The following is a 56,831-nucleotide window of genomic DNA, read 5'->3' on the forward strand; positions in this document are numbered from 1 at the left end:
GCCTCGACGAAGGCATCGCCGATCAGCGCGCGGGTTTCGAAGGTCAGCTCGCCGGCGAGGCGCTGCCAGTCGGCATGGCTCAAGTTAGCGCTCATTGAATACTTCTCCAGTCAGGGAATTCGATTGGCAGGCGACGTCGCGCTCGGTCAGAGTGTCGCGACAGGCGGTTGCGAAGCCACGAAACAGTGCATCGTAGAGCGGGTGCGCCTGCGGCTGCCACTCGGGGTGCCACTGCACGGCGAGCGCGAAGCGCTCGGCACCGGTCACCGACACCGCCTCGATCAAGCCATCGGGCGCCCGACCCTCGACGCGCAGTCCCGCGCCGAGACTATCGATGCCCTGCTGGTGCAGCGAGTTGACGCGTGCCGTGGGCCGGTCATACAGGGCGGCGATGGCCCCGCCCGGTTCGATGGCCAGATCGTGACTCGGTGCGTATTGCGCGGCCTTGTCGCCGGCCGGCTCGCGATGATCGAGCATGCCCGGCACGTTCTGCACGGCCTGATAAAGGCTGCCGCCGAAGGCCACGTTGAATTCCTGGAAGCCCCGGCAGACGCCGAACAGCGGCAGCTTCCTGTCGAGTGCGGCGGGGATCAGCGCCATCGCCACTGCATCGCGATCACCATCGTCGCGGGTGTTTTCGGCCGCGCGAACCGCGCCATAACGCTGCGGCTCGACATTGGTATAGCTACCGGTCAGCAGCAACCCGTCCAGGCGTTCCAACAGCGCAACGTCGACACCCTCTTCCCAAACCGGGATCATCACCGGCGCCAGTCCGTAATCGAGCAATGCACGCAGATACTTGTCGGTGACCATATGGGCGGCGTGGCCCTCGACCTCGCGGCGGCAGGCTATCACCCCCACCAAGGGACGCTGGGGCATAGTGGACTCCTCGACTCGGGCAGCAACTTGTTGTGTTATTCTCAACATAACGTCCCGCTGAGCGCTTGCCAACCCGGTATCGACACTTCCCTGAAGACGAGATTAGACCTTGTAACAAGCCAGTCACGGGATGCAGGCAGTAAAACCATGCGTTAGCAACGCCAATCGCCGCGTAAAAAATTTGACAACATTCATCGACGGCGAAAAGATTGGCAGCGAGGCACGACAAACATCGGCACAAAGGTATCACCCCATGACGTCCGCACCCGCCCAGGCCGAAGCCCGGGGCTTTCTCGATCGCCATCCAGACATCGAGAGTTTCGACCTGCTGATCAGCGACTTGAACGGCGTACTCCGCGGCAAGCGGATCCCTCGCGACAACCTGATCAAGGCGTATCGCAACGGCATCAACCTGCCCGCCTCGCTGTTCGCTCTGGACATCAACGGCAATACCATCGAGGAGACCGGGCTGGGGCTTTCCAGCGGCGACAGCGACCGGGTCTGCCGGCCGATCGCCGGCTCGCTGCACCCGACGCCCTGGTTGCGCGAAGGCCGCCAGGCGCAGCTTCTGATGACCATGGAAGAGATCGATGGTAGCCCGTTCTTCGCCGATCCCCGTCAGGTTCTGCGCCACGTCCTCAACCGTTTCCAGGCACGCGGACTGATGCCGGTGGTGGCGCTGGAACTGGAATTCTACCTGGTCGATCGGCGTCGCGACGACCTGGGCCTGGCACAGCCGCCGCGTTCGCCCGGTACCGGCGAGCGTGCCACCCAGAGCCAGCTCTATTCGATCAACGAACTCGACGAATATGCCGATTTCCTGGAGGAGATCCAGCAGGCCGCCGCCGAGCAGGCGCTGCCGCTGGATACCGCGCTCAAGGAGTGTGCGCCGGGCCAGTTCGAGATCAACCTGATCCACTGCAACGATGCCCTGCGCGCCGGCGACAGCGCCGTGCTGCTCAAGCGTCTGATCAAGGGCGTGGCGCTCAACCACGGTTTCGAGGCCACGTTCATGGCCAAGCCCTACGGCGACGAGGCCGGTAGCGGCGCCCACGTGCACATCAGCCTGCTCGACGAGGCCGGCAACAACATATTCGCCAGCGCCGACGAGGATCCGCTGGGCACGCCGGCGCTACGCCAATCGATCGCCGGGATGCTCGAGCTGATGCCGGCGTCGATGGCCATCTTCGCGCCCAACCTGAATTCCTACCGCCGCTTCCAGGCCGGTCTCTACGTGCCCATGGCCCCCTCCTGGGGCTACGACAACCGCTCGGTGGCGGTGCGCATCCCCTCGGGGCCCAACGCCGCGCGACGCATCGAGCATCGGGTCTCTGGCGCCGACGCCAACCCCTACCTGTTGCTGGCGACGCTGCTCGCCTCGGTCCTGCATGGCCTGAATAACGAACTCTCGCCTCCGCCGCCGATCGAGGGCAACGCCTACGAGCAGCTCGAGCCGACGCTGACCAATAGCTGGCAATGCGCACTCGACCTGTTCGCCGAGAACGAGATTCTGGCCGAATACCTGGGCCGCGATTTCCACCATGTCTTTCATGCCAACCGGCTCGCCGAACGCGCCGAGACGATGCGTACCGTCAGCACCCTGGAATACGACTGGTACCTGCGCCACGTCTGAGACCCGGTTTAACGAACAAGGCCCCGCCACTGGCGGGGCCTTGTTCGTTAAGCGGATGATGCGTTACGACCCGGAATTGGCATCGGCATGCCATTGCGGCCGACCGTCGACCATCGCCACCCGGTCCCCTTCGGGCGCCTGGTCGAGACGTGCGGTATGGGCCTCTCCATCGACACGATATTCGACATCGTAGCCGATCAGCTTCTCTCGACTATCGGTAACCGTCCGGCAGCGTTGTTCGGTGGTGGTGTAGGCTTCGCCCTGCTGCATGCGCTGCTGGACCTCGCGGCCGGCCAGGCCACCGGCCACGGCCCCCGCCGCAGTGGCGATCTTCTTGCCGCTGCCGCCACCGACCTGGTTGCCCAGCACGCCGCCGACGATCGCCCCGACCGCGGTGCCGGCGATACGGTTGGGATCCTTGACCGGACGCTGGTGCGTCACGGCCACGGCTTCGCAAACCTCACGCGGCGTCTCGACGGTTTCGGTGACCCGGTCGACCTGGGTGATCCGGGCGAATTGCGGTTCGGCCTGCGCCTCGTTCATCTGATAGGCACCAAAAGCCAGCCCACCCAGTCCAAGCACGGCAAGTGTGCCGCCCACGACGATCGACTTGTTCATAGTCGCCTCCTTGATGCATCCGCATGACGTTATTGTGCGGGCCGCAAGCCCACATCCGGCGGGCCTGCCGGCCGCTACATGATGAGCGGCGATCTGCATGGCGATGTGTCCGGGGGATCGGCGGCTTCCGATCGCACCCGATAACTTCAGGCGATGAGATGGTTACAGTTTATGTCAGAACGTAAGCAAAGTCAGTTTATGAACGGTGTTTTCAATATTGCTTGCGCAATTCTCGCAAGCCACCGCGCGACTCAGCCGAGGCGGGTGACGATGACGCCCGAGACGATCAGCAGTCCGGCCAGCAGGCGGCCGCGGCTCAGCGGTTCACCGAGCAGCAGTGCGGAAATCGCCAGCGCGAACAGCACGCTGCTCTCGCGCAGAGCCGCCACCAGCGCAATCGGCGCCACACTCATCGCCCAGATCGTGATGCCGTAGGCGCCCAGCGACATCGCGCCACCGGCGAGTCCACCGCGCCAATGGGCGAGTAACCTCGACAGCGACGAAGCGCCTCGCCAACCGAGAAACACCACCAGCATGGCCATGCCGTTGATGGCGAACAACCATAAGGTGTAGCCCAACGGATCGTGGTTGGCGCGCGCACCGACGCCGTCGGCCAGCGTATAGCCGGCGATAAACAGCGAGGTCGTCAGGGCACTGCCCAGCGCGCGGCGGGCCAGACGGGCATGGCCGGCACGCCCGCCCCACAGCGCCATCAGCCAGATCCCCGCTATCAACAGCGCGATGCCGAGCAACTCGCGTTGGGCGAGGCCCTCGTTCAGCGCCGCCAGGCTGACCAGAGTGACCAATAACGGCGCCGTGCCGCGCGCGATCGGATAGACCTGGCCCAGATCGCCGCCGCGATAGGCCTGGATCAGGAACAGGTTGTAGCCGATGTGCAGCACGACCGACAGTGCCATCCATGGCCACGCCGGAGGCCCGGGCGGCGACACGAACGGCAAGGCCGCCAGCGAAAGTAGACCGGCACACAGCGCGATCAAGGTGATCGCGGAAAGCCGATCGAGACCGACCTTGACCAGGGCATTCCAGCCGGCGTGCATGGCCGCGGCGGCAAGCACCAGCGAGAAGACCCATGTTTCCACGGCACATCCTGTTGCAGTAGCGGTTGCGATTCAGCCGGCCGGCTCGAGGCGCTAGATACCCAGCGCGTCGCGCATGCGATAGTACCAGGCACCCAGCGTGGTCAGCGGCACGCTCAGTGCGCGGCCACCGGGGAACGGCAGTTGCGGCACGCCGGCAAAGGCATCGAAGCGTTCGCTCTGGCCGGCCATGACCTCGGCGATCAGGCGTCCGGCGAGATGCGAGCAGGTCACGCCGTGGCCGGAATAGCCCTGGGCGTAGTAGACATTGCTTTTGATCCGGCCGAACTGCGGCAGGCGGTTGAGCGTCAGCAGGAAGGTCCCGCTCCAGGCGTAATCGACTTTCACGCCCTTGAGCTGGGGGAAGGTGGTTTCCAGCTTGGGCCGAATCGCCCCCTCGATGCTCGCCGGGTCCTGGCCGCCGTAGCTGACCCCGCCGCCATAGATCAGCCGCCGGTCGGCGGATAGCCGGTAATAGTCGAGCAGGTAATTGCAATCCTCCACCGCGCGGTCGGTGGGCAGGATCTCCTCGGCCTGGGCGGCATCGAGCGGCGCGGTGGTGACGATCTGCGTGCTGGCGGGCATCGACTTGCCCTCCATCTGCGGCAGCAGGCCCTTCATGTAGGCATTGCCGGCCAACACCACCCGTTCGGCGACGACCACTCCCTGGGGGGTATGCAACCGCACCGGTTCGCCATGCACGATGCGGCTCACCGGGGTCTGCTCGTGGATCGTCCCACCCAGCGATTCCAGCGCCGCGGCCTGGCCCAGCACCAGATTGAGCGGATGCAGATGACCGCCGGAATGGTCGAGCAGCGCGCCGACATAGCGCTCGCTGCCGATATCCTGCCGATAGGTCTTGCCCTCGAGCAGCTCGAGCCGGTCATGGCCGTAACGCTTCCACAAGGCCTTGTGCTCGATCAGCGCCTTCATCTGCTTGGCATTGCACGCCGCGAACAGATTGCCCTCCTTGAGATCGCAGGCGATGCCGTAGTGCGCGATGCGCTCGCGGATGATCCGGTTGCCCTCGAAGGCCATGTCGCCCAGCGCCCGCGCCGTCTGCTCGCCGTAGCGCGCCTCGATGACGTCCATGTCGCGGCTGTAGCTGTTGACGATCTGACCGCCGTTGCGTCCCGAAGCGCCGAAGCCAATCTTCGCCGCTTCCAGCACGATCACTTTGTAGCCTTTCTCGGCCAGGTGCAGCGCGGCGGAAATCCCCGTGAAGCCGGCACCGACCACGCACACGTCACAGTCCACCTCACCCTGCAAGGCCGGGCGCTCGGGAGCGGGATTGGCCGAAGCGGCATAATAGGATGCCACGTGGGACGTGTCGGGCGTTTGCATGAAAATCTCCAACTAACGAAACGGGGGTCGATCCAAGGCGAAGGCAGGGAGTCGCTAGCGACTGCGAGCCTCGCTCCATAACTGCTGCAGCAGCTGCAACTGCTGGCCTTCGACCGAAGGGGTGGCCATCAACGCCTCGCGGGCCTTGGCGTCGGGCATGACCGGCGGCTTGCGCAGCACATCCTCGACCTGCTCCAGCGCCGCCTGATTGGGCGTGGTGTAGTAGTTGTAATTGGCCAGACGAGCGGCGACATCGGGACGCAGCATGTAGCGGATGAATGCTTGCGCCGCTTCGGGATGCGGCGCCCGTGCCGGTATCGCCATGACATCGACCCAGCGCTGGGCGCCCTCTTCGGGGATGAAGAAGCCGATCTTGCCATAGGTCTCGGGCGACTCCGCCTGCTTCGAGGCCAAGTCGCCATTGTAAGCGATACCCGCCTGGATAACGCCGCGCGCCAGCTGCTCGATGGTCGCCGTGGCGTCGATGAAGCCGACGAAGTTGTCACGCTGGCGGGTTTCGATCACCAACTGTGCGGCCTTGACCCAGGGCGCCTCGCCGACGCAGTCGAAGCCCTCGCCCAGATAGGCGCAGGCGGTGCCGAAGGTGAACTGGGCGTCGCCCTTGAGCAGCGCGAAGGGCTGATCGGGATTGACCTCGGGATCGTAGAGCAGGCTCCAGCTGTGCTCGGGATCCGGCCAGATCTCGCGGTTGTAGACGATTCCCGTGGTTCCCCACAGGTAGGGCACGGTGTAGCGACCGTCGGGATCGTAGGCGGGCTGGCGGAACTCATCGAGGATCGCTTCGCGGCCCTCAAGATGCTCTCCCTCCCCGACCAGCGGCTGGACCAGGCCCGCCTGGATCAGCCGCGGCATGAAATAGTCCGAGGGCACGATCACGTCGTACTGCGAGTCGCCACCGGCGGTCAGCTTGGAAAACAGCTCGGCATTCGAGTTGTAGTAGTTTTCGACCACCTCGATGCCGGTTTCCCGCTCGAAATCCTCGATGAGCGCCGGGTCCATGTAGTCCGACCAGTTGAACAGGTTCAGCTGCTGTTCCTGGGCGCCCGCCGACGCGGCCATCCCCATCAGCGCGATACCCGCAATGCCACTTAATCGATACGCCGTCATGCTGCCCCCTCGCCTTTCGCTCAATGATAAGCGGGTCTCAGACCCGCAATAGCAGATGCTCGCGCTCCCACGAGCTGATGACGCCGAAATAGGCCGCATGCTCGGCGCGCTTGACCGCCAGGTAGCTGTTGACGAAACGTTCGCCGAGCAGGTCGGCCAGTGGCTTGCATTCGCGCAGCGTGGCCAGCGCCGGGCCGATGTCGTCGGGTAGTTTGCTGCCCGACGACCACGCCGAGCCGACCATCGGCGGACGCGGATCGAGCTGACTGAGCATGCCCAGGTAGCCGCAGGCCAGCGAGGCGGCGATCGCCAGGTAGGGGTTGCAGTCGGCACCGCCCAGGCGGTTCTCGACACGGGTTGCCACGGCCTCGCCCACCGGCACGCGCAACCCCACGGTGCGGTTGTCGAAGCCCCATTCGGTATTGACCGGCGCCGAACCACTGGTTTCGCTGCGCACCAGTCGCCGGTAGGAATTGACGTTGGGGGCGAAGAACGGCATCGCCGCCGGCAGATAGGCCTGCAGTCCACCGATGAAGTGATGGAACAGCCGGCTGGGCTCGCCGTCGTCGCTGGCGAACAGGTTGTGACCGGTCTTGATGTCGAGCAGGCTCTGATGCACGTGCATCGAGCTACCCGGCTCGTGGGCCATCGGCTTGGCCATGAAGGTGGCATACATGCCGTGGCGCAGCGCCACTTCGCGCAGCGTGCGCTTGAAGATCACCACCTGATCGGCAAGCTTGAGCGGATCGCCATGCTGGAAATTGACCTCCATCTGGCCGGCGCCCTCTTCGTGGATCAGGGTATCCAGGTCCAGATCCATCGCTTCGCAATAGTCGTACATCTCCTCGAACAGCGGATCGAACTCGTTGACCGCATCGATCGAGAACGACTGCCGGCTGCTTTCCTGGCGACCGCTGCGACCGATCGGCGGCTCCAGCGGGTAGTCGGAATCGGTATTGGTCTTGACCAAGTAGAACTCCACCTCGGGCGCCACCACCGGACGCCAACCACGCGACTCGTAGAGCGCCAGCACGCGCTTGAGCACGCTGCGCGGCGACAGCTCCACCGGCTCGCCGGTCAGATAGAAGCAGTCGTGAATGATCTGCGCGGTGGGGTCGTCGGCCCACGGCACCAGATACACGGCGCCGGGATCGGGGACCAGCTGCATGTCGCGCTCGGCGGGGTTCCAGAAGCGGATATCCTCGTCGTCGGGGTAACCGCCGGTCACCGTCTGGATGAAGATCGAATCGGGCAACCGCGGACGCCCGCCATTGAGATACTTGCCGGCGGGCATGATCTTGCCCTTGAGAATCCCGGTCAGGTCGCTGACCAGACATTCCACTTCGGTGATGCCATGAGCATGAAACCATTCACTGAGTTCATGGCCGCTACGCTCGCTCATAAAGATTCCTTGGTCGGCCGGGACAGGCCCGGTGCTGGTCCGTCCGGCCGGAGCTGCACCGGCCGGACGCGTCATCGGGCGTTCACGTGTTCGTTCGACGACGGGTCGCCCCGTCGCGGTCGATCAGCGCGACTGCACCTCGGTCCACAGTTGGTTGAACATCTGTAGCTTGTCGCCCTGCAGGCTGGGCGTGAAGGAGAGCCGCTCGAGATCCGCATCGCTGGGCGTCACCGGCGGCTGGGTCAGCACCGCTTCGAGATACGGCTTGGCTGCCTCGTTGGGGCTCGAGTAGTAGTTGTAGTTCGACAGCTGAGCGCCGATCTCGGGATCGAGAATGAAGTTGATGAACTTGTGGGCCAGCTCGGGGTTGGGCGCACCGGAAGGGATCATCATCGAGTCGACCCAGATCTCGGTGCCTTCGTCGGGAATCATGAACTCGATGTTGGCGAAGGAGTCGGGATTCTCTTCCTTGTAGAAGAGGTAATCGCCGTTGTACGACAGCGAGACGTGGGTGACGCCGCGCGCCAGCTGCTGCAGCGCCGGCGTGCCGTCAACGAAGCCGCTGAAATTGGCGCGCTGCTTGGTGTCGAGCAGCAGCTTGGCGGCCTCCTTCCAGGCGTCGGGATCGGTGCAGGTATAGCCGTGCCCCAGATAGGCGCAGGCGGCACCCATGCTCACCTGACCGTCACCCATCAGGCCGAACGGCCGGCCGGGGTTGACCTCGGGGTCGAACAGCAACGACCAGCTCTTGGGCGCGTCGGGAAACGTCTCGGCGTTGTAGACGATGCCGGTGACGCCGTACTGGTAGGCGGCGGTGTAATCGCTGTTGGGGTCGTAGTCGGTGTCCTTGAACTGATCCATGATGTTGTCGAAGTTGGGAATCTTCGACTTGTCGAGCTTCTGGACCAGACCGGTCTCGATCAGCCGCGGCACATAGTAGTTGGACGGCACGATGATGTCGTACTGGGAGGCCCCGCCGGTGTTGAGCTTGGCGAACATCTCGGGCAGCGAATTGAAGTAGTTCTGGACCACTTCGACATCGTATTTTTCCTCGAAGGCCTGGATGATCGCGGGGTCCATGTACTCGGTCCAGTTGAACAGGTACAGCTTGCCCTCTTCGGCCTGTGCCGCGCCGGCCAGCAGCAGGCCGCCCAGTGCAGTGACGACGCGTGTGGTGATTGTTTTCATGGTGTCGTTCTCCTAGGTTCCCAGGTTTGGCAGTCGCACCTAGCGGCGCCCCTGACGATTGAACAGCAGACTCAGAATCGCCGCCAGTGCCACCGCGCCGATCATCAGCGTCGCTATGGCATTGATTTCCGGCGATACGCCCTTCTTGATGGCGCCCCATATATAGATCGGCAGCGTCGCGCTCTCGGGTCCGGCGGTGAAGAAGCTGATCACGAAGTCGTCGATCGACAGTGTGAACGACAGAAAGAATGCCGAGATCAGCGCCGGCTTGAGGGTAGGTAGCAAAAAGTGCAGCGCGCGCTTGAACGGCGAGGCGTAAAGATCCTTGGCGGCCTCGAACAGGCTCGGGTCGAGACCCACGAAACGTGAGTAGACGATCAGCGCGACGAACGGAATCTGGAAGGTCACGTGGGCGATGATCATCGTCCCCAGTCCCGGCTCGAGCAGCCCGGTCAGGCGATTGAACTGGACGAAGAAGGCCATCTCCGAAATGCCGAAGACGATGTCCGGCAACACGATCGGCAGGTAGATCAACACGATTAGCCAGCCCAGCTTGCGATGCCGGTGACGATACATGCCATAACCGATCAGGCAACCGATCACCAGCGCGACTATCGACGACACGCAGGCCAGGACCAGACTATTGTAGAACGCCGAGATGATCTGCTCGTTGCCCAGCAGGCGGTGGTACCAGCGCAGCGAGAAACTCGTGAAGTTGGCGGCGCTGTTGGTCGAGTTGAACGAGAACAGCACGACGATCGCCAGCGGCAGGTAGAGGAAGATCAGGGTCAGCCACCAGAAGCCTGCCAGGCCGCGATTGAGGGTGCGCTTTCTCATATCACCACCTCCTCGCCGCCGCCCAGCCGCTTGCCGATCCGGCGCATGGCGAACAGCCCGACGAAGGTCGCCAGCAGCATCAGCAGCGCACCCGCCGCGCCCAACGGCCAGTTGGAACCGCCGGCGAACTGGTTGGCGACCAGATTGCCGAGCATCATGCCCTTGCCGCCGCCGAGTAACTCGGGAATCACGTACATGCCGAAGGCCGGAATCGCCACCAGCACGGTGCCCGCCAGCAACCCCGGCAGCGTCTGCGGAAATACCGCGTGCCAGAAGGCCCGCATCGGCGAGGCGTAGAGATCCTGGGCGGCCTGCACCTGGGCGACGTCGAGCTTCTCGAAGGCCGCGTACAGCGGCAGCACCATGAACGGCAGGAAGTTGTAGACCAGCCCCAACGTCACCGCGAAGTTGGAGGGATATAGTCCCATGTAGTCGCCGATCAGCCCCAGCGCCTGAGCGGCATCGGAGAGCGGCGTGCCCGGGGCCAACAGGTTCATCCAGCCGAAGGCGCGAATCACCTGGTTGGTCCACGACGGCACCACCACCGCCAGCAGCATCAGCGGGCGCAGTTTCGCGCGGCAGGTGGTGATGTAGTAGGCGATCGGATAGGCAACGACGACCACCAGCGCCGTCGACACCAGGGTCTGCCACAGCGAACGCAGCAGTGTGTAGAGATTCCCCGGGCTCCAGCCGAGAAAGCCGAAGCCGGCCAGCTGCTTGAAGGCGTCCAGCGACAGCGGCAACTCGGGCAACCCGTAGCTGCCATTGGTCATGAAGGCCACCGCCATCAGATACAGGCTGGGCAGCACCAGGAAGATGAAGATCCATAACGCGCCGGGCATTACGCTGAACAGCAGGTGGCGGGTCTCGCTGACCACCGCATGGCGACGTGTGACTAACTGTGTATTGGCCATGCTGCTCTCCTCAGGATGCCACGCGCACCAGGTCCTCGGGACACACGCTGATGGTGACGCTGTCGCCGACGGCATGCATGCGCTGGCCCAGGTTGCTGGCCATCGCCATCAGCGGCTGGCCGTTGACCTCGAGCCGGTATTCGATGCGGCTGCCACGATACAGGCGCTCGCGGACGATGCCCTCGAGGCGGTTATAGCCTTCGGGTACCTCGGGGCCCAGTTCCAGCGTCTCGGGGCGGATCAACAGCCAGCCGTCCTGCTCCGCGCGCTGCTCGGCCGGCTCCAGGGTCAGCCGGCCGAGTTCGGTCTCGACCCAGTCGGCTTCGCTACGGCTGATCGCGAACAGGTTGTCGTGTCCCATGAAGCGCGCCACGAAGGCATTGGCGGGATGCTCGTAGACTTCGCTGGGGGTGCCCACCTGCTGGATGATGCCGCTGTCGAGCACGGCGATGCGATCCGACATCACCATCGCCTCGTCCTGATCGTGGGTGACGAACACGAAGGTCATCCCCAGGCGCTTCTGCAGGCGCTGCAGTTCCACCTGCAACTGCCCGCGCAGGCCGGCATCGAGTGCCGACAGCGGCTCGTCGAGCAGTAACACGTCGGGTTCGCAGATCAGCGCCCGGGCCAGCGCAATACGCTGGCGCTGACCGCCGGAGAGTTGATCGACATGGCGCTCGATCAGCGAGCCGAGCTGGATGAATTCAGCGACTTCGGCGACCTTGCGGTTGCGCTCGGCGGCCGGCTCGCCGCGCATGCGCAGGCCGAAAGCCAGGTTGTCGCGCACCGACAAGTGCGGAAATAGCGCATAGGACTGGAAGACGGTATTGACGCTGCGCCGATGCGGCGGCGTATCGGTCACGTCCTTGCCGCCGATCTTGAGGCGCCCGTCGTTGGGCTCCTCGAGGCCGGCGAGAATCCGCAGCAAAGTCGTCTTGCCGCAGCCAGAAGGCCCCAGCAGGGTAAAGAATTCGCCGGCCTCGATGGTCAGATCGACCCCATCGAGGGCGACGGTGTCGCGGCCGAATCGCTTGTGCAATCCTTCGAGCTCGATGGATGAGGCCTCGCGGGGCCGCGACTGCACAGTCGCGCCCCCGGTCGCCGCCTCTCGGGATCCGGCCTCGGCAGCCGGCATGGGGTCACTCATCGCCACTCTCCCTATCGTTGACGGGTATTACGACTATTGACGGCATGACGGCGCCGGCAGGCGATCTCGTCTGGAGTGCGCGTCTCACAGGCGATCACGCAACTTGTAGAAACTGGTCGCCAGCATCAATAGCGGCGTACGCAGCCAGCGCCCGCCCGGAAAGGGCCGGTGTGGCATGGCCGAAAACAGCTCGAAGCGCTCGGCCTGGCCGGCGATGGCGTCGCTCAGCAGCTGCCCGGCCAGCCCGGCCAGCGACATGCCGTGACCGGAATAGCCCTGGGCATAGAAAAGGTTGCCATCCAGGCGACCGAAGTCCGGAGCGCGGTTGAGCGTGATCGCCACGTCGCCGCCCCAGCGGTAATCGATACGTACCCCTTTCAGGGCCGGGAACAAGCGCGCGATCTTGGCGTCCATGCGGGCCTGGAGATGACGCGGCTCACGCCCGTCGTAGCTGACCTCGCCACCGTAGATCAGCCGACGATCGGCCGATAGGCGATAGTAATCGAGCACGAAATTGGCGTCGGAGAGTGCGTCGTTGTGGGGCAGCACCCGAGCGACCTGGGCCTCGCTCAGCGGCTCGCTGGCGACGATGTAGTTGGCGGCGCGCATGATGCGCCCGCCGAGCTCGGGCACCAGGCCACCCAGGTAGGCATTGGCGGCGATCACCACGTAATCGGCGGTCACCGTGCCCTGGGCAGTACGCACCCGGGCCGGCTCGCCCCGCTCGATGGCGACGGCGGCGCTGTGTTCGTGGATGCTGACCCCGGCGCGCTGCGCGGCGCGTGCCAGCCCCAGCGTGTAGTTGAGGGGATGCAGGTGACCGCCCTCGGCATCGAACAGCGCCGCCGGGTAGGCGTCGGTGACGACCCGCTCGCGCAGCGCATCGCCTTCAAGCAGATGCAACGATTCGTAGCCGTAGCGTTCGGCCATGGAAGTCTGGAAGTCACGCAGTTCGCGGACGTGGCGCGGCTTGACGGCGGCGTGCAGGTAGCCCCAGCTCAGATCGCAGGGAATCGCGTGGCGCTCGATGAGCGCGGCGGTCAGGCGCACCGATTCACGGCTCATCTCCCAGATCGCCTTGGCGCGCTCGTGACCCAGGGCCTTCTCGACCACGGCGATGTCGGTACCCAGCCCGGGCAGGATCTGGCCGCCGCTGCGTCCCGAGGCGCCATGGCCGATCTCGCCGGCTTCGAGCAGCGTCACGCTATAGCCTCGCTCGGCCAGATGCAGGGCCGCCGAACAGCCGGTGATGCCGCCGCCCACCACGCAGACGTCGAAACGCTGCTCGCCTTCCAACGGCGGCGTCGGGGCGAGGGTCACCTGGGTACTGGCGGCGTAGTAGGAGGCCGGACGGCGTAGAGCGGCAGCTACGTTCATACACACTTCCGAAAGCGTTGGTTCCCGTCGGGAGAACCTAAGTTGTTGTTGAATTCTTTCACCATTGCAACTCGGCAATCGTGATTATGCCTGCCTAGTCTGACACCAATACCGCATTTATTGTCAAGTATTCGATAACACCTAGCCTGTTTCGCCATCATCGCCCGACTCCCTGTCCTGCGCCGCCAAAGCCTCGAGAAACGCCTCCAGCACCCGGTGTGGGCGTCGTCCACGGCGAGTCACGGTGACGAAGTCGGTAACGAACCGCTCGCGCTCCGGCGCCAGAGCGCGCAACCGCCCCGCCTCGACCCAGGGACGCGCCAGATGATCGGGCAGATAGCCGATGAAACGCCCGGTGAGAATCAGGAATGCGGCGCCTTCGCGGTCCGAGGCCGTGGCCTGGCCGTCCAGGCGTTCGATGCGCTCGCGCGCCTCGCCGGGTAGCGGATAGCCCGGTACCACCGCCGCCTGCCGGGCCAGGCAGGCTTCGCTCAACTGCGCCTCGTCCACGCTGAACAGCGGGTGCGCATCGGCGCAATATAGCAACGATCGCTCGCCGTACAGCGGCCGCACCTCGAGGCTGGCGAGACGATTGACGTCGGGCACCACGCCCAGGTGCAGCCGACCGTCGAGCACCGCCCGGGCGATCTCGTCCGGTGGCGTCATGTGGATGTTGAGGCGGATGTCCGGCCCGCGCGCCTTGAGATCGGCCAGCGCGTGGGTGATGCGCATGCGCGGCAGGCTGACCAGATTGTCGGTGATGCCGATGCTGAACTCGCCGCGCAGCGTCTGGTGCAGGCCGTTGACCTCGGTGCGAAACGTCTCCAGCGAGGCCAGCAGGGTCAGCGCCGCCTGGTAGACCTCGCGCCCCTCCTCGGTAAGCGCGAAGCCACCGCGTCCGCGCTGGCACAAGCGCAGCCCCAGGCGCTTCTCGAGATCGGCCATGTGCACGCTGATCGCCGAGCGGCCGATACCCAGCGACACCTCGGCGGCGGTAAAGCCCCCGCTCTCGGCCACCGCCTTGAAGATCCGCAGCAGGCGAATGTCGAAATCGCTGACCTGACCGAGCGGCCCCGCCATCGGCCTACCTCGCCGTGCGCGCGGAAACGCCGCAGACCGGACAGCCCGGGTCGCGCGGCACGTTGAAGTGGCGCCACTCAGCGTCCATGCCGTCGAAGGTCGAAAGCCCCCGGTGGGGCCTGCCCGCCCCGCTCAACAGCTTGACCGCCTCGAGCGCCTGAAAGCAGCCGATCAGCCCGACCAGGGGGCCGATCACGCCACTCTCGGCGCAACGCAGCTCCTCATCGTCGCCGCCGTCGGCCGCGGGCGGGTAGAGACAGGCATAGCAGGGGCTTTGCGTATCGCGCGGGTCGAATACTGCCAACTGCCCGGAAAAGCGGATCGCCGCCCCCGAGACCAGCGGGCGACCGGCCTCGACGCAGGCACGGTTGATCGCGTAGCGGCTGGCGAAACGGTCGGTGCAGTCGAGCACCACGTCGGCCGCCGCCACCGCCGCTTCGAGCGCCTCACCGTCGAGGTACGCGCCCAGCGCGATAATCTCGCAGTCGCTGTTGAGGGCGCTGGCCGACTCGGCCGCGGACTCGGCCTTGTTGCGTCCCAGATCGTTCTGGCGATGGGCGATTTGACGCTGCAGGTTGCTGATCTCGATGACGTCGGCATCGGCAATGCTCAACCGGCCCACACCGGCGGCCGCCAGGTAGAGGGCGACCGGCGAACCCAGACCGCCGGCGCCGATCACCAGCGCGTGGCCGTCGAGCAAACGCTGCTGACCCTCGATGTCCACCGCGTCGAGCATGATATGACGGCTATAGCGCAACAGCGCCTCATCGTTCATTGCCGCTCCAGGATTCGCCATTACAGGTTGATGGGTGCCGCCGTGCCGTGAAACGCGACGCTCGGCCTACTTGGCGTCGAGCTCGTCGAGTTCGGGAACGTGTAGGGAAAATTCCTCCTTGACCTCCTCCATGACCACATAGCTCTTGGACTCCTTGACTCCGGGCAGTGTCAGCACCACGTCGCCGAGCAATTGGCGGTAGGCGGACATCTCGGGAATCCGGCACTTGAGGATGTAGTCGAACTGGCCCGACACCAGGTGGCACTCCTGAATCTGCGGCAACTTGGCGACGGCCCGGCGGAACTCGTCGAATACCGCCGGCGACTGGGTTTCCAGGCAGATTTCGACGAACACCAACAGATTCGCCTTGAGCGCCCGCGGATCGAGAATCGCCCGATAGCCGCGAATGATGCCCGCCCTTTCCAGCCGCTTGACGCGCTCCAGGCAGGGCGTCGTCGATAGACCCACCTGGGATGCCAGGTCGACATAGGAGATGCGCGCGTTTTCCTGCAGGCTGCGCAGGATCTTGAGATCGATACGGTCCAGCGACCGCGTCTTGGTTTTCATTGTAAGAGTGTTCCCTACTGCACGATAGCAGGATGATCATCTACATTGACCGCGTCTCACCGCAGCAAGTGATGGTCTTATCGCGAAATGCCACAAGGAAACAGCAAGATTTGCCAATGCGGCATGACTACTCAATAGTCTTACCACATCGGTCCAAAGGATAACCAGCGAGCGTATTCCACGCTGCGCTCAGCCGTCGCGTCGACCCAGCGAAACGCGCGACAATCCGGCCAGGTCGGCGCGGGTCGCGACATCCACATAGCCCGCCCGATGCAGGGCCTCGCGAACCGCTTCGCCTTGAGCCATGCCGTGCTCGAGCAGCAGCCAGCCATTGGCCGTCAGGTAGTCGTGTGCGGCCTCGACCAGATAGCGCAGGTCGGCCAGGCCGTCGTCTCCGGCCACCAGGGCCGAGCGCGGCTCGAAGCGTACGTCGCCACACTCCAGGTGCGGATCGTCGGCGGCCAGGTAAGGCGGGTTGGCGACGATCAGTTCGAAGCGCCGGCCGGCCAAGGCGGAAAACCAGTCGCTGATCCCAAACTCGGCATTGGCGATGCCCAAGCGGCGGGCATTGGCACTCGCGAGCGCCACGGCCTCGGCGATCCGGTCGACGCCGACCACCCGCCAGGCGGGGCGCTCACTGGCCAGCGCCAGGGCGATCGCCCCGCTGCCGGTGCCCAGATCGAGGATCCGCCGGGGCGTCGCCGGCATCAGCGCCAGCGCCGTCTCGACCAGGCACTCGGTATCCGGTCGCGGAATCAGCGTCGCAGCCTGGGTGCCGAGCGCCAGTCCCCAGAATTCGCGCTCGCCGGTCAGGTAAGCCACCGGTTCGCCGGCGGCCCGCGCGGCGATCAGCGCGGCGAAGCGGGCGCGCGCAAAGCCCTCGACGCAGTGATCGTTCCAGGTGTAGAGCCAGCTGCGCTCGCGACCCAGCACATGGCCCAGCAGCACTTCGGCATCGAGTCGCGGCGTCGGTGAGCCGGCGTCGGCGAGCCGCGCGGCGGCCTCCCTGAGCAATCGATCGACACGCATCAGGCGTCCTGCAGTGCCGCCAACCGCTCGGCCTGGTATTCGTTGATCAGCGGCGCGATGACTTCGTCGAGCTCACCGTTCATCACTTCGCCGAGCTTGTAGAGGGTGAGGTTGACGCGGTGATCGGTGATACGTCCCTGCGGGAAGTTGTAGGTGCGGATGCGCTCGCTGCGATCGCCCGAGCCGACCAGCGACTTGCGCGTGTCGGCCTGCTGCTGGCGCTGGCTGTCGACGGCGTTCCGCTTGAGCCGGGCGGCCAGCAGCGACATCGCCTTGGCGCGATTCTTGTGCTGGCTGCGCTCCTCCTGGCACTCGACGACGACGCCGCTCGGCAGGTGGGTGATGCGGATCGCCGAATCGGTGGTATTGACGTGCTGGCCGCCGGCGCCGCTGGAACGGAAGGTATCGACGCGCAGATCGTTGCTGTTGATGTCGATGTCGCCGACCGCGTCGGCCTCAGGCATCACCGCCACCGTGCACGCCGAGGTGTGAATGCGCCCCTGGGATTCGGTGGCGGGTACGCGCTGGACGCGATGCGCGCCGGACTCGAACTTGAGCCGCGCGTAAACCCCGTCGCCCTTGACCCGGGCGATGATCTCCTTGTAGCCGCCCTGCTCGCCATGACTGGCGTTGACCACTTCGATGTTCCAGCCGAGCTTCTCGGCATAGCGCGAGTACATGCGAAACAGATCGCCGGCGAACAGCGCCGCCTCGTCGCCGCCGGTTCCGGCGCGCACCTCGAGGAACACGTTGCGCGCGTCGTCGGGATCCTTGGGCACCAACAGCACCTTGAGGCGCTCCTCGAGCTCGGCGAGCCGCTCGCGGCCGGCGTAGAGTTCCTCGTTGGCGAGTTCGCGCATCTCGGCGTCGGCGTCGCCGGTGAGCTGCTCGGCGGCTTCGACGTCGCCCTCGGTGGCACGGAAGTCCCGCCACGCCTCGATCAGTTCCTCGAGTTCCGCGTATTCGCGCGAGTAATCGCGAAAGCGCGCCTGTTCGGCGATGACGTCCGGCTCGGCGAGCAACGCGGCGAGTTCGTCGAAGCGTTCGTGAAGGCTTTCAAGACGCTGGCGCAAAGACGCTTTCATGCAATGTCCTATTCCGGGTCCTGGGCAGGCGCGGCCGGGTCGAGCAGCAGGCTCTCGGCCGCCTGGATGACATCGTGTCGCTCGGCGCCCGACGCCTCGCGCAGGCGTAGCGTCGGGCCGTGCATCAGCTTGTTGGTGAGCTGCTGGCTGAATCGGCGTAGTACCTTCTCGGGATCCTCGCCGCGCGCCAGCTGCGCCAGCGCCTGGGCCTCGGCGCCCTGACGCAGCGCCTCGCCCTGCTCGCGGTAGCGCTTGATCAGCTCGCCGGCACCGCGCACCCGGCGCTCGTGCTGCCAATGACTGACGCCCTGGCTGATCAGGTCCTCGGCCTGATCGGCGGCGACCTGGCGATGGCGACGGTTCTCCTCGATCACCTCGTGGAGGTTGTCGACGGTGTACAGGAAGACGTCGTCGAGTTCGCCGACCTGCGGCTCGATGTCGCGCGGCACGGCGATGTCGACCATGAAGATCGGCCGGTGGCGACGCACCTTCAGGGCCCGCTCGACCATGCCCTTGCCGAGGATCGGCAAGGGTGCCGCGGTCGAGGTGATGACGATGTCGGCCCGCTCCAGCGCCTGGGGGATCTCGCCGAGGGTGATCGCCTCGCCGCCGAACTCGCCGGTCAGCTGCTCGGCGCGCTCGCGGGTGCGGTTGGCGACGATCAGCTCCTTGATGCCGGCTTCGCGCAGATGCCGGGCGACCAGCTCGATGGTTTCGCCGGCGCCCACCAGCAACGCCCGCGAACGCGACAGGTCGTCGAAGATGCGCGTCGCCAGGCTGACCGCCGCGTAAGCCACCGATACCGGGTTCTCGCCGATGCCGGTCTCGGTGCGCACCTGCTTGGCGACCGCGAAGGTATGCTGGAACAGCCGCTCCAGTTCACCGCCCAGCCCCCGATGTTGGCGCGCCTGCTGGTAGGCGTCCTTGAGCTGGCCGAGAATCTGCGGCTCGCCGAGCACCATCGAGTCCAGCCCCGATGCCACGCGCATCAGATGGCGGGCCGCCGAGGCATCCAGATAGTGATAGGCGCAACGGGTCAGTTCCTCGACCGGCAGGTTGTGAAAGCGCCCCAGCCAGTCGATGACCGCCTGCTCGCCCTGCGCCTCGGTGACGCAGTAAAGCTCGGTACGATTGCAGGTCGAAAGCACCGCGGCCTCGCTCACCGCCGGCAATCCCTTGAGCCCAACCAGCGCCGCTTCCAGCTGACTGGGGGTAAAGGCGACCTGCTCACGCACCGCGACATCGGCGGTCTTGTGGTTGATTCCCAGGGCGAGAAGCGTCATTGCAATGAGCCGTTGGATCCTGCGCAATAGTCGAAAACACTCGTCGCAACGCGGCTAGCGTGCGACGTCAGGCGCGCCCGTCGCCAGGCTGGTCCTGAGCGTATTCGGGCGGCTTAGTCTATCACACGGCTGCCCGGGTAGGCATGCGCGCCTTTGCTTTGCCCGGCGTCGGCGAATCGGTATGCTGACGGCACGCCCCCACCCCGCGCAGCAGGGATGATCACGGGATGACTACCGGCTCTGGAATGAGGGAAGCATGCGCGCACGCTTGCTTGTGACTGTTCTGGCAACGGCCCTGGTGGCCGGTTGCCAGGGGCTGGCCAACCGGCCACCGCCACTGACCGATCCGCTGGCCTCGGCCCCGCCGGTGCAAAAAGGCCTGGATGCCCAGAGCCTGGCCACGCTGCTGACCGCCGAACTGGCCGGCCAGCGCGGTGATTTCGAGCGAGCCGCCCGCGGCTACCTGGAAACCGCCGAACGCTACGATTCCCCGGCACTGGCGGAGCGCGCCACGCTGGCCGCACGCTACACCGACGACCCGCAGCTGCAGGCCCGGGCCGCCGAGCATTGGCGACGCTTGGCCCCGGAGGCCGAAGCCCCCGCCCGTTTGCTGGCCAACCTGGCGCTGGAGCGCGGCGACTGGCAAGCCAGTCTCGAGCAGCGCCTGGCGCTCGCCGAGCGGGGCGGCCAAGGCGATCTGGTCGGCTTCGCCGAAGCCGCCATCGAGAACGAGATAGACGCTGCGCCACTGATCGAGCGTCTGCGCCGCTACTTGCAGACCCACGAGGTGCAGCCCGATGTCGTGCTGGCCACCGCCCTGCTGGAGGCCGCCAGCGGCGAGACCGCACGCGCCGATGCACGCCTGGGTCGGCTCGCCGAAAGCCACCCGACGCTTCCCGGACTGTGGCTCACCCGGGCGCGCATCGCCCTGCAGGAAGGCCGCAACGCCGATGCCCGCGACGCCGCGCTTCGCGGGCTCGAAAACGCCGAGGACGATAGCCGCTTCATTCTGCTGCTGGCCCGCGCGCAACTGCGCCTCAATCAGGTGGAAAGCGCCGAGGCGCGCATCAATGCCCTGCTCGCGCGACATTCCGATTCCGTCGAGCTGCGCCTGGCGCTGGCCCAGTTGTATCTCGAGGAAGCCCACCCGGCACCGGCCCGGCGGCTGTTGCTGCCGCTGATCGACAGTCAGCCGACTCCGCCGCTGGCCTTCATCATGCTCGGCAACATCGCCGAGCAGGCCGGCGAGATCGACAATGCGCTGCTTTACTATCGCCAGGTGCCAATCGGCGATGGCTTCATCGAGGCTCGCCAGCGCGCCGCCTACATGCTCGCCGACAATGACCGCCTGGCCGACGCCCAGACCTTTCTGCGCATCGAGCGCCTGCGCCATCCCGAGGCCTACGCCGAGCTGATCGGCCTGGAGGTCGATCTGCTCCAGGCGCATGACCAGACCGACGAGGCTCGCCAGCTGCTCGACCGGGCCGTGGCCCGGCACCCCGACGACACCCAGTTGCGCTTCACGCGGGGCATGTTCCGCTATCGACAGGGCAACCTGGCGGGCATGGAGCGCGATCTTCGTCATGTCATCGAACTCGAGCCGCACAACGCCATGGCGCTCAACGCTCTGGGCTATACCCTGGCCGACGAGACACCTCGCCTCGAGGAGGCGCGCGAACTGATCGAACGCGCCCATCGCCTGGAGCCCGAATCCCCGGCGATCATCGATAGCCTGGGCTGGGTCTATCACAAGCTGGGCGACGACCAGCGAGCGCTGCCCTACCTGCGCGAAGCCTATCGTCAGCAGCCGGACCAGGAGATCGCCGCTCATCTGGCCGAAGTGCTGTGGCGGCTCGAACGCCGCGATGAAGCGCGGGCACTGATCGAGGAGGCGCTCGAGCGTTATTCCGAGCGACCGCGGATCGATGCCCTGCTCGAGCGCATTCCCGAACTCGCCCCCACCACTATCGACCCGGAGTAATGCCATGCGACGGCTTGCCGCGATCACTTTCGGCCTGGCACTGCTGGCCGGCTGCGCCAGCCAGGCGCCCTCTCCCGAATCGTCCCGTGCAAAGGGCGACTGGGCCGACCAGAAGCCGCGCCTAGAGGCGCTGGACAGCTGGCGCCTAGCCGGCAAGATGGGCCTGCGCACGCCGCACGACGCCCAGAGCGCCAACCTCGACTGGACACAGCGCGCCGGCCATTACCGCATGCTGATCAGCGGCCCTTTCGGTGCCGGACGCAGCGTTCTCGAAGGCGGCCCGGACGGCGTGGTGCTGACCACCGGCGAGGGCCGCTTCGAGGCCGACACTCCCGAGCAATTGATGGAGCAACAGCTCGGTTGGTCGCTGCCGATCTCGGCGCTCGACAACTGGGTGCGCGGACTGCCGTCGCCGATCGTCGAGTATCAGTTGACTCGCGACGCGCTGAATTTCCCGCAGCGCCTTCGTCAGGCCGGCTGGGTGATCGATTATCGCGACTGGACGCAGGCCGATGGCTTGTGGCTGCCACGCCGGATGGTGATGAGTTTCGCCGACTGGCGCGCCACCCTGGTCGTCAACGAGTGGCACCCGGGCGCTGCGGACGCCGGCGATGGCTGAACTGAGCCTGCCGGCGCCCGCCAAGCTCAACCGCTTGCTGCGTATCACCGGCCGCCGCGCCGATGGCTACCACGAACTGCAGACGCTGTTTCAGTTTCTCGACCACGGCGATACGCTAAAGCTGCGCCGCCGCGAGGATGACCGGATCACGCTGACGCCGGCGCTACCGGGCGTCGATCATGACGCCAACCTGATCGTGCGAGCGGCACGGCTACTGCAGGAGAGCACCGGCTGTCGCCTCGGCGCCGATATCGCCCTGACCAAGCGCCTGCCGATGGGCGGCGGCCTGGGCGGAGGAAGCTCGAACGCCGCCACCGCCCTGCTCGGCCTGGCCCGCCTCTGGCAACTGTCCGTGTCGCTCAATGCGCTCGCCGAGCTGGGCCTGCGCCTCGGCGCCGACGTACCGGTGTTCATCCACGGTCGCGCCGCCTGGGCCGAAGGCATCGGTGAGCGCCTGACGCCGGTCGAGCTCGATACGCCCTGGTTCGTGGTCGTCCATCCCGGGATCGAGGTCGCCACGCCCGCGGTATTCGGGGCGGGGCAATTGACACGCGACACCCCCCCAATTAGTATGGCGCGCGCACTGCAGGAGGGGCCGCACGCCTGGCGCAACGATTGCCAGCCGACCGTGCGCCGGCTCTATCCGGCCGTGGGCGAAGCGCTCGATTGGCTGTCCGGCTTCGCCCCGAGCCTGCTGACCGGAACCGGCGCCTGTGTCTTCTGCCAATTGACGCATAGTGACGAGGCAGATAGCATACTCGCCCGTGTTGGCGATGGCTGGCATGCCTTCAAGGCACGCGGCTGCAACACGTCTCCCCTCCATCAGGCGCTGGGCCTGCACTGATCGGATTTCTGATCACAGGTTCATGATCAAGGTCTAATGATCAAGGCGGTCGAAGCCGGCGACGCACGGCGTCACGGCTAGCGAAGGGCACGGTTACTGGGGTATCGCCAAGTGGTAAGGCAGCGGCTTCTGGTGCCGCCATTCCCAGGTTCGAATCCTGGTACCCCAGCCATTTCCCTGCGCGCGATTGCTCATTCCGCTCCAGAGACCCCCTGAACACTCCAAAGGTGGCTGCGCGTGTCTAAATTGATGGTTTTCGCCGGGAACGCCAATCCCGAACTCGCCCGCAAGGTTGCCGAGGCACTCGACAACCGGTTGGGACATGCCACGGTCGGTCAGTTCAGCGATGGCGAAATCGCGGTCGAGATCAACGAGAACGTTCGCGGCAAGGACGTCTTCATCCTGCAGTCCACCTGCGCCCCGACCAACGACAACCTGATGGAACTGATCTTCATGGTCGACGCCCTGCGCCGCGCGTCCGCCGCACGGATCACCGCCGTGGTGCCCTACTTCGGCTACGCCCGTCAGGACCGCCGGGTACGCTCGGCCCGCGTGCCGATCTCGGCCAAGGTGGTCGCCGACGTGATGGTCAAGGCCGGCGTCGACCGGGTGATGACCATGGACCTGCACGCCGACCAGATTCAGGGCTTCTTCGACGTGCCCGTCGACAACGTCTACGGCTCGCCGATCCTGCTCGACGACATCGAGCGCCAGAACTACGACGACCTGGTCGTCGTCTCGCCCGATGTTGGCGGCGTGGTCCGCGCGCGCGCCATCGCCAAGCAGCTCAACGCCGACCTGGCGATCATCGACAAGCGCCGGCCCCAGGCCAATCACGCCCAGGTTATGCACATCATCGGCGAGATCGAGGACCGCACCTGCGTGGTGGTCGACGACATGGTCGATACCGCCGGCACGCTGTGCAAGGCCGCCGAGGCGCTCAAGGATCACGGCGCCCGTCGCGTCGTCGCCTATGCCACGCACCCGATCCTGTCCGGCCCGGCCGTCGACAACATCAGCGGATCGGTGCTTGACGAACTCGTCGTGGCCGATACCATTCCGCTGTCCGAAACCGCGCGGCGCAGCGGCAAGATTCGCCAGCTGTCGGTCGCCGGCCTGATCGCCGAGGCGATCCGCCGGGTCAGCAACGAAGAATCCGTAAGCGCGATGTTCCACTGAACGTCGCGTTGAGGCGTCTGCCTCGGATACGTGCGCCGCGAGGCGCTACCGGAAACGCCATCGTCTGGTCGCGGGCGATGGCGATTTCCTTATTTTAAACCCGCGAGGTTACATCAATGTCCGATTATCAACTCACCGCCAACGTTCGTCACGACCTGGGGAAAGGTGCGAGCCGCCGCCTGCGTCGTGAGAACCAGCAGGTCGCTGCCATCATCTATGGTGGCGAAAAGGCACCGCAGCCGATCACCATCGACAAGCCGGCCTTCTACAAGGCGATCGAGGAAGAATCGTTCTTCTCCTCGATCATCAATATCGATGTCGATGGCACCAAGGAACAGGTCGTCGTCCGTGACCTGCAGCGCCACCCCTTCAAGGCGCTGGTCACCCACGCCGACTTCCTGCGTGTCGATGCGACGCATGAGATGACACTCAACGTGCCGTTGCACGTGATCGGCGAAGACAGCAACCAGAGCGTCAAGGAAAAGACCGGCGTGTTGCATGTGCTGGCCAACGAAGTCGAAGTCAGCTGCTTGCCGAAAGATCTTCCGGAATATCTGGAAGTCGACATCGCGGAACTCGGTATCGGCGATACGCTCCACCTATCCGACCTTAAGCTGCCGAAAGGCGTATCTCTCGTCGCCCTGACACATGGCGAAGAGCATGATGCCGGCGTGGTCAGCATCACTCGTCCGACAGTCGTTGCTGCCGATGACGAGGAAGAAGGCGGAGCGCAGGACGAGAGCGGCGAAGAAGAAAGCAAGGACAAGTCCGAGTAATCGGTACCTGCCCTGGACGGCAACCAGCAAGGCACCTGCATGAGCCACGTCAAAGCGATCATCGGCCTGGGCAATCCGGGCGCGAATTACGCCGAAACTCGGCACAATGCGGGCGCCTGGCTGGTTGAAGCCCTGGCGCGCGACAGCCACACGCCGCTGCGCATGGAAAGGAAGTTCCTTGGCGAATACGCCAAGGTCCACTTCGCCGGTCGCGACCTTCATCTGCTAAATCCGACCACTTTCATGAACCGCAGCGGCGCGGCTGTCGCCGCGCTTTGCCAGTTCTTCAAGCTCGCCCCCGACGAACTACTCGTCGTTCATGACGAGCTGGACATCGATCCCGGTACCGCTCGTTACAAGACCGGTGGCGGTCATGGCGGCCACAACGGGCTGCGCGACACCATCAGCGCGCTGGGCAACAGCAACGCCTTCCATCGCCTGCGCATCGGTATCGGCCATCCCGGCGACGCCAAGCAGGTCACCAATTATGTGCTGGGGCGGCCCGGCAAGGCCGAACGTCAGGCCATCGATGCCGCGCTCGACGAGTGCCTTCGCACCCTACCCGACGCCTTGGGCGGCGACTGGGCCAAGGCCATGAATCGCCTGCACAGCTTCAAACCGTAAGCGCCCGATCATCCCTTCCCGATGGGCTTCCCATCGCGCAAAAGTTACAGCCTCGCGCGCTTTTCCCGTAGAATACCCGCCATTGCGTTCACGCCTTTCTGCATCTTCAGGACCAAACCATGGGTTTCAATTGCGGCATCGTCGGCCTGCCCAACGTCGGCAAATCCACGCTCTTCAATGCACTGACCAAATCGGGTATCGACGCCGAGAACTTTCCGTTTTGCACCATCGAGCCGAATACCGGCATCGTGCCGATGCCCGACCCGCGCCTCGACAAGCTGGCCGAAATCGTCAAGCCCGAAAAGGTGATTCCGACCACCATGGAGTTCGTCGACATCGCCGGACTGGTCGCCGGCGCCTCCAAGGGCGAGGGCCTCGGCAACCAATTCCTCGCCAATATTCGCGAGACCGAGGCGATCGCCCATGTGGTGCGCTGCTTCGATAACGACAACGTCATCCACGTCGCCAATCAGGTCGACCCGCGCGCCGATATCGAGATCATCAACATGGAGCTCGCGCTGGCCGACCTGGATACCGTCGAGCGCGCCAGCCAGCGCCTGACGCGTGTGGTCAAGGGCGGCGACAAGGACGCCATCGCCACCAAGGCGGTGCTCGACCGCATCCAGCCGCATCTCGCCGAAGGCCAGCCGCTAAGGAGCTTCGGCCTCTCCGACGAGGACAAGCGCCAGGTCAAGAGCTTCGGTTTCCTGACCCTCAAGCCGACCATGTACATCGCCAACGTCAACGAGGACGGCTTCGAGGCCAACCCCTATCTTGACGTGGTCCGCGAGATCGCCGCCGAGGAAGGCGCCGTGGTGGTGCCAGTGTGCAATCAGCTCGAAGCCGAGATCGCCGAACTCGACGACGAGGAGCGCAGCATGTTCCTCGACGAGATGGGCATGAGCGAACCCGGACTCGACCGCGTGATCCGCGCCGGCTACAACCTGCTCGGCCTGCAGACCTACTTCACCGCCGGGGTCAAGGAAGTGCGCGCCTGGACGGTCAAGGTCGGCGCCACCGCGCCGGAAGCCGCCGGAGTGATCCATACCGACTTCCAGAAGGGCTTCATCCGCGCCGAGGTGGTCGGCTACGACGACTTCGTTGCACTGGGCGGCGAACAGGGCGCCAAGGATGCCGGCAAGTGGCGTCTCGAGGGCAAGGAGTACGTCGTCAAGGACGGCGATGTCGTTCACTTCCGCTTCAATGTCTGAGCGCGCGGTTGTTGGCGCGGATAATGTTGACACCTCAAGGCGTTACGGGTAATATTCGCCCCCGTTGAAGGGCTACGTAGCTCAGCTGGTTAGAGCACATCACTCATAATGATGGGGTCCCCTGTTCGAATCAGGGCGTAGCCACCAGTTACATAAAAACGCCTCGTCGGTTCGCCGACGAGGCGTTTTTCGTTCACCGCGATTAGCTGTCCTGGCTTACGCCAACGCCCTTCCCAGCAGGCGCGGCTCGCGCTCCAGCGTCACGCCGAAGCGCTCTTCGACCGTGTCGGCGACGCGGCGCGCCAGCGCCAGCAGCTCATCGACGCTGCCCCCACCGTGATGCACCAGCACCAGCGCCTGACGATCGTGAACGCCGACATGCCCTTCTCTCAGTCCCTTGAGGCCGCACTGGTCGATCAGCCAGCCGGCGGCGAGTTTGACGCGTCCATCGCCGAGCGGGAAATGCGGTATCGCCGGATACTCGGCCAGCAGTTCCTGGGCGCGTTCGGCGGCGACGACCGGGTTCTTGAAGAAGCTGCCGGCGTTGCCAAGCAGCGCCGGATCGGGCAATTTCTCGCGGCGCACCTGGCTGACCGCGGCGACCACCTCGCTGGCGCTGGGCGACGGCCCCAGCCGCGCGGCCAGATCGCCGTAGCCGAGCCGCGGCGCCGGCCGAGTGGACAGGCGCAGCACCAGGCGGGTAATCAGCACCCGGCCATCGAGAGCGTGCTTGAAGATGCTATCGCGGTAGGCGAAGTCGCACTCGTCGCGACTCAGGACCGCCTCGCGGCCGTCGTCGAGGTACAAAAGGTGCACGCTCTCCAGCAGATCGGCGAGCTCGACGCCATAGGCACCGATGTTCTGGATCGGCGCCGCGCCGACACGCCCCGGGATCAGCGCCAGGTTCTCGGCCCCCCACAGTTCGTGCGCCGCCAGCGTCTCGACCAGTGCATGCCAGTTCATGCCGGCCTCGACATGCACGCGCACCCTGTCCGCGTCGAGCCGCTCGAGCCACCAATCGGCGAAGTCGGCCTGTACCACCAGACCCGGCAGCCAGGGCCGCAGAATCAGGTTGCTGCCGCCACCGAGCACGCTGACCGGCCAGCCACTGCGGCGCGCCTCGTCGAGCACCCGGCGGGCGTCGTCGAGATTGGCGAGCGCGGCGAAACGCTCGGCCCGGCACGCCAGACCCAGGGTGTTGGCCGTGCCGAGTTCGACGTCGTGACGGATCATCTCGCCGTCGGCCCGCCGCGCAGTTTTACCTGAAGCTTTTTACGCAATTCAGCGACCAGGCCGTTGCTGGCGGCCTCGATTAGCTCGAAGACCCTGGCGAAGCCCTCGTCGCCGCCATAGTAGGGATCCGGCACCGCCTCGTCGGGGCGTTCGGCGAAGGCCAGGAAGAGTCCGATGTGCGCGCTACAGTCGGCGGGACGCTGCGCCTGGATGGCGGCGAGGTTATCGTGGTCCATCGCCAGGATGTAGTCGAAACGCCCGAAGTCCTCGGCGTCTAGCGTCCGCGCCCGCAACGCATCGATATCGATGCCTCGCTGGCGCGCCGCCTCGAGCGCCCGACGATCCGGCCCCTTGCCGACGTGCCAGTCGCCGATGCCACAGGAATCGACCTCGACCTGCGTATCCAGGCCGGCGGCGGCGAGCCGCACGCGCAGCACGCCCTCGGCGGTGGGTGAACGACAAATATTGCCCAGACAGACAAACAGTACGCGGATCATGACTTGGAGCCTCGGCGTGTAGTGCGAAAATAACGATGAAGCGTGGCGGCTAGCCTGCGAAGAGACGGCGCACACGCGCGAGATCCTCGACGCTATCGACGCCCGCCGGATGGGCCTGGCGGGCCAGACCGACCTGGATGTGCCGACCGTGATGCAAGGCGCGCAACTGCTCGAGTTGCTCGAGCTGCTCCAGCGGGCTCGGCAACCAGTCGACGTAGTCGGCCAAAAAGCCGGCGCGGTAGGCGTAGAGCCCTATGTGACGCAGCCAGGCATCGGTCGCCAAGGCTTCGGGACGTGCGGCAAACTGCTCGCGGTCCCAGGGTATCGGCGCCCGCGAGAAGTACAGCGCGCGGCCGTGGATGTCGCGCACCACCTTGACCACGTTGGGATTGAACAGCGCCTCGATGTCGCTGATCGGCTCGGCCAGCGTGGCGATCGAGGCCTCGGCGTCGTCGCCCAGCCTTACCGCCACCTGGGCGATGGCCGAGGGCGGCAGCAGCGGCTCGTCGCCCTGCACGTTGACCACGATGGTCTCGGCGGAAAGCCCCAGCGTCTCGGCGACCTCGGCGAGCCGGTCGGTTCCCGAGGGATGGTCGTCGCGGGTCATCAACGCCTCGCCTCCGGCGGCCTCCACCGCACGCAGGATGCGCTCGTCGTCGGTGGCCACCACCACCCGCGCCGCGCCGCTGGCGATCGCCTGTTGCCAGACGCGCACCACCATCGGCTGGCCGGCGATGTCGAGCAGCGGCTTGCCCGGCAAGCGGCTGGAGCCATAGCGGGCCGGGATCACCACCACGAAATGCTCGGAGGCTTCGCCCACGACCTGCCTCGCAGACTGCTGGGTCACGGCGTCGCCCCCGGCTGGTCGTCATCGGGCCCGGCGCTCTTGTGGAGCTTCTCGTCGACGTCCATGACCCGCGCCTCTTCCTGAAGCATTACCGGGATGTCGTCGCGGATGGGGTACGCCAGGCCATCGAAATGACACTTGAGTTCGCCGCGCTCGCGGTCGTACTTGAGCTTGCCCTGGCAGAGCGGGCAGACCAGCATGGCCAGCAATTCCTTATCCATGAGTTACCTCGCAGGTCGCGGGTTGTAGGGTTTCGAGCCGCTCGCGCAGCCAGGCGACGAACGCCGGGTCCGGTTGGGCCTCGACATCCAGCGCCCAGCAGCGCTCGTTGGCGAATCGCCGACACTTGACGGCGTCCTTGGCGGTCATCACCACCGGGCGATTGTCGGCGAAGCGCAGGTCGCCGGCGGTATAGCGATGATGATCGGGCAATGGATGGGCGTCGTGTTCGACCCCCAGCGCATCGAGGGTGGCGAAGAAGCGCGGCGGGTGGCCGATCCCCGCCAGCGCGTGCACGCGACCGGCGAACGGCACCTGGTCGACCGGGTAGCAGACGCCGTCGGTGAGATGCCGCCAGCGCGCCGGCGCCAGCGTCATGGCGTACCCTGCGGCCGGCAAGTCCGTCGCTTTCGGCGCGCCGTTGATCACCACCGCGTCGACCGTCCGCAGGCGCTCCACCGGCTCGCGCAGCGGCCCCGCCGGCAGACAGTGGCCGTTGCCGAAACCGCGCGCGCCGTCGACCACCACCAGTTCGATATCGCGGCCCAGGGCCAGATGCTGCAGGCCGTCATCGGCGATCACGATGTCGCAACCGGCGGCGATCAGCTTGCGCGCGCCGCGCGGGCGATCGGGATCGACCACCACCGCCAGGCCGGTCTGCTGGGCGAGCATCAACGGCTCGTCACCGCTCTGTGCGGCATCGCTGTCGACATTGACGTACAGCGGATAGCGCGGCGCATCGCCGCCGTAGCCGCGCGAGACGATGCCCGGCTGCCAGCCCTGCTCGGCCAGCCAGCGCGCCAGCCAGGCGACCAGCGGCGACTTGCCGGTACCGCCCAGGGTCAGGTTGCCGACCACGATCACCGGTACCGGCGAGCGCCACTGGGTCTTGCGTCCCGCCGCGTAGGCCCGCTGGCGGGCGCCGACTGCCTGCCGGTAGAGCCATGCCAATGGCCGCAGCGTCTGCAGCCAGGCGGCGTCGCGATACCAGGCTTCGCTCAGCCGACTCATGCCACCGCTTCCTGGAACTGCAGCCGGTAGAGCGATGCGTAGGCGCCATCGCGCTCGAGCAGTTCGCCGTGGCTGCCGCTCTCGACGATCCGGCCCTGCTCCATCACCAGGATGCGATCGGCGCGCTCGATGGTCGACAGGCGGTGGGCGATGACGAAGGTGGTGCGTCCGCGGCAGACCTCCTCCAGCGCGCGCTGGATGTAGCGCTCGGATTCGGTGTCCAGCGCCGAGGTCGCCTCGTCGAGCACCAGCAACGGGGAGTCCTTGAAGATCGCCCGGGCGATCGCCAGGCGCTGGCGCTGGCCGCCGGAAAGCATCACCCCGTTGTCACCGACCACGGTATCGTAGCCCCGCGGCAGCTGGGCGATGAATTCGTCGGCATAGGCCGCCCGCGCCGCGGCCTCGACCGCCTCGCGATCGGCATCGGACACACCGTAGGCGATGTTGTCGGCGACCGAGGCATTGAATAGCGTCACCTGCTGCGAGACCAGCGCGATCTGGCGACGCAGCGGCGACAGTCGATAGTCCTCGACGGCCACATCGTCGATCGTCACGCGTCCCTGGGTCGGCCGATAGAAGCGCGGCAATAGATTGACCAGCGTCGACTTGCCGCTACCCGAGCGACCGACGATGGCGATCATCTCGCCGGCCTCGACGCGCAGATCGATGCCCTTGAGCACTTCGGGCTGATCGTCGCCATAGGCGAAGTGCACGTCCTCGAAGGTGACCCGACCGGCGATTCCCTCGGGCTCGCGCTGCCCTTCGTCGACCTCGGCCGGCACCTCGAGCAGGCGGAACAGCTCGCTGGCGGCCGCCAGGCCCTTCTGGATCACCGAGTTGATCTCGGTAAGCTGCTTGATCGGCTTGGCCATCAGCGCGGCGGCAGTAATGAAGGCGACGAACTCGCCGGGCGTCATGCTGGCCATCAGGTCCGGCGCCATCGCCAGCCACACCAGACCGGCCAGCGCCACCGCCACCAGCAACTGGATGATCGGCGTGCTGGTGGCCTTGGTCAGCGCCTCCTTGAGACTCTGGTCGCGGTTGTAGGCGCTGGCGGCGGCGAATCGGCGCTTCTCGTAGTCCTCGGCACCGTGGGTGCGCATCACCTTGTAGCCGGTCAGCGCCTCGGAGGCGACATGGGTGACATCGCCCATCGAGTGCTGGATGCGCCGCGAGATACGCCGGAAACGCTTGCTGGCGTAGCGCACCACCAGGCCGATCAGCGGCGTCACGGTGAGAAACAGCAGCGTCAGCAGCCAGTTGGTCCAGAGCAGATAGCCCACCAGGCCGATCACGAACAGCCCTTCGCGAAGAATGATGGTGATGGCGTTGGTCGCCGCGCCGGTGACCTGCTCGACGTGATAGGTGACCCGCGAGATCAAATGCCCGCTCGAGTGCGAATCGAAGAAGCGCCCGGGCAGATGGAGCATGTGGTTGAACACGCTGCAACGCAGCGAGTGCACCACGTTGCGCGCCACGTTGCTCATGTAGAAGGTGCCGAGGAAGGTCCCCACACCGCGCAGCGCGAACATGCCGACCACGAACAGCGGCAGGAACAGCCGAAAATCGGCGTCGGGGTGCTGAATGCCGTCGATCAGGCGCTTCATCATCTCGGCCAGTGCGGTGCTCGAGGCGGCGTAGATCGCATAGCCGACGACCGCCGCGGCGAAGTACTTCCAGTACGGTCGCACATAGCCGAGCAGGCGCCGATAGAGGGTCCAACTGGTTGCTTGCGTCACGGCGTCTCCGCTTGGTTGAGGGGTTCTGACGGCGTGCGGGTGGCGATGCGTACACGCTGGATGCCCAACGCGGCCGCCTGATCGAGCGCCCCGACCACCGTCGCGTGGCTCGCCTGGCCGTCGGCTTCGATCACCAGCCCCTGCTCGCGGGCCACGGCGGCGCGCTCACTCAGCGCCTGGCGCAGTGCACCGGTGGCCTCGAAGGTTCGTCCATCAAGCCGGTAGTCGCCGTCACGGGTCACCACCACGGTCACCGGCGAGACCTTGGCAGGCATGCCGTTCTCGCTCGCGGGCAGCGTCAGCTCCAGCGCCTCGCGAGTCTCGAAGGTGGTCGAGACCATGAAGAAAATCAACAGCAGGAATACCACGTCGATCAATGGCGTCAGATTGACCTCCGCCGGCTCCCGGTGGCGTCGGGCGAACTTCATGCGTGCGCTCCACGGGAGTCGCGCCGCTCGGCCAGGGTCAGCTCGCTGCCATGGTGAGCGAGAAACTCGACCACCTGCCCGGCCTGCTCTTCCATGCGCACCGTGATGTCCTCGACGCGACGCTGAAAGTAGCGGTGGAACATCAACGCCGGAATCGCCACGGTCAACCCCGCGGCGGTGGTCACAAGCGCCTGGGAGATGCCGCCGGCGAGCTCGGCGGTCTGTTCGGCCCCCTCGGCGGAAACGATCACCGCGAAGACCTGGATCATGCCCACCACCGTGCCCAGGAGGCCAATCAGCGGCGTGATCGAGGCGATCGTCCCCAGCGGACTGAGAAAGCGCTCCATGTCATGGATGACGGCGGTCGCCGCCTCCTGCAGGCGGGCGCGTACCTGATCCTGGCCCAGCCGGGCGTTACGCAGTCCCGCCGCGAGTATGCCGCCAAGCGGCGAGTGACTCTCCAGCCAATAGAGATTGACCTGCCCCTGCTGGATAAGCTCGCAGACTTCCTGACCAAGATGCGGCGGAGCGATCCGCGAAATACGCAGGCTCCACAACCGCTCGAGGATGATCAGCGTCGCCAGCAGCGAGCAGCCCACGATGGGGAGCATCAACAAGCCGCCGGCCAGCAAAGCGTCGTACATGTTCATTCACCCCCTCTCCCGGTCATCAGCCGATCCATCCGCGACTCCAGCATGGTTCCCCCACTTATCCTAGCGAGCCGTCCTCGCGAGCCATCGCTACGGCCCCGGCCCAGGCCAGTCCGTATCACTCGCCGGCGCTCCGGTGCGGCGATTCTACCGCATGGCAGCGCCCATCGACACCGTCGCCCCAGCCCGCCGGCACGCGCTCGGCAATCACCGGATGCGCCGCATGGCCGCCCAGTTGAAAGGTCACCGCGCCGTCCGTGGCGGTATTCCAGAGACAGCTGCCGGCGTCGCGGAAGCGCCGCACCACACTCGCCGCCGGGTGTCCGTGCGGATTGTCGCGGCCTGCGCTGAACACCACATGCCGGGGCCGGCTGGCCGCGACCCAGCTCGGTGACGAGCTGCTGCGACTGCCGTGATGTCCCGCCACCAGCACGCTGACCGGGCCCGGCAAGGTCTCCGCGAGGCGCCGTTCGACCTCGGCGCCGGCATCGCCACTGACCAGCAGACGCTGGCCACCGGCCTCGACCAGCAACACGCAGGAGCGATCGTTGGACGCTCGTCCGGCCAGGTCGGCCCCGGCCGGTGGCCCGAGGAAGCGAAACTCGACCCCGTCCCAGCGCCAGTGGCCACCCGCCCGGCAGGCTCGATCCTCCACGCCCAGCGCATCGGCGCCCGACGCAGCAACGCCCGGCGAGTACCAGCGCGCGACATGATGCAACTCGCCGAGTGCCGCTATGCCGCCGGCGTGATCGCGATCGCTGTGGCTGACGATGACCGCGTCGAAGACCTGGCCCGGCGGCCAGAGCGTCTCCAGCGGCATGAAACCGGAGCGAAAACGCGGCCCGGTGTCGAACAGCAGGCGGTGATGTGCCGTGCGCAACGCCAGCAGCTGACCCTGGCCGACATCGTGGACACGCACCTGCAGCGTACCGGTGGCGATGCTCGGTGGCGTCAGCGTCATGCCCATCAGCAGCAGCGCCATGCTACCGGCCCAGCGCGGGGTGCGAGCCACGCCGGGCAGCGCCCACAGCGCCGCGAGCAGGATCAACGCCAGGGCCAGCGGCCAGGCCTGCCAAGCCGGCGGCTGCCACAGCGGCATCATGTTCATGCACCAAGTCAGCAGTGCATGCAGAGCGTGGGCCAGCAGCGCGAACAGCTGCCAGACGCCTTCGGCCAGGGGCGGCGCCCAGGCCAGCAGCCAACCGGCCAGCCCCAGCGGCACCATCAGGCTACCCACCAGCGGCACGACCAGCAGGTTGACCAGCGGTGCCGCCGGCGCCAGCCGATCGAAGGCCAGCAGTACCGCCGCCGCCATCAGCGGCGCCAGCAGGCATTGGCTGCGCAACAGCGCCAGCAGCCAGCCCCGGCCACCGCTCGGTCGCCTGCGTCCCTGCCAGATCACGATTAGCAATCCCACGGCGACGAACGACAACCACAGCCCCGGGCGCCACAGCGCCAACGGATCGAGCAGCACGATGACCACCAGCGCCAGCCACCAGCCCTGCCAGGGGCCGGGCGCGTGCCGCCCGCTGGCCACCCATAGCCCGACCAGGGTCATGATCATCGCCCGCAAGGCCGGCGGCTCGAGCCCGGCCAACCCGGCGTAGCCGATCGCCGCCGCCGCGGCACACCACCAGGGCCACGTCGTCAGCCGCCAGCGGCACGGCGTGACCAGCCGCGCCAGACCGCGTGCCAACCCCAGCACCAGCGTCGCCACCAGGCCGACGTGCAGGCCCGAGATGACCATTACGTGCGTCGTACCGGTGGCGTTGAGCAGCTCCCAGTCGTCGCTATCGAGCCGCTCGGCAGCCCCCAGCGTCAGAGCCGCCAACCAGCGTCGTGCCAGTGGGTCAGCGACATGCCGGTCGAGATAGCCGAGCGCCGCCTCGCGCAGCCCCGGCTCACCGGCGGCCAGACGCTGGGGCGGCGGCGCATCGCGGACGTAGCCGGTGGCGTCGATGCCCTCACGCCACAGCCAGGCGGCGTAATCGAAACTATCGGGATTGGCGAAGCCGGCCGGTGGGCGCAAACGCAGCGTCAGATGCCAGCGATCGTTCACCGCCAGCGCCGGCGGGTCGTACCAGCTGACCCGCACATGATCGAGCGCGGCACAGCTCGGCCGCCCGGGCTCGCGCGGCCGGCACTCCTCGACGGCCAGCCGCAATCGCGTGAAGCGGCCCTCATCGCTGAGCGAAACGATCCGGACCTGGGTCGTCAGATCGGCACGCGACAGCCCTTGCGGCAGTTGCGCACCGCGTGCCAGCAGCACCTGACCGGCACTCACGGCCAGCACGGCGATCAATAGCGCCAAGCGGTAACGTCGCATGGCCAGGGCCGCCAGCAGGGCCAGCGCCAAGCCGGCAAGGAGTCCCGGCAATGGCAGCGTACCGAGCAGGCCACCGAGCATGGCGGCGATCGCGAGTGGCGGCGCCAGGCCGACGAGCGGAAATCGAAGATGCGGTATGTGCGTGGAACCTCCCGGAGCGATCGAGCATGGCAGGACGCCAACCAACTATGGATAATAGCCGGAACCCGAGCCAGCGAGCGAGACCATGCCGCGCCGCCTGTTACAGCGCTACATGCCCCACCCGGACGTTCTCAAGCGCAACCGCTCGCTGCGCTTCATGAGCGGTCTGATCGGCAATGCCACGCTGTGGGTGCTGACTCGCCGCTCGGTGGGCAATGCCTTCATGGTCGGGTTGTTCTGCGCCTTGCTGCCGATCCCGTTCCAGATGGTCGTCGCGGCGACGGGCGCCTGGCTGCTGCGCTGCAACCTGCCGCTCTCGGTGGGCCTGGTATGGCTGACCAACCCGTTGACCATGCCGATCATCTTCTATGCCAACTACCGTCTCGGTGCCTGGCTGATGAATACCCCGGCGCGCCAAGTCCCCGAACAGATCAACGTCCACTGGATCGCCGCCAAGATGGCCGACATCCTGCCTCCGCTGATGCTCGGCTCGCTGGTCGCGGCCGTAACCGTGGGGCTCGCCAGCAACCTGATCATTCGCCTGATATGGCGCTGGCACGTGGCGCGCAACTGGAAGCGCCGTGCCCGGCGGCGGCGTCACGCCGCGCGCCAGGCCCAAGTACAGGCGCGCAGCGCCAGCGTTCGTCACGACGAACCCAGCTAGCTCCTCAGCCCGCCGGCTGCAGGCGCCCGCCGTCGAGGTGCAGGACGCGGTCCTGGTGGGCCGCCAGGCCGGGGTCGTGGGTCACCACGACGAAGGCGCAAGCGGCGGTTGCGGCGAGCTCGTCCATCAGCGCGAGGATGCTCGAGGCGGTGGTCTTGTCGAGATTGCCGGTGGGCTCGTCCATCAACATCACGCTAGGGTCGGTTATCAGCGCCCGGGCGATCGCCACCCGCTGACGCTCGCCGCCGGACAGCTCGCCGGGCTTGTGATCGGCGCGCTGGGCCATGCCCACCTTGGCGAGGATTTCGCCGGCCCGCGCCTCGGCGGCCTTGCGCTTGAGACCGCGGATGATCAGCGCCAGGGCGACGTTCTCGCGGGCGGTGAACTCGGCCAGCAGATGGTGAAACTGGTAGACGAAACCGATGTGCCGGTTGCGAAAGCGCCCCAGCTCGGCATCGTCGAGCCCGGCCAGGTCCTGGCCGGCGATATGCACGGTGCCGCCGCTCGGCTGGTCGAGCCCGCCGAGCAGATTGAGCAGCGTGGTCTTGCCCGACCCCGAGCTGCCCACCACCGCCACGCGCTCGCCGGCGCGTACCACGAGTTCGAGCCCGTCGAGCACGGTGACGTCCTGCGGGCCCTCGCGATAGGTACGGCCCAGCCCCTGGCATTCGAGCATGACCTGACGAGTGTCAGCCTCGGTAGAGATTGACGATCGAGATGCTTCATTCATAACGCAATACCTCCGCAGGCTGGACTCGCGCCGCCCGCCAGGCGGGATACAGCGTTGACAGAAAGCTCAGGCCAAAGGCCGCCGCGATGATCACGGCCACGTCGCTCCACAGCAGTTGCGAAGGCAGATAGCTGATGAAGTAGACGTTGGGATCGAGGAACTGGATACCCGTCAGCGCCTCGAAGCCGGCGATGATGTCCGACACCGTCAATGCCAGCACGATGCCCAGGATCACCCCGACGACGATGCCGATCAGGCCGATCGTCAGGCCCTGGACGATGAAGATGCCCATGATGGTCCGCGGGGTCGCGCCCAAGGTCCGCAAAATGGCGATGTCGGCGTGCTTGTCGGTGACCACCATGACCAGTGTCGAGACGATGTTGAACGCCGCCACGGCGACGATAACCAACAGCAGCAGGCCGATCATGCGTTTCTCCATCTGGATCGCCTGGAACAGGTTGCCGTGGGTATAGGTCCAGTCGATGCCGCGATAGCCATAACCCAGCTCCTGGACGATCTCGCGGGTCAAGTCGCTGGCCAGAAACAGGTCGTCGAGTTTGAGGCGCAGCCCGCCCACGTTGTCGCCCATCCGCGCCAGGGTCTGCATGTCCTGGATATTGGCGTAGGCCAGCCGCGCATCGATGTCCGCGCCGACCTTGAAGATGCCGCTGACCGTGAAGCGCTTGAGACGCGGGAACACGCCCCCGGGAGTGATCGAGGCCTCGGGCACCAGCAAGGTGACCTGGTCGCCGACGCCGACGCCCAGATTGCGCGCCAGCAGATCGCCGAGCACGATGTTCCAGTCGCCGGGCGTCAGGTCGTCCAGGCTGCCCTGCGGCATGTGCTGGCCGATGATCGACACGCGCTTTTCGTAGTCCGGGTCGACCCCCCAGACCAGTCCGCCCTCGTTGCGCCCGCCGACCGAGAACATGCCCTGCTGCTGGATGTAGGGCGCGGCCGCGAGCACATGCTCGCGGCGGGTCAGGCGCTGCGCCAGCGGCTTCCAGGCGCTCATGCCCTGAGGCTGCTCGATGCGCGTGTGCGGTACCATGCCGAGCACACGGGTACGTAGTTCGTGGTCGAAACCATTCATCACCGAAAGCACCAGAATGAGCACCGCCACGCCCAGCATCAGGCCCAGCATCGAGGTCATCGAGATGAATGAAATGAAATGGTTACGTCGTTTGGCGCGCACGTAGCGCAGCCCGATCAGAAAGGGGAGGCGATCCAGCATCAACATCGGTTCCTTGTCGGCAGGCGACCCATGGTACGGTTTTTTTCGCGGCGACGCATCGCCGGGCCAGCCGACCCGGGACAACACTTCGTCCGCCGCATTCGATAAGGCTTGCATCGCCCACGGCGACGACTAAAATGCCGCCGCCCGGCATGCGGCTCGCCCGGTACGATAGCCACCCATGGAGACCCCATGACTCAGCGTCTGTTCCCCGAATGGCACCCTCAGGATGCCATTTTGCTTACCTGGCCCGGCGCTCATAGCGACTGGGCGTCGATTCTGCCCCGCATCGAGGCGACGCTGGAAGCCATGGTCGTGGCGATCGCCCGTCACCAGCGCGTGCTGATCAGCGTCGCCGACGAAGCCACCCGCCAGCGCCTGCTGGCGACCTTCCGCCATCTGGGCGTCGACACCGCGTGCCTGCTGTTCGCCGAGGCTCCCAGCGACGACAGCTGGGCCCGCGATCATGGTCCCATCGCCATCGAACGCGACGGCCTCCCGGTGCTGCTCGATTACCGATTCACCGGCTGGGGCGGCAAGTTTCCGGCGGCGCGCGACGATGCGCTGACCGCACGACTACAGGCCGCCGGCGTCTTCGCCGCGCCCGTCGAGGCACATGACCTGGTGCTGGAAGGCGGCGCCATCGATACCGACGGTGCAGGCACGCTGTTGACCACCGAGGCCTGTCTGCTCAATCCCAATCGCAATCCCCGGCTCGATCGCCAGGCGCTGGAAAGCCGGTTGCGCGAGGAGATGGGCATCGCGCGGGTGCTGTGGCTGCGTCACGGTCACCTCGAGGGCGACGACACCGATAGCCATATCGATACCCTGGCGCGCTTCTGCGATCCGCAGACCATCGCCTATGTACGTTGCGACGATCCGACCGACCCGCATTATGCCGAGCTGCGCGCCATGGAAGAGGAGCTCGAGGCGCTGCGCCGGGCCGACGGCGAGCCCTATCGGCTGATCCCCCTGCCCTGGCCCAAGCCCTGCTTCGACCCCGAAGACGGCCACCGCCTGCCGGCCACCTACGCCAACTTCCTGATCATCAACGGAGCGGTACTGATGCCGGCCTATGCCGATTCCGCCGATGCCCGGGCACTGGCAGCGCTCGCCGAGGCCTTCCCGGATCATGAGCTGATCCCCATCGATTGCCGCAGTGTGATCCGCCAGCACGGCAGTCTACACTGCCTGACCATGCAACTTCCGCGAGGCTGCCTGGCCGACGCCAGGCCCTCCCATGACGACGAGGAGCGTTGAGATGCAAGAGACCCTCAAGGTGGGCCTGGTCCAGCAACAGGCTTGGCCCGACAAGGCTCGCAGCCTGGAGGCCAGCGAAGCGGGCATACGTGAGCTCGCCGAACGTGGCGCCGAACTGGTGCTGCTGCAGGAGCTCCACGCCACCCATTACTTCTGCCAGAGCGAGGACGCCGAGCTGTTCGACCTCGCCGAGCCGCTCGACGGCCCCACCGCCACCCGGCTGGCGGAACTCGCCCGCGAACTCGACATCGTGCTGGTCGGCTCGCTGTTCGAGCGCCGCGCCGCCGGCGTCTACCACAACACTGCGGTGGTCATGGATCGTCAACGCGGGCGCGTCGGCTTCTACCGCAAGATGCACATCCCCGACGATCCCGGCTTCTACGAGAAGTTCTACTTCACGCCCGGCGACGCCGACGGCGAGCAGGGCTTCGAGCCCATCGACACCTCGGTCGGTCGGCTCGGCGTGCTGGTGTGCTGGGACCAGTGGTACCCCGAGGCCGCCCGGCTGATGGCCCTGGCCGGCGCCGAACTGCTGCTCTACCCCACCGCGATCGGCTGGCATCCGCCCGATGACCTGCCCGAGAAAGGCCGTCAGAAGGACGCCTGGACGCTGGTCCAGCGCGCCCATGGGGTGGCCAACGGCCTGCCGGTGCTAGTCGCCAACCGCGTCGGCAACGAGCCCGACCACAGCGGCGTCAGCGAGGGCATCCACTTCTGGGGCGGCAGCTTCATCTGCGGGCCGCAGGGCGAACTGCTCGCCCACGCCGGCGACGAGCCCGAAAACCTGCTGGTCGAACTCGACATGAGCCGCAGCGAGCATGTGCGGCGCATGTGGCCCTACCTGCGCGACCGGCGCATCGACGCCTATGGCGACCTGACCCGCCGCTATCGCGATCGCTAACCGCCCCCTGCGGTGCGACGCGTTGCCACGCGTCGCCCGCCCTGCGTTTGTGTTCGCCGATGATTGACTTAAAATGGCCGCCCGGCCGCCTCGACGGCGGCCGAGCCATCATCCGGACCGTCCTTTACACGGACGACCCACTGGAGAGCGACATGAGTCAATCCATCGTCGTGGCGGCGCTCTACAAGTTCGTTGCGCTGCCCGATTATCAAGCCCTGCGCGAGCCGCTGCTCGACGTCATGCAGCGCAACGACGTCAAGGGCACCCTGCTGATCGCCGCGGAAGGCATCAACGGCACCGTATCCGGTCCCCGCGCCGGGATCGACGCCCTGCTCGACTGGCTCAAGCGCGACGCGCGCTTCGATGACATCGAGCACAAGGAGTCGTACTGCGACGCGCATCCGTTCTACCGCACCAAGGTCAAGCTCAAGCGCGAGATCGTCACACTGGGCGTGCCTCAGGTCGATCCCAACCGCAAGGTCGGCACCTACGTCGAGCCCGAGGACTGGAACGCGCTGATCAGCGACCCCGAAGTGCTGGTGATCGATACCCGCAACGATTATGAAGTCGAGATCGGTTCCTTCGAGGGTGCGGTCAATCCCCGCACGCGCTCGTTTCGCGAGTTTCCCGAGTACGTAAAGGCGCACTACGACCCCGCCCGCCACAAGAAGGTGGCGATGTTCTGCACCGGCGGGATTCGCTGCGAGAAGGCCTCGAGCCACATGCTCGATGAAGGCTTCGAGTCGGTCTATCACCTCAAGGGCGGCATCCTTAGCTACCTGGAACAGGTCCCCGAACAGCAGTCACTGTGGCGTGGAGACTGCTTCGTGTTCGATAACCGGGTTACCGTGCGTCACGACCTCAGCGAAGGCGAGTTCGACCAATGCCACGCCTGCCGCCGGCCGATCTCCGAGCAGGATCGCGCTTCGGAAAAGTACCAGCCCGGCGTCAGCTGTCCGCATTGTTGGGACGCTCTGCCCGAGAAGACCCGCGCACGCGCCGCCGAGCGTCAGAAACAGATCGACCTGGCCAAGGCACGCCGCAAGCCGCATCCGATCGGTCGCGACCCGCGGGCCGAGCAGGCCTGATTCGCCGAGACGCTAGCGTGCCATGGATGGGGGCGATAGCGTCTGAGGCTGGCATGCCGTGACAGCTCCAGCTCCAGCTTCTATGATTGGCATGGATAACGGTATAAGAGGTAAGCCGAACGATGGAACTGCAATATCGCCTGCTCGCCGAACTGGAAGCCGCCTTCGACCGGCTGATCGAGTGCGTCGAGGCACTGATCGCCGTCTACGACCGGGCACCGCGCCAGGCCTGGGCACTGGAGGAGCCCCGCCCCGACAGCGACTGGCTGCGCCGGGCGTTGTTCGACTTCTGGTATCAGGATGGTCAGGACGGCCGCACCACGCGTAGCTACGTGGCGCTGATAGCCGCCGATGAAACGCTCCTCGAGGCGGTGGCCGACGTCAACCGCGCCAAGGCCGAGTTCGCCGCGCTGCTCGCGCAGATTCGCGAACAGGCGGCGGCTCTCGTGCCGGAAATCAAGGCGGTATTGCCGTTTCGTCACCCGGCGTTGCACGACCATCTGCGTGGCCAGGGCCTGGCCCGGTTGCATCTCAAGCAGTGCTGGCGGCACATTCCAGTGGCCGACGCACCACTGTCGCGGGTGAGACTGGCCTGGTATACCAGCGGGCGTTCGATCAAACGGCTCACCGTGCGCGAGGCCGAGCAGAAACTGCTGGCGCTCGATAGCGAGGCCGCCCACGTGCGTATCCAGCTCAAGCACTTGGCGGGCATTCCCGACGGCGAACCGCTAGCCCAGGTACAGCGCCAGGCGCCGGTCATGCGCGCCAATCTGTTCTTTCAGGAGCCCTTGGCCGATGGCCGCGAGCGGCGCGCCATGAACCTGCCATTGCCGCTGTTCATTCCGGCGCCGGAGGGCCAGCTGCCCCACCACAACACGCCACTGCCGCGCCCGCCAGCAGGCCGGACCCGCGCACGGCGCAGCGATGAGCGTCTGGAAGACGAGATCTTCCTGCCCAGCCTGCGCGTCTATCGTTACCGTAGCCTGTGAGTTTCAGGCGTCGTGATCGGTATCAGGCAGCTGCTTGAAGCGTATATAGCGATGCAGACGAATCATCGGACGCAGCAGCAATTGCACGCTGCCGATGAGAAATAGCCATACCCCCAAGGTCTTGATGCCGCCTTCGAAGAAGAAACAGACGCTGCCCACGGCAAACCACAAGCCGAGCATGAAGTCGTTGATGATGCTGAGGACCTCGTAACGCTGATGGATGACCAACTCGTCATGGCCGATGGTGAAGGTCCAGTCGTGGCTGTCGGTATGGCGCTCCCTGCGCATGGCAAGACTCCTGTCTAGTGACGAGATGGCCCGCCGCCTGGCGGGCCCGCTTTCTTCGGCAAAGGATCAGAACAGGCGGTTCAGGCCGTTCTGGGCCGCCACCCGGTAGGCTTCCGCCATGGTCGGGTAGTTGAAGGTGGTATTGATGAAGTACTTGAGGCTATTGGCCTCGCCGGGCTGCTGCATGATCGCCTGGCCGATGTGAACGATCTCGGAGGCCTGATCGCCGAAGCAATGGATACCCAGTATCTCCAGCGTGTCGCGATGGAACAGGATCTTGAGCATGCCCACGGTGTCACCGGTGATCTGTGCCCGCGCGGTGTCCTTGAAGAAGGCCTGCGCCACCTCGTAGGGAACCCTCGCCTCGGTGAGTTCACGCTCGCTCCGGCCGACCGAACTGATCTCGGGAATCGTGTAGATACCGGTGGGAATGTCCGCGACGAAACGAAACGGCTCGTCGAGAAAGTCGTCGCTGGCACTGCGACCCTGGTCGTAGGCCGCACTCGCCAGGCTCGGCCAGCCGATCACGTCGCCCACCGCATAGATGTGAGGGAGCATCGTGCGGTAATGCTCATCGACCTGCAGCTGCCCGCGGCCGTTGGCCTCTAGCCCGATATTCTCGAGCCCCAGCTCATCGGTGTTGCCGGTGCGCCCGTTGGCCCACAGGAAGGCGTCGGCACGCAGCTTCTTGCCCGACTTGAGATGCACGACCACGCCCGCCTCATCGCCTTCGATCCTCTCGTACTCCTCGTTGTGGCGCACCAGCACGCCGTGTTGGCGAAGATGGTAGGAGAGCGCATCGCTGATCTCGTCGTCGAGAAACGACAGCAACCGGTCGCGCGTATCGATCAGATCGACCTTGACCCCCAACCCCGAGAATATCGAGGCATACTCGGAGCCGATGACACCCGCGCCATAGATGATCAAGGTGCGCGGCGTGTGCGACAGGCCCAGGATGGTGTCCGAGCAATAGATGCGCGGGTGGCGGAAATTGATGTCTCCCGGCCGATAGGGCCGCGAGCCGGTGGCCACCACGATACGCTGGGCGATGAGCTCCTCGGCGCCTTCGTGATTGTCGCGCACCACCAGGGTGTGCTCATCCTTGAAGCGCGCCACCCCGAAGAACACGTCGATGCGGTTACGCGCGTAGAAGGTGGTGCGCATCTCGACCTGCTGGTCGATGGTCACCCGTGAACGCTCGAGTACCCGGGGAAAGGAGAACCAGCGTGGCTCACCGATGTCGCGGAACATGCGGTTGGTATTGAACTGCATGATCTGCTTGACCTGATGGCGCAGCGCCTTGGAAGGGATCGTCCCCCAGTGCGTGCAATTGCCGCCCACCGAAGGTTGCTTTTCGATCACCGCCACACGCTTGCCGTGCTTGGCTGCGTTGATCGCCGAGCTTTCACCGGCCGGGCCGGTGCCGATCACCACCACGTCGTAGTTATGGACTGCCATCGGTTGTCGCGTCTCCTCTTGCTGAGCGATAGTTGCCTGCGCTGAATGACAGTTGTTTGCCCTCGGGTCGTTTAACGGCGCGTGGCGTCGTAGCCGAGATCGAGCCCGCGCCGGCTGTCGGCGCTGCGCCGGGTCTGGGCGCCACGCTTGCGATTTTCCTCCTCGCAGACCTCGTCCTTGCCGCCGCAGATATCGCAACCATCCTTGAGGCCCAGGTTATTCAGGCCGCCACAGGAACCGCTAATCGGCTTACGGCCGAGAATCACGCCGATCGACATCGCCGCGACCAGCAACAGCATGGCTGTGAAAACTATCAACCAAAGCGTCATGACCCCTCCTCCTTGCCGACCGTCTCGGCCCCTTCCAGGTAGGGGGCGAAGGCCGGACTCATGCGTGTTTCGAATCCGTCATCGACTCTGACAATGAAATACACTGCAATGTTTTCGCGCTCGGCCATCTCGAGCCCAGCTCGCTCGCCCATGACCGTGAAGGCGGTAGCCAGCGCATCGGCGGTTGCACAACGCTCGCCGATGACCGTCACCGAGGCCACCCGATTGGTGATGGGCCGCCCCGTACGCGGATCGATGGTATGCGAATAGCGCACCCCGTCGCTCACGAAGTAGTTGCGGTAATCGCCCGACGTGGCCACGGCGGCGTTACCGAGATCGATGATACGCTGCACGCTACGCTCGCTGGAGATGGGCCTTTCGACCGCGATGCGCCACGGCTCCTCTTCCGGCTTGGTGCCGTGCGTGCGAATCTCGCCGCCGACCTCGACCAGGTAGTCGTCGATGCCTCGGGTGTCGAGATAATCGGCGACGCGATCGGTGCCGTAGCCCTTGGCAATGCCCGACAGATCGACGTAGACGGGCTTGCGCTTGGTCAACGTGTTGCCGTCGAGCGCGAGCGCATGGATATCCACCCGCGCCAGCGCCTCGGCCAGCTCGGCGGGGCTCGGCACCCGCTCGGGATGCCCCTTGGGCCCGAACCCCCACAGGTTTACCGCCGGGCCAACGGTGACATCGAAGGCCCCTTCCGACAGCCGGGCGATGCGCAACGCTTCGCGCACCACCTCCGCCGTGGCCGGCGACAGGAAGAATGGCACGCCCACCGGGTGACGATTTAATCGCGACAGTTCCGAGTCTTCCCGATAGGTCGACATCAACGCGTCGACCTGCTCGAGCTGACTGCGGATGCCCGCATCGAGCGACTCGATCGTTGTCTCGTCGAGCGCGGCATAGACCGTCACATGGTACCCGGTACCGAAGATCGGTCCCTCGAAGCGGTGGGCCTCCACCTGCGGCGCACGCTGACAGCCCGCCAACGACACGAAGGCCAGCGTGGCAACCGTTGCCAGTATCAAGAACAGGGCCGCATGCGGCCCTGTTGGTGTGCGACGAAAGCCTCCGATCATCCGCCGAAGTCATCCAGCATGATGTTCTCCGGCTCGACCCCCAGGTCGGTGAGCATCTTGATCACCGAGGCGTTCATCATCGGCGGCCCGCACATGTAGTACTCGCAATCCTCGGGGGCCGGATGATCCTTGAGATAGTTCTCGTAGAGCACGTTATGGATGAAGCCGGTGGGCCCTTCCCAGTTATCCTCCGGCTGCGGGTCCGACAACGCCAGATGCCACTCGAAGTTGTCGAACTCCTCGGCCAGTTGGTCGTACTCGTCGTTGTAGAAGGTTTCACGCCAGGAGCGTGCGCCGTACCAGAACGAGATCTTGCGCTTGGACTCGAGGCGCTTTAGCTGATCGAAGATATGGCTGCGCATCGGCGCCATGCCCGCACCGCCGCCGACGAATACCATTTCGGCATCGCTGTCCTTGGCAAAGAACTCGCCGAACGGCCCCATCACCGTGACCTTGTCGCCCGGCTTCAGGCTGAAGACGTAGGTCGACATCAGCCCCGGCGGATGACTGGAATTGGGCGGCGGCGTAGCGATGCGGATGTTGAACTTGAGGATGCCCTTCTCTTCCGGGTAGTTGGCCATCGAGTAGGCGCGGATGACTTCCTCTTCGCTCTTGTGGGAGACGTTGAAAAGTTTGAATTTCTCCCAATCGCCGCGGTACTCCTCGCCGATGTCGAAGTCGGAAAACTTGATATCGTAGGGCGGCGCGACCAGCTGCACGTAACCGCCGGCACGGAAATTGACGTTCTCGCCCTCCGGCAACTTGAGATTGAGTTCCTTGATGAAGGTCGCGACATTGGGGTTCTCGATGACCTCGCATTCCCATTTCTTAACGCCGAAGACCTCTTCGGGAACCTCGATGCGCATGTCCTGCTTGACCGGCACCTGGCAGGAGAGCCGCCAGCCCTCCTTCTTCTCGCCCATGGTGAAGTGCGACTCCTCGGTCGGCAGGATCGAGCCGCCGCCCTCGGTGATCCGGCACTTGCACTGTGCGCAGGAACCGCCGCCGCCACAGGCGGAGGACAGGAAGATGCCATTAGATGCCAGCGTCTGCAGCAGCTTGCCGCCGGCCTGCGTCGTCAGGGTGTTGTCGGGGTCCTCGTTGATCTGGATCGTCACGTCGCCGCTGCTGACCAGACGGCTGCGCGCGGCCAGGATCACGGCCACCAGGCCAATGACGACCACGGTGAACATGACCACGCCGAGCACGATAATCGATGTATCGACCATGTCGAATTCCTATATCTCGTTGTACTTACAGCTGGATGCCGGAAAAGGACATGAAGCCCAGAGACATCAGGCCGACGGTGATGAAGGTGATCCCCAGCCCGCGCAGGCCGGCCGGTACATCGCTGTACTTGAGCTTTTCGCGGATACCGGCCAGCGCGGCGATCGCCAGCGCCCAGCCGGCACCGGCGCCGAAGCCGTAGATCACCGATTCGCCGAAGCTGTAGTCGCGCTGCACCATGAACAACGAAGCCCCGAGGATCGCGCAGTTCACGGTAATCAGCGGCAGGAAGACCCCCAGCGCGTTGTAGAGTGCCGGCACGAACTTGTCGAGGAACATCTCTAGGATCTGCACGATTGCCGCGATCACGCCGATATAGCTGAGCAGCCCGAGAAACGACAGATCGATGCTCTCCGCTCCTTCGATGCCGGTCCAGGTCAGCGCGCCCTCCTCCAGCAGGTAATGCAGGATCAGGTTGTTGACCGGTACGGTGATCGCCAGCACCACGATCACGGCGATGCCCAGCCCGATGGCCGAGGAAACCTTCTTCGAAACCGCCATGAAAGTACACATGCCGAGGAAGAAGGCCAGTGCCATGTTTTCGACGAACACGGCCTTGATGAACAGGCTCAGGTACTGTTCGAACATTACACTGCCTCCTTGACCTTGGTGTTGGTCGTGATCTTGAACTCGTTCTCCTCGATCTGCTCGGGATTGAGGCTGCGCAGCCCCCAGATGATCAGACCGATGACGAAGAACGCCGACGGCGGCAGCAGCAGCAGGCCGTTGGTCACGTACCAGCCGCCCTCATTGACCGGCGCCAGCACCGTGTAGCCGAAGACCGACCCAGAGCCGAACAGTTCGCGGAAGAAACCCACGACCAGCAGCATGACGGCATAGCCCAGGCCGTTGCCGACACCGTCGAGAAAGCTGATCACCGGGCCGTTCTGCATGGCGAAGGCCTCGGCACGGCCCATGACGATACAGTTGGTGATGATCAGCCCGACGAAGACCGACAGCGACTTGGAGATCTCGTAGGCGTAGGCCTTGAGGACCTGGTCGACGACGATGACCAGCGAGGCGATGATCGTCATCTGCACGATGATGCGGATCGACGAGGGAATCTGACTACGAATCAGCGATACGAAGAAACTCGAAAAGGCGGTGACGGCAATGACCGCCAACCCCATGACCAGGGAGGTGCCCATGGAGTTGGTCACCGCCAGCGCGGAACAGATACCCAGGATCTGCAATGCGATCGGGTTGTTCTTGAAGATCGGCGTGGTCAGCACGCCTTTGGGCGTATAGGCAGCCATGGCTTACGCTCCTTGCGTCGTGTCGCGGAAACGGGCCAAGTACTCGGCGAAGCCGGCGTCACTCAGCCAGAATTGCAGAAGATTGGTCACACCGTTACTGGTCAGCGTCGCCCCGGAAAGCGCGTCGACCTTGTGCTCGGCATCAGGCGTCTGTGGCCCGACACCGCCCTTGACCAGGCGGATGGCGGGGTCCATCTCGTTTTCAGGATAGATCTTCTTGCCATCCCACAAGGCCTTCCAGTCGGGATTGTCGACCTCACCGCCAAGCCCCGGCGTCTCGCCCTGATCGTAGAACGACAGGCCGACCACGGTATTGCCGTCTCCCTTCAACGCCAGATAACCCGACATCAACGACCACAGCCCCTGCCCGCGGACCGGCAGGATGATCTTGTCGGGGTTCTCTGGATCGCCTACCAGATACACCGTAGCGTAGTTTTCCCGGCGACCGATACCAGCCAAGTCCTGGGCCCCCGACAGGGTCCGCGACTGAGCGGGATCCTTGGCGGCTTCGAACTGGTTGAAGGTCTCGGGATTCTTGTCTTCGGCATATTCGCCGGTCTTCAGGTTGACGACCCGCGCGGTGATCGCCTCGGCGAACTGTTCGTTGACCTTGGTACCCGCCTCGTAGAGTTCGGCCACCTGGAGAATGTTCGTCTTGCGGTCGAGTTCCTGATTCTCTTGCTGCTTGGGACGCAGCACCACGGCCGCCGTCGATACGACCACCGAACAGACGATACACAGCGCGAACGCAACAGTGAGGGTCTTCTTGATGGAGTTGTTACTGGCCATCAGGCGGTCTCCTTGCTCATCGCGCCAGCGGTCTCACGCTTCTGGCGACGCTTGATATTGGCCTGCACGACGAAATGATCGATCAGCGGAGCGAACAGGTTGGCGAACAGGATCGCCAGCATGATGCCTTCGGGGAAGGCCGGGTTGACCACGCGAATCAGCACGGTCATCACGCCGATCAAGGCACCGAACGCCAGCTTGCCCTTGTCGGTCATCGACGCCGAAACCGGATCGGTAGCCATGAACACCATGCCGAAGGCGAAGCCACCGACCACCAGGTGCCAGTACCAGGGCATGGCGAACATGGCATTGGTCTCGGAACCGACCGCATTGAACAGCGCGCTGGTGGCGACCATGCCGAGGAAGGTGCCCAGCATGATTCGCCAGGAGGCGATCCGGGTCCACAGCAACACGGCGGCGCCGATCAGGATTGCCAATGTCGAGACTTCACCGACCGAACCGGCCATGAAGCCAAAGAAGGCATCGAGCCAGCTCAGTTGCTGGTGCAACGCATCCATGCCACCGGCGTAAGTGGTCGACAAGGCGGTCGCCCCGGTATAGCCATCGGCCGCGACCCATACCGAGTCGCCCGAAATCTGCGCCGGGTAGGCAAAGTACAGGAACGCACGGCCGGTGAGGGCCGGGTTGAGGAAGTTCTTGCCGGTGCCGCCGAAGATCTCCTTGCCGATCACCACCCCGAAGGTGATGCCCAGCGCCACCTGCCACAGCGGAATCGTCGCCGGCAGGATCAGGGCGTACAGCACCGAGGTGACGAAGAAGCCTTCGTTGACCTCATGGCCGCGCTTGACCGCGAACAGCACTTCCCAGAAGCCGCCGACCACGAAGGTCACCAGATAGATGGGCAGGAAATAGGTCGCGCCGAGCAAGAAATCGGCCCAGATGCTGCCGGGGTCGTTGCCGCCGGCCAGGGTCATGGTGACGGCTTCGCGCCAGCCACCCAGGGCGCTGTAGCCATCGGCGATCGCCAGATTGGCCTGCAGCCCGGCGTTGTACATGCCGAAGAACATTGCCGGGAAGGTGCAGAACCACACCGTGATCATGATCCGCTTGAGGTCGATGCCGTCGCGCACATGGGCGGTCGTCCGCGTCACGTCGGGCGGCGAGTAGAAGATCGTATCCACCGCCTCGTAGAGCGCATAGAACTTCTCGTACTTGCCCCCCTTGTGGAAGTGCGGCTCGAGATTGTCGAGTGTCTGTCGGATCCCCATCATCAAGCCTCTTTCTCGATCGTGGTGAGATTGTCGCGCAGGATGGGACCATACTCGTACTTGCCCGGACACACGTAGGTGCAGAGTGCGAGGTCTTCCTCATCCAGTTCGAGACAGCCGAGCTGCATCGCCATTTCGATGTCGCCGACAATCAACGACCGCAGCAACTGAGTCGGCAAAATATCCAGCGGCATTACCGTCTCGTAGGAACCCACCGGCACCATGGCGCGCTCGGAACCGTTGGTGGTGGTGGTCGGCGCGAACTTGTCGAGCCCGGTAAACCGCGACATGTAGATGCCGAGCACCGAGTGCTTGTTGCGTCCCGGCGACAACCAACCCATGAAGGCGCGTTTGGTGCCCTCTTCGAGCAGACTGACCTGCTGGTGGAAGCGCCCCAGGTAGCTCAAAGCCCCTTCGGCGATGTTACCGCCGAACACCGAGCCGGAGATGACCCGGACATCGCTTTCCGCCTCGCCGATCTCGCCGTCGAGCAGTTCGCGAAAGCTGGCTCCCAGGCGGGTGCGCACCAGGCGCGGGCGATTGGCCAGCGGCCCGCCGAGCGCCACGACGCGGCGCGTATCGAGAACGCCTTCGGCGAACAGCTTGCCGATGGCAATCACGTCCTGGTAGCCGATATGCCAGACCTGACGCGTTAGGCTGACCGGCGCCAGATAATGGATGTGGGTGCCGGGCAATCCGGCGGGATGCGGGCCCTTGAAGCTTTCAACCTGAACGCCGGCTGTGTCGCCGCCCGGCAGGCTGGCATCGGGCGCATGACACAGGAACACCCGCCCTTCGGTGAGCCGCTTGAGAACCTTGAGCCCCTGGCTGAACGCTTCGGGCTGCTCGTTGATCACCAGCGCCGGATCGGCCGCCAGCGGATGCGTGTCGATCGCCGTCACGAAGATGTTCGTCGGCTGGGCATCGAGCGCTGGCGTGCGCGAATAGGGCCGGGTACGCAGCGCGGTCCACAACCCGGACTCGACGAGCTGGTCGACAACCACCTGACGCTCCAGGCTCTCCAGTTTCGCGGCGCCATGCGCGGTGAACGCGACCTGCTCGCCTTGCTCGTCTACCTTGATCACCACCGACAGCAAGCGGCGCTTCTCGCCACGATTGATCGCGACGACTTCGCCGGCCGCCGGCGCGGTAAAACGCACGCCGTGAATTTTCTTGTCGGTGAACAAGAGCTGGCCAAGCTTCACCCGGTCCCCTTCCCGGACCTCCATGGTCGGCTTCATGCCGACGTAATCGGAGCCCAGGACGGCCACATGGCGCACCGGCCGCGCATCCTCGATACGCTGTTCCGGTGCCCCCGCGATGGGGAGATCCAGGCCTCGTTTGACTTCGATCATAGTCTCGCCCAGTTATCGAATCTGATTAGCAAGGAAAGGGATTCGATGCACAGCATGATGCCGAGCCCCGCGTCTGGCTGAGCTGCCACGGCGCTTGTCACAGTGCTCGAATGCTTTTCTTATCAGAAGGTTGTCTCGAGCGGCCCGTGGCCATACGGACCGCGCCAAAAGTCGCCAACATTATATAGAGAGGCAAGTCGAAAGGCCACCAGCGACGCGCACGGGTGGCCTTTATCGAGACGTTTCGGAGAGTCTTGAAAGCGGCCATGGAACATGGCCGCCAAGGAGTGAGCGCTCAGTCGCGAGTACGCGGCAGGTAAAGGAAGTTGACGTTGGACATCGACTGCAGGATACGCACCACCTGGCAACTATAACCGAACTCATTGTCGTACCAGACGTACAGCACGGCGTTGTTGCCGTCGACTATGGTCGCCTTGGCATCGACGATCCCCGCGTGGCGGTTACCGACGAAATCGGACGACACCACTTCCGGCGAATCGACGTAATCGATCTGCTTCTGTAGCGGTGAATCGAGCGACACCTGGCGCAGATAGGCGTTGACGCTTTCCACGTCGGCCGGCCTGGCCAGGTTGAGATTGAGGATCGCCATCGAGACGTTCGGCGTGGGTACGCGGATGGCGTTTCCGGTCAGCTTACCTGCGAGCTCGGGCAGCGCCTTGGCGACCGCCTTCGCGGCGCCGGTCTCGGTCAGCACCATGTTGAGCGGTGCGCTACGCCCACGGCGGTCGCCCTTGTGATAGTTGTCGATCAGATTCTGGTCGTTGGTATAGGAGTGCACCGTCTCGACATGGCCATGGCTGATGCCAAACTCGTCGTTGATCGCCTTGAGCACCGGGACGATGGCGTTGGTGGTGCAGGATGCCGCCGAAATGATCCGGTCATCGTTGCCGACATCGCCATGGTTGATGCCATAGACGATGTTCTTGAGGTTGCCCTTGCCCGGCGCGGTGAGCATCACCTTGGCGACGCCCTTGCTGGACAAGTGCTGAGACAGGCCCTCCTCGTCTCGCCACTTGCCGGTATTGTCGACCACCAGCGCATTGTTGATGCCGTACTCGGTGTAATCGATCTCGGCCGGCGAATCGGCATGGATGACCTTGATGACCTGGCCGTTGGCGATCAGCGCGCTGTTGGCGTGATCGACGCTGATGGAGCCGGCGAAGGGTCCATGCACCGAATCGCGTCGCAGCAGGCTGGCACGCTTCTCCAGATCGTCGCCCCCGCCGCGCACGACGATGGCGCGCAGCCGCAGCAGGTTGCCGCCGCCCGCCTTCTCGACCAGGATCCTCGCCAGGATACGCCCGATACGCCCGAAGCCGTAGAGCACGACGTCCTTGGGCGCGCCGCCCATGCCATTGGTGACGTGAGCGCCGACCAGTTCGCCGAGCTCCTCGCGCAGATAGGCTTTCACATCGTTGCGACCGCTACGCTTGAAGGCGACGACCAGCTTGCCCAGATCGATATGCGCCGGCCCCAGCTCGAGTTCGGTCATGGCCTTGATGAACGGCAGGGTATCGCGCACCGACAGCTCGGTCCCCTCGACCTTCTTGACGTAGCGGTGATTCTTGAGGATGCGGATCACCGAGCGGATGATCAGCGAACGGCCATACAACGACGGCACCACATTGTACTTGCGGTACAACTGGCCGAGCAGTGGAATCATCTCCTCGGCCAATGCCTCGTTTTCCTGCCACTCCTGGAAACAGATATCGCGCTGGTCCTGACTCGCCTTGTCTTGATCCACCTTGAAGCCCCTTTCTCGGAATCGCGAACGAATTTAATCCGTTCATTATCCTTGCCAAACGAGAATGCTCAATCGCTGGATGGTCGCATGAGCTGTAGGGCCACTACAGAAAAACGGGGTTGACTACAAACTCGATTGCGGGCATGACGGGCAATATTTTTGACAACAAGGCCGTGATCAAGCGGTCCGATTGTCCGCCGACAGCGCCGCCCTGTTATGATCTAGCGCATCGCCACTACGTCGTTACGTTGCTCAGACCCATGCCCACTTTTTCGCCTCTGGCTCCACCGCTCCCCGCCGATAGTCGCCACACCCTGTATTGCCGGGCACCGTCGGGCGCCGCTGGCCCGCTGACCCTGGCCAGGCTGGCCGACGATGCACCGCTGCTGGTGATCACTCCCGACACCGCCAGCGCGCAGCGTCTGGAAAGCGCCCTGCGCTTTTTCGCCCGCGTTGCGGTGTTGCCGTTCCCCGATTGGGAGACGCTGCCCTACGACAGCTTCTCGCCTCATCAGGACATCGTTTCCGAGCGCCTGCGCACCCTGCGGCGCCTGCAGGAAGCCCAAGAGGGCATCGTCCTGGTGCCGGTCAACACGCTGATGCAGCGGCTGCCGCCCACCGACTATATCGCCGGACGGGTCATCACGCTGACGGTGGGCATGACGCTGGATCGCGAAGGCTTTCGCGAACGCCTGTCGCGCGCCGGCTATCGTGCCGTGGAGACCGTCTACGAGCCCGGCGAGTACGCCCTGCGCGGCGCGCTGATCGATCTCTTCCCGATGGGCAGCGAGACCCCGCTGCGCATCGATCTGTTCGACGACGAGATCGACACCCTGCGCCGCTTCGACCCGGATACCCAGCGCAGCGCCGACAAGGTCGAGTCGGTGGAACTGCTGCCGGCCCATGAGTATTCGCTGTCGCGCTCGGCGATCGCCTGCTTCCGCGAAGGCTTCGAGACGCTGTTCGACGTCGATCCGCGCCAGTGCCCGCTCTACAACGACGCCATCAAGGGCATCCCCTCGCCAGGGCTCGAACAGTACCTGCCGCTGTTCTTCGAGGAGACGGCGACGCTCTTCGAGCACCTCGCCGAGGGCACCCGCATCGCTCTGCTGCCCGGTGTGCATGCCGCCGCCGAGCATCATTGGGACTCGATACAGAGCCGCTACGAGAACCTCGGCGTCGATCCGACGCGCCCTCTGCTGCCGCCGGCGCGCGCCTTCATTCCGGTGGCCGAGGTGTTCGCCGCGATCAAGGCCAAACCGCGCCTCGAGCTCATCGACAGCGACGACCACCCACATGCCCAGCAGCCGCTGACCCAGGCTGTGCCGCAGGTCGCCATCAACGCCCGCGCCCAGAAGCCGCTGGCCGCGCTGCAGGAGTATCTCGCCGCTCATCCCGAGCAGCGCATGCTGTTCGTCGCCGAGTCCCGCGGCCGCCGCGAGGCGCTTGAGGAGACGCTGGCCGTCCTGCATCTTGAGATGCCACATGTCGATGACTGGCAGGCGTTCGTCGCCGGCGATCAACGCCTGGCGATCACCGAGGGGTTGCTCAGCGAGGGCCTGGTGCTCGACGAGCCGGATCTCGCCGTCATAACCGAGACCGAACTGTTCGGCGAAGTGGTGCGCCAGAGCCGGCGCCGCGAGAAGGCCACCGACGACAACGAACTAGCGGTACGCCACCTCTCCGAGCTGCGTCCCGGCTCGCCGGTAGTTCATCAGCTCCACGGCGTGGGTCGCTACCTGGGTCTGGAAACCATCGAGGCCGGCGGTCAGGCCGCCGAATTCGTGACCCTGGAATATGCCGATGGCGCGCGCCTCTACGTGCCGGTGGACAGCCTGCAGCTGATCTCGCGCTATGCCGGGGCCAGTGACGAGCTGGCGCCGCTACACAAGCTCGGCTCCGATACCTGGGACAAGGCCAAGAAGAAGGCCGCCGAGCGCATCCGCGACACCGCCGCCGAGCTGCTCGACGTCTACGCCCGCCGCGAGGCGCGCGAAGGCTTCGCCAGCGACCCGCCCGGGGTGGAGTACCAACGCTTCGCCGCGAGCTTCCCGTTCGAGGAAACGCCCGACCAGCGCGCCGCCATCCATGCGGTGATCGGTGACATGACGGCCAGCCAGCCGATGGACCGGGTGGTGTGCGGCGATGTCGGCTTCGGCAAGACCGAAGTCGCCATGCGTGCCGCCTTCCTCGCCGTGCATTCGGGGCGCCAGGTGGTGGTGCTGGTGCCCACCACCCTGCTCGCCCAGCAGCATTACGACAATTTCCGCGACCGCTTCGCCGACACCGCCGTCCAGGTCGAGCTGATCTCGCGCTTCACCGGCGGCAAGGGCCAGGCCGACACGCTCAAGCGCATCGAGGAGGGGCGCGCCGATATCGTCATCGGCACCCACAAGCTGCTCTCCAAGAGCGTCAAGCTGCCCAACATGGGCTTGTTGATCATCGACGAGGAGCACCGCTTCGGGGTTTCCCAGAAGGAGCGGCTGAAGAACCTGCGTGCCGAGGTCGATATCCTGACCCTGACCGCGACACCGATTCCGCGCACCCTGAACATGGCGATGAGCGGCATTCGCGACCTGTCGATCATCGCCACGCCGCCGCCGCGCCGGCTGTCGGTCAAGACCTTCGTGCAGCAGCGCAACGAGGCGGTGGTCAAGGAAGCGCTGCTTCGTGAGATCCTGCGTGGCGGGCAGGTGTATTTCCTGCACAACGAGGTCAAGACCATCGAGCAGACGGCGGAAAAGGTACGCGAGCTAATCCCCGAAGCGCGGGTCGGCGTGGCCCATGGTCAGTTGCCCGAGCGCAGCCTCGAGCGGATCATGTCCGACTTCTATCATCAACGCTTCAACGTGCTGGTCTGCTCGACGATCATCGAGACCGGCATCGACGTGCCCAGCGCCAATACCATCATCATCGAGCGCGCCGACAAGTTCGGCCTGGCCCAGCTCCACCAGTTGCGCGGTCGGGTCGGTCGCAGCCACCACCAGGCCTACGCCTACCTGCTCACGCCCCCTCCCAAGGCGATGAGCAAGGATGCCATCAAGCGCCTGGAAGCGATCGGCCAGGCCGAGGATCTCGGCGCCGGGTTCACGCTGGCAAGCCACGACATGGAGATCCGCGGCGCCGGCGAACTGCTTGGCGACGAGCAGAGCGGCCAGCTGGAGACCATCGGTTATAGCCTGTACATGCAGATGCTCGACCGGGCGGTGAAGGCGATTCGCGCCGGCAAGACGCCCAACATCGAGGCACCGCTGGACGAAGGCGTCGAGGTCAGTCTCAACCTGCCGGCGCTGATCCCCGACGACTATCTGCACGACGTCCAGCAACGCCTGATCATGTACAAGCGCATCAGCAACGCCGAGAACGAAGCCGACCTCAAGGAACTGCAGGTGGAGATGATCGATCGCTTCGGCCTG

53 protein-coding genes and 2 tRNA genes (1 of these 55 running past the window's edge) are annotated in these 56,831 nt (G+C 65.2%); 16 read left to right on the forward strand and 39 right to left on the reverse strand.

Translation table 11 applies throughout. The features are described 5' to 3' along the window. Positions 1-84: 84 nt before the first annotated feature. On the reverse strand, positions 85-879 hold the full coding sequence (locus R6258_RS08120) for a gamma-glutamyl-gamma-aminobutyrate hydrolase family protein (RefSeq protein WP_318449175.1): 795 nt from the start codon (positions 877-879) through the stop codon (positions 85-87). A 253-nt stretch (positions 880-1,132) separates the two neighbouring features. Between R6258_RS08120 and R6258_RS08125 the strand changes: the two genes are divergently transcribed. Beyond that, positions 1,133-2,512, forward strand: a complete 1,380-nt coding sequence (locus R6258_RS08125; RefSeq protein ID WP_318449176.1) for a glutamine synthetase family protein — start codon at positions 1,133-1,135, stop codon at positions 2,510-2,512. Positions 2,513-2,575: 63 nt separating this feature from the next. Here the strand turns inward: R6258_RS08125 and R6258_RS08130 are convergent, their stop codons facing one another. From R6258_RS08130 to hemA, 16 genes are all read right to left on the reverse strand, one after another. Continuing rightward, entirely contained in the window at positions 2,576-3,130 is a 555-nt protein-coding gene (locus R6258_RS08130; protein ID WP_318449177.1) for a glycine zipper 2TM domain-containing protein, read from the reverse strand. Between the two features lie 251 nt (positions 3,131-3,381). Continuing rightward, the gene (locus R6258_RS08135; protein ID WP_318449178.1) at positions 3,382-4,230 is read right to left on the reverse strand and encodes an EamA family transporter; all 849 of its coding nucleotides are present in this window, start codon (positions 4,228-4,230) and stop codon (positions 3,382-3,384) included. Positions 4,231-4,281: 51 nt separating this feature from the next. Next, positions 4,282-5,571: an FAD-binding oxidoreductase gene (locus R6258_RS08140; protein ID WP_318449179.1), complete on the reverse strand. Its 1,290-nt coding sequence runs from the start codon at positions 5,569-5,571 to the stop codon at positions 4,282-4,284. Between the two features lie 54 nt (positions 5,572-5,625). Beyond that, positions 5,626-6,699, reverse strand: a complete 1,074-nt coding sequence (locus R6258_RS08145) for a spermidine/putrescine ABC transporter substrate-binding protein (RefSeq protein ID WP_318449180.1) — start codon at positions 6,697-6,699, stop codon at positions 5,626-5,628. Positions 6,700-6,736: 37 nt separating this feature from the next. Continuing rightward, on the reverse strand, positions 6,737-8,101 hold the full coding sequence (locus R6258_RS08150; protein WP_318449181.1) for a glutamine synthetase family protein: 1,365 nt from the start codon (positions 8,099-8,101) through the stop codon (positions 6,737-6,739). Positions 8,102-8,224: 123 nt separating this feature from the next. After that, positions 8,225-9,289, reverse strand: coding sequence for a spermidine/putrescine ABC transporter substrate-binding protein (locus R6258_RS08155; RefSeq protein WP_318449182.1), 1,065 nt, complete (start codon positions 9,287-9,289; stop codon positions 8,225-8,227). 39 nt (positions 9,290-9,328) lie between these two features. Then, the gene (locus R6258_RS08160) at positions 9,329-10,126 is read right to left on the reverse strand and encodes an ABC transporter permease (RefSeq protein ID WP_318449183.1); all 798 of its coding nucleotides are present in this window, start codon (positions 10,124-10,126) and stop codon (positions 9,329-9,331) included. Further along, positions 10,123-11,040: an ABC transporter permease gene (locus R6258_RS08165; RefSeq protein WP_318449184.1), complete on the reverse strand. Its 918-nt coding sequence runs from the start codon at positions 11,038-11,040 to the stop codon at positions 10,123-10,125. Before R6258_RS08165 ends, R6258_RS08160 begins: the two co-directional genes overlap by 4 nt. Before the next feature lie 10 nt (positions 11,041-11,050). Then, positions 11,051-12,187 carry an ABC transporter ATP-binding protein gene (locus tag R6258_RS08170; RefSeq protein ID WP_318449185.1) on the reverse strand — a complete coding sequence of 379 codons (1,137 nt, stop codon included), beginning with the start codon at positions 12,185-12,187 and terminating at the stop codon, positions 11,051-11,053. A gap of 84 nt (positions 12,188-12,271) precedes the next feature. Then, positions 12,272-13,564: an FAD-binding oxidoreductase gene (locus R6258_RS08175; RefSeq protein ID WP_318449186.1), complete on the reverse strand. Its 1,293-nt coding sequence runs from the start codon at positions 13,562-13,564 to the stop codon at positions 12,272-12,274. 141 nt (positions 13,565-13,705) lie between these two features. After that, positions 13,706-14,644, reverse strand: a complete 939-nt coding sequence (locus R6258_RS08180; protein ID WP_318449187.1) for a LysR family transcriptional regulator — start codon at positions 14,642-14,644, stop codon at positions 13,706-13,708. Positions 14,645-14,648: 4 nt separating this feature from the next. Then, positions 14,649-15,419 carry a molybdopterin-synthase adenylyltransferase MoeB gene (locus tag R6258_RS08185; RefSeq protein WP_318449188.1) on the reverse strand — a complete coding sequence of 257 codons (771 nt, stop codon included), beginning with the start codon at positions 15,417-15,419 and terminating at the stop codon, positions 14,649-14,651. A gap of 66 nt (positions 15,420-15,485) precedes the next feature. Then, positions 15,486-15,986 carry an Lrp/AsnC ligand binding domain-containing protein gene (locus tag R6258_RS08190; protein ID WP_318449189.1) on the reverse strand — a complete coding sequence of 167 codons (501 nt, stop codon included), beginning with the start codon at positions 15,984-15,986 and terminating at the stop codon, positions 15,486-15,488. Positions 15,987-16,175: 189 nt separating this feature from the next. Continuing rightward, complete coding sequence (prmC, locus tag R6258_RS08195) at positions 16,176-17,015, reverse strand: peptide chain release factor N(5)-glutamine methyltransferase (protein WP_318449190.1); 840 nt, start codon at positions 17,013-17,015, stop codon at positions 16,176-16,178. Then, positions 17,015-18,100, reverse strand: coding sequence for a peptide chain release factor 1 (gene prfA, locus R6258_RS08200; protein WP_318449191.1), 1,086 nt, complete (start codon positions 18,098-18,100; stop codon positions 17,015-17,017). Before prfA ends, prmC begins: the two co-directional genes overlap by 1 nt. 8 nt (positions 18,101-18,108) lie before the next feature. Continuing rightward, positions 18,109-19,383, reverse strand: coding sequence for a glutamyl-tRNA reductase (gene hemA / locus R6258_RS08205; protein ID WP_318449192.1), 1,275 nt, complete (start codon positions 19,381-19,383; stop codon positions 18,109-18,111). Between the two features lie 256 nt (positions 19,384-19,639). Between hemA and R6258_RS08210 the strand changes: the two genes are divergently transcribed. From R6258_RS08210 to R6258_RS08250, 9 genes are all read left to right on the forward strand, one after another. After that, positions 19,640-21,364, forward strand: a complete 1,725-nt coding sequence (locus tag R6258_RS08210; RefSeq protein ID WP_318449193.1) for a tetratricopeptide repeat protein — start codon at positions 19,640-19,642, stop codon at positions 21,362-21,364. Positions 21,365-21,368: 4 nt separating this feature from the next. Beyond that, positions 21,369-21,983, forward strand: a complete 615-nt coding sequence (lolB, locus tag R6258_RS08215; RefSeq protein WP_318449194.1) for a lipoprotein insertase outer membrane protein LolB — start codon at positions 21,369-21,371, stop codon at positions 21,981-21,983. Beyond that, the gene (ispE, locus tag R6258_RS08220; protein ID WP_318449195.1) at positions 21,976-22,827 is read left to right on the forward strand and encodes a 4-(cytidine 5'-diphospho)-2-C-methyl-D-erythritol kinase; all 852 of its coding nucleotides are present in this window, start codon (positions 21,976-21,978) and stop codon (positions 22,825-22,827) included. The genes lolB and ispE overlap by 8 nt, the downstream gene beginning before the upstream one ends. A 97-nt stretch (positions 22,828-22,924) precedes the next feature. Continuing rightward, a tRNA-Gln gene (locus tag R6258_RS08225) sits at positions 22,925-22,999 on the forward strand. A gap of 65 nt (positions 23,000-23,064) precedes the next feature. Then, on the forward strand, positions 23,065-24,006 hold the full coding sequence (locus R6258_RS08230; RefSeq protein ID WP_201448188.1) for a ribose-phosphate pyrophosphokinase: 942 nt from the start codon (positions 23,065-23,067) through the stop codon (positions 24,004-24,006). Positions 24,007-24,122: 116 nt separating this feature from the next. Further along, positions 24,123-24,782, forward strand: a complete 660-nt coding sequence (locus R6258_RS08235; protein ID WP_318449196.1) for a 50S ribosomal protein L25/general stress protein Ctc — start codon at positions 24,123-24,125, stop codon at positions 24,780-24,782. A gap of 39 nt (positions 24,783-24,821) precedes the next feature. Continuing rightward, complete coding sequence (gene pth / locus R6258_RS08240) at positions 24,822-25,406, forward strand: aminoacyl-tRNA hydrolase (protein WP_318449197.1); 585 nt, start codon at positions 24,822-24,824, stop codon at positions 25,404-25,406. A 119-nt stretch (positions 25,407-25,525) separates the two neighbouring features. Further along, on the forward strand, positions 25,526-26,617 hold the full coding sequence (ychF, locus tag R6258_RS08245; RefSeq protein ID WP_318449198.1) for a redox-regulated ATPase YchF: 1,092 nt from the start codon (positions 25,526-25,528) through the stop codon (positions 26,615-26,617). A 70-nt stretch (positions 26,618-26,687) separates the two neighbouring features. Further along, positions 26,688-26,764 (forward strand) — tRNA-Met (locus R6258_RS08250). 69 nt (positions 26,765-26,833) lie between these two features. On the opposite strand, the gene murB is transcribed toward R6258_RS08250, so the two are convergent. The 9 genes from murB to R6258_RS08295 all read right to left on the reverse strand — a co-directional run bounded on the left by murB (position 26,834) and on the right by R6258_RS08295 (position 35,648). Then, positions 26,834-27,850: a UDP-N-acetylmuramate dehydrogenase gene (gene murB / locus R6258_RS08255; RefSeq protein WP_318449199.1), complete on the reverse strand. Its 1,017-nt coding sequence runs from the start codon at positions 27,848-27,850 to the stop codon at positions 26,834-26,836. Then, positions 27,847-28,347: a low molecular weight protein-tyrosine-phosphatase gene (locus R6258_RS08260; RefSeq protein WP_318449200.1), complete on the reverse strand. Its 501-nt coding sequence runs from the start codon at positions 28,345-28,347 to the stop codon at positions 27,847-27,849. Before R6258_RS08260 ends, murB begins: the two co-directional genes overlap by 4 nt. Positions 28,348-28,396: 49 nt before the next feature. Beyond that, positions 28,397-29,194 (reverse strand): 3-deoxy-manno-octulosonate cytidylyltransferase, encoded by a 798-nt coding sequence (kdsB, locus tag R6258_RS08265; protein ID WP_318449201.1) that lies wholly within the window; start codon positions 29,192-29,194, stop codon positions 28,397-28,399. Beyond that, complete coding sequence (locus R6258_RS08270; protein ID WP_318449202.1) at positions 29,191-29,415, reverse strand: Trm112 family protein; 225 nt, start codon at positions 29,413-29,415, stop codon at positions 29,191-29,193. Before R6258_RS08270 ends, kdsB begins: the two co-directional genes overlap by 4 nt. Next, entirely contained in the window at positions 29,408-30,424 is a 1,017-nt protein-coding gene (lpxK, locus tag R6258_RS08275) for a tetraacyldisaccharide 4'-kinase (protein ID WP_318449203.1), read from the reverse strand. Before lpxK ends, R6258_RS08270 begins: the two co-directional genes overlap by 8 nt. Next, entirely contained in the window at positions 30,421-32,163 is a 1,743-nt protein-coding gene (msbA, locus tag R6258_RS08280; protein WP_318449204.1) for a lipid A export permease/ATP-binding protein MsbA, read from the reverse strand. The genes lpxK and msbA overlap by 4 nt, the downstream gene beginning before the upstream one ends. Continuing rightward, the gene (locus R6258_RS08285) at positions 32,160-32,591 is read right to left on the reverse strand and encodes a biopolymer transporter ExbD (RefSeq protein ID WP_318449205.1); all 432 of its coding nucleotides are present in this window, start codon (positions 32,589-32,591) and stop codon (positions 32,160-32,162) included. Before R6258_RS08285 ends, msbA begins: the two co-directional genes overlap by 4 nt. Continuing rightward, positions 32,588-33,241, reverse strand: coding sequence for a MotA/TolQ/ExbB proton channel family protein (locus R6258_RS08290; RefSeq protein WP_318449206.1), 654 nt, complete (start codon positions 33,239-33,241; stop codon positions 32,588-32,590). The genes R6258_RS08285 and R6258_RS08290 overlap by 4 nt, the downstream gene beginning before the upstream one ends. Positions 33,242-33,359: 118 nt before the next feature. Beyond that, positions 33,360-35,648, reverse strand: coding sequence for a DNA internalization-related competence protein ComEC/Rec2 (locus R6258_RS08295; protein ID WP_318449207.1), 2,289 nt, complete (start codon positions 35,646-35,648; stop codon positions 33,360-33,362). Between the two features lie 145 nt (positions 35,649-35,793). Here R6258_RS08295 and R6258_RS08300 point away from each other — a divergent pair, with 145 nt between their 5' ends. After that, on the forward strand, positions 35,794-36,372 hold the full coding sequence (locus R6258_RS08300; RefSeq protein ID WP_318449208.1) for a DUF2062 domain-containing protein: 579 nt from the start codon (positions 35,794-35,796) through the stop codon (positions 36,370-36,372). 4 nt (positions 36,373-36,376) lie between these two features. Here the strand turns inward: R6258_RS08300 and R6258_RS08305 are convergent, their stop codons facing one another. Further along, a complete protein-coding gene (locus tag R6258_RS08305; RefSeq protein WP_318449209.1) occupies positions 36,377-37,102 on the reverse strand; it encodes an ABC transporter ATP-binding protein in 726 nt (241 codons plus the stop codon). After that, complete coding sequence (locus tag R6258_RS08310; protein WP_318449210.1) at positions 37,095-38,336, reverse strand: lipoprotein-releasing ABC transporter permease subunit; 1,242 nt, start codon at positions 38,334-38,336, stop codon at positions 37,095-37,097. The genes R6258_RS08305 and R6258_RS08310 overlap by 8 nt, the downstream gene beginning before the upstream one ends. Before the next feature lie 192 nt (positions 38,337-38,528). Here R6258_RS08310 and R6258_RS08315 point away from each other — a divergent pair, with 192 nt between their 5' ends. The 4 genes from R6258_RS08315 to R6258_RS08330 all read left to right on the forward strand — a co-directional run bounded on the left by R6258_RS08315 (position 38,529) and on the right by R6258_RS08330 (position 42,574). Continuing rightward, the gene (locus tag R6258_RS08315; RefSeq protein WP_318449211.1) at positions 38,529-39,596 is read left to right on the forward strand and encodes an agmatine deiminase family protein; all 1,068 of its coding nucleotides are present in this window, start codon (positions 38,529-38,531) and stop codon (positions 39,594-39,596) included. 1 nt (position 39,597) lies between these two features. Then, positions 39,598-40,497 (forward strand): carbon-nitrogen hydrolase, encoded by a 900-nt coding sequence (locus R6258_RS08320; protein WP_318449212.1) that lies wholly within the window; start codon positions 39,598-39,600, stop codon positions 40,495-40,497. A gap of 152 nt (positions 40,498-40,649) precedes the next feature. After that, entirely contained in the window at positions 40,650-41,585 is a 936-nt protein-coding gene (locus R6258_RS08325; RefSeq protein WP_318449213.1) for a rhodanese-related sulfurtransferase, read from the forward strand. A gap of 122 nt (positions 41,586-41,707) precedes the next feature. After that, complete coding sequence (locus R6258_RS08330) at positions 41,708-42,574, forward strand: DNA replication terminus site-binding protein (RefSeq protein ID WP_318449214.1); 867 nt, start codon at positions 41,708-41,710, stop codon at positions 42,572-42,574. Positions 42,575-42,577: 3 nt separating this feature from the next. Here the strand turns inward: R6258_RS08330 and R6258_RS08335 are convergent, their stop codons facing one another. From R6258_RS08335 to R6258_RS08385, 11 genes are all read right to left on the reverse strand, one after another. Further along, positions 42,578-42,862 (reverse strand): YrhK family protein, encoded by a 285-nt coding sequence (locus tag R6258_RS08335; RefSeq protein ID WP_318449215.1) that lies wholly within the window; start codon positions 42,860-42,862, stop codon positions 42,578-42,580. A 66-nt stretch (positions 42,863-42,928) separates the two neighbouring features. Further along, complete coding sequence (sthA, locus tag R6258_RS08340; protein WP_318449216.1) at positions 42,929-44,320, reverse strand: Si-specific NAD(P)(+) transhydrogenase; 1,392 nt, start codon at positions 44,318-44,320, stop codon at positions 42,929-42,931. Between the two features lie 71 nt (positions 44,321-44,391). Continuing rightward, positions 44,392-44,649 (reverse strand): (Na+)-NQR maturation NqrM, encoded by a 258-nt coding sequence (nqrM, locus tag R6258_RS08345; protein ID WP_318449217.1) that lies wholly within the window; start codon positions 44,647-44,649, stop codon positions 44,392-44,394. Further along, on the reverse strand, positions 44,646-45,683 hold the full coding sequence (locus R6258_RS08350; RefSeq protein ID WP_318449218.1) for an FAD:protein FMN transferase: 1,038 nt from the start codon (positions 45,681-45,683) through the stop codon (positions 44,646-44,648). Before R6258_RS08350 ends, nqrM begins: the two co-directional genes overlap by 4 nt. A gap of 47 nt (positions 45,684-45,730) precedes the next feature. Beyond that, a complete protein-coding gene (nqrF, locus tag R6258_RS08355) occupies positions 45,731-46,963 on the reverse strand; it encodes an NADH:ubiquinone reductase (Na(+)-transporting) subunit F (RefSeq protein WP_318449219.1) in 1,233 nt (410 codons plus the stop codon). A 25-nt stretch (positions 46,964-46,988) separates the two neighbouring features. Continuing rightward, a complete protein-coding gene (gene nqrE, locus R6258_RS08360) occupies positions 46,989-47,609 on the reverse strand; it encodes an NADH:ubiquinone reductase (Na(+)-transporting) subunit E (RefSeq protein ID WP_318449220.1) in 621 nt (206 codons plus the stop codon). Continuing rightward, positions 47,609-48,277, reverse strand: a complete 669-nt coding sequence (locus R6258_RS08365) for an NADH:ubiquinone reductase (Na(+)-transporting) subunit D (protein ID WP_318449221.1) — start codon at positions 48,275-48,277, stop codon at positions 47,609-47,611. Before R6258_RS08365 ends, nqrE begins: the two co-directional genes overlap by 1 nt. 3 nt (positions 48,278-48,280) lie before the next feature. Continuing rightward, entirely contained in the window at positions 48,281-49,069 is a 789-nt protein-coding gene (locus R6258_RS08370; RefSeq protein WP_318449458.1) for a Na(+)-translocating NADH-quinone reductase subunit C, read from the reverse strand. Further along, the gene (locus tag R6258_RS08375) at positions 49,066-50,298 is read right to left on the reverse strand and encodes an NADH:ubiquinone reductase (Na(+)-transporting) subunit B (RefSeq protein WP_318449222.1); all 1,233 of its coding nucleotides are present in this window, start codon (positions 50,296-50,298) and stop codon (positions 49,066-49,068) included. The genes R6258_RS08370 and R6258_RS08375 overlap by 4 nt, the downstream gene beginning before the upstream one ends. Continuing rightward, positions 50,298-51,650 carry a Na(+)-translocating NADH-quinone reductase subunit A gene (locus tag R6258_RS08380; RefSeq protein ID WP_318449223.1) on the reverse strand — a complete coding sequence of 451 codons (1,353 nt, stop codon included), beginning with the start codon at positions 51,648-51,650 and terminating at the stop codon, positions 50,298-50,300. The genes R6258_RS08375 and R6258_RS08380 overlap by 1 nt, the downstream gene beginning before the upstream one ends. 295 nt (positions 51,651-51,945) lie before the next feature. Further along, on the reverse strand, positions 51,946-53,415 hold the full coding sequence (locus tag R6258_RS08385) for a glyceraldehyde-3-phosphate dehydrogenase (protein WP_318449224.1): 1,470 nt from the start codon (positions 53,413-53,415) through the stop codon (positions 51,946-51,948). Between the two features lie 260 nt (positions 53,416-53,675). On the opposite strand from R6258_RS08385, the gene mfd reads away from it, so the two are divergent. Further along, positions 53,676-56,831: the 5' portion of a transcription-repair coupling factor gene (gene mfd, locus R6258_RS08390; RefSeq protein ID WP_318449225.1), read on the forward strand. It continues 294 nt past the right edge of the window; the window shows 3,156 of its 3,450 coding nt (coding positions 1-3,156); it begins with the start codon at positions 53,676-53,678; the stop codon falls past the right edge of the window.

It is taken from the genome of Halomonas sp. HP20-15, assembly GCF_033446685.1.
Classification (GTDB): Bacteria; Pseudomonadota; Gammaproteobacteria; order Pseudomonadales; family Halomonadaceae; genus Modicisalibacter.

What these genes read in the sequence shown, in the direction of transcription:
- R6258_RS08120 (WP_318449175.1), bottom strand. Translation starts at nt 879, where the DNA reads ATGCCCCAGCGTCCCTTGGTGGGGGTGATAGCCTGCCGCCGCGAGGTC.
- R6258_RS08125 (WP_318449176.1), top strand. Translation starts at nt 1,133, where the DNA reads ATGACGTCCGCACCCGCCCAGGCCGAAGCCCGGGGCTTTCTCGATCGC.
- R6258_RS08130 (WP_318449177.1), bottom strand. Translation starts at nt 3,130, where the DNA reads ATGAACAAGTCGATCGTCGTGGGCGGCACACTTGCCGTGCTTGGACTG.
- R6258_RS08140 (WP_318449179.1), bottom strand. Translation starts at nt 5,571, where the DNA reads ATGCAAACGCCCGACACGTCCCACGTGGCATCCTATTATGCCGCTTCG.
- R6258_RS08145 (WP_318449180.1), bottom strand. Translation starts at nt 6,699, where the DNA reads ATGACGGCGTATCGATTAAGTGGCATTGCGGGTATCGCGCTGATGGGG.
- R6258_RS08150 (WP_318449181.1), bottom strand. Translation starts at nt 8,101, where the DNA reads ATGAGCGAGCGTAGCGGCCATGAACTCAGTGAATGGTTTCATGCTCAT.
- R6258_RS08155 (WP_318449182.1), bottom strand. Translation starts at nt 9,289, where the DNA reads ATGAAAACAATCACCACACGCGTCGTCACTGCACTGGGCGGCCTGCTG.
- R6258_RS08160 (WP_318449183.1), bottom strand. Translation starts at nt 10,126, where the DNA reads ATGAGAAAGCGCACCCTCAATCGCGGCCTGGCAGGCTTCTGGTGGCTG.
- R6258_RS08165 (WP_318449184.1), bottom strand. Translation starts at nt 11,040, where the DNA reads ATGGCCAATACACAGTTAGTCACACGTCGCCATGCGGTGGTCAGCGAG.
- R6258_RS08170 (WP_318449185.1), bottom strand. Translation starts at nt 12,187, where the DNA reads ATGAGTGACCCCATGCCGGCTGCCGAGGCCGGATCCCGAGAGGCGGCG.
- R6258_RS08175 (WP_318449186.1), bottom strand. Translation starts at nt 13,564, where the DNA reads ATGAACGTAGCTGCCGCTCTACGCCGTCCGGCCTCCTACTACGCCGCC.
- R6258_RS08180 (WP_318449187.1), bottom strand. Translation starts at nt 14,644, where the DNA reads ATGGCGGGGCCGCTCGGTCAGGTCAGCGATTTCGACATTCGCCTGCTG.
- R6258_RS08185 (WP_318449188.1), bottom strand. Translation starts at nt 15,419, where the DNA reads ATGAACGATGAGGCGCTGTTGCGCTATAGCCGTCATATCATGCTCGAC.
- R6258_RS08190 (WP_318449189.1), bottom strand. Translation starts at nt 15,986, where the DNA reads ATGAAAACCAAGACGCGGTCGCTGGACCGTATCGATCTCAAGATCCTG.
- prmC (WP_318449190.1), bottom strand. Translation starts at nt 17,015, where the DNA reads ATGCGTGTCGATCGATTGCTCAGGGAGGCCGCCGCGCGGCTCGCCGAC.
- prfA (WP_318449191.1), bottom strand. Translation starts at nt 18,100, where the DNA reads ATGAAAGCGTCTTTGCGCCAGCGTCTTGAAAGCCTTCACGAACGCTTC.
- hemA (WP_318449192.1), bottom strand. Translation starts at nt 19,383, where the DNA reads ATGACGCTTCTCGCCCTGGGAATCAACCACAAGACCGCCGATGTCGCG.
- R6258_RS08210 (WP_318449193.1), top strand. Translation starts at nt 19,640, where the DNA reads ATGCGCGCACGCTTGCTTGTGACTGTTCTGGCAACGGCCCTGGTGGCC.
- lolB (WP_318449194.1), top strand. Translation starts at nt 21,369, where the DNA reads ATGCGACGGCTTGCCGCGATCACTTTCGGCCTGGCACTGCTGGCCGGC.
- ispE (WP_318449195.1), top strand. Translation starts at nt 21,976, where the DNA reads ATGGCTGAACTGAGCCTGCCGGCGCCCGCCAAGCTCAACCGCTTGCTG.
- R6258_RS08235 (WP_318449196.1), top strand. Translation starts at nt 24,123, where the DNA reads ATGTCCGATTATCAACTCACCGCCAACGTTCGTCACGACCTGGGGAAA.
- pth (WP_318449197.1), top strand. Translation starts at nt 24,822, where the DNA reads ATGAGCCACGTCAAAGCGATCATCGGCCTGGGCAATCCGGGCGCGAAT.
- ychF (WP_318449198.1), top strand. Translation starts at nt 25,526, where the DNA reads ATGGGTTTCAATTGCGGCATCGTCGGCCTGCCCAACGTCGGCAAATCC.
- murB (WP_318449199.1), bottom strand. Translation starts at nt 27,850, where the DNA reads ATGATCCGTCACGACGTCGAACTCGGCACGGCCAACACCCTGGGTCTG.
- R6258_RS08260 (WP_318449200.1), bottom strand. Translation starts at nt 28,347, where the DNA reads ATGATCCGCGTACTGTTTGTCTGTCTGGGCAATATTTGTCGTTCACCC.
- R6258_RS08270 (WP_318449202.1), bottom strand. Translation starts at nt 29,415, where the DNA reads ATGGATAAGGAATTGCTGGCCATGCTGGTCTGCCCGCTCTGCCAGGGC.
- lpxK (WP_318449203.1), bottom strand. Translation starts at nt 30,424, where the DNA reads ATGAGTCGGCTGAGCGAAGCCTGGTATCGCGACGCCGCCTGGCTGCAG.
- R6258_RS08285 (WP_318449205.1), bottom strand. Translation starts at nt 32,591, where the DNA reads ATGAAGTTCGCCCGACGCCACCGGGAGCCGGCGGAGGTCAATCTGACG.
- R6258_RS08290 (WP_318449206.1), bottom strand. Translation starts at nt 33,241, where the DNA reads ATGAACATGTACGACGCTTTGCTGGCCGGCGGCTTGTTGATGCTCCCC.
- R6258_RS08295 (WP_318449207.1), bottom strand. Translation starts at nt 35,648, where the DNA reads ATGCTCGGTGGCCTGCTCGGTACGCTGCCATTGCCGGGACTCCTTGCC.
- R6258_RS08300 (WP_318449208.1), top strand. Translation starts at nt 35,794, where the DNA reads ATGCCGCGCCGCCTGTTACAGCGCTACATGCCCCACCCGGACGTTCTC.
- R6258_RS08305 (WP_318449209.1), bottom strand. Translation starts at nt 37,102, where the DNA reads ATGAATGAAGCATCTCGATCGTCAATCTCTACCGAGGCTGACACTCGT.
- R6258_RS08310 (WP_318449210.1), bottom strand. Translation starts at nt 38,336, where the DNA reads ATGCTGGATCGCCTCCCCTTTCTGATCGGGCTGCGCTACGTGCGCGCC.
- R6258_RS08315 (WP_318449211.1), top strand. Translation starts at nt 38,529, where the DNA reads ATGACTCAGCGTCTGTTCCCCGAATGGCACCCTCAGGATGCCATTTTG.
- R6258_RS08320 (WP_318449212.1), top strand. Translation starts at nt 39,598, where the DNA reads ATGCAAGAGACCCTCAAGGTGGGCCTGGTCCAGCAACAGGCTTGGCCC.
- R6258_RS08325 (WP_318449213.1), top strand. Translation starts at nt 40,650, where the DNA reads ATGAGTCAATCCATCGTCGTGGCGGCGCTCTACAAGTTCGTTGCGCTG.
- R6258_RS08330 (WP_318449214.1), top strand. Translation starts at nt 41,708, where the DNA reads ATGGAACTGCAATATCGCCTGCTCGCCGAACTGGAAGCCGCCTTCGAC.
- R6258_RS08335 (WP_318449215.1), bottom strand. Translation starts at nt 42,862, where the DNA reads ATGCGCAGGGAGCGCCATACCGACAGCCACGACTGGACCTTCACCATC.
- sthA (WP_318449216.1), bottom strand. Translation starts at nt 44,320, where the DNA reads ATGGCAGTCCATAACTACGACGTGGTGGTGATCGGCACCGGCCCGGCC.
- nqrM (WP_318449217.1), bottom strand. Translation starts at nt 44,649, where the DNA reads ATGACGCTTTGGTTGATAGTTTTCACAGCCATGCTGTTGCTGGTCGCG.
- nqrF (WP_318449219.1), bottom strand. Translation starts at nt 46,963, where the DNA reads ATGGTCGATACATCGATTATCGTGCTCGGCGTGGTCATGTTCACCGTG.
- nqrE (WP_318449220.1), bottom strand. Translation starts at nt 47,609, where the DNA reads ATGTTCGAACAGTACCTGAGCCTGTTCATCAAGGCCGTGTTCGTCGAA.
- R6258_RS08365 (WP_318449221.1), bottom strand. Translation starts at nt 48,277, where the DNA reads ATGGCTGCCTATACGCCCAAAGGCGTGCTGACCACGCCGATCTTCAAG.
- R6258_RS08375 (WP_318449222.1), bottom strand. Translation starts at nt 50,298, where the DNA reads ATGATGGGGATCCGACAGACACTCGACAATCTCGAGCCGCACTTCCAC.
- R6258_RS08380 (WP_318449223.1), bottom strand. Translation starts at nt 51,650, where the DNA reads ATGATCGAAGTCAAACGAGGCCTGGATCTCCCCATCGCGGGGGCACCG.